Below are 54,706 nucleotides of genomic sequence, written 5' to 3' on the forward strand. Positions count from 1 at the left end.
AACCCGCTGACGCAGTTCGCGCGCCCCGCTCAGCCGGTGCAGAGAAACAGGCTGCCGCCCGTTAGGGGCGAACCCGCCTGCGGCAGTTCGAGTACCCCGCTCAGCCGGTGCAGAGAAAAAGGCTGCCGCCTGCGCAGTTCCGTTCGCTTCTCAAGCGGCAGTTTAACAAATAAAGACCATTCAATAAATCTAAATTATATATACAGTTAAAAATGAGGAGGAATTAACAATGGGAAGAGCATTGATCATCGGCTGCGGCGGCGTTGCCGGCGTAGTTATCCACAAGTGCTGCCAGAACAGCGACGTTTTTGAGGAGATCATGATCGCGTCCCGCACCAAGAGCAAGTGCGATGCCATCAAGGAAAAGCTGGACGGTACGACCGCAACCAAGATCCGCACCGCCAAGGTGGACGCGGACAACGTGGACGAGCTGTGCGCGCTCATCGACGAGTACAAGCCGGACATCGTGATGAACATTGCGCTGCCGTATCAGGACCTGACCATCATGGATGCGTGCCTCAAGTGCGGCGTAAACTACATGGATACTGCCAACTACGAGCCGGAGGACACCGACGATCCGGAGTGGCGCGCCATTTACGAGAAGCGCTGCAAGGACGAGGGCTTTACCGCGTACTTCGACTACTCCTGGCAGTGGGCGTACAAGAAAAAGTTTGAGGAGGCCGGTCTGACCGCTCTGCTCGGTTCCGGCTTTGACCCGGGTGTAACGCAGGCGTACTGCGCTTACGCACAGAAGCACCTGTTCGATGAAATCGACACCATCGACATTCTGGACTGCAACGGCGGCGACCACGGCTATCCGTTTGCGACCAACTTCAACCCGGAGATCAATCTGCGTGAGGTATCCGCGCCCGGTTCGTACTGGGAGAATGGTCACTGGGTGGAGATCCCGGCGATGAGCATCAAGCGCGAGTACGACTTCGATCAGGTCGGCCACAAGGACATGTACCTGCTCCACCACGAGGAGATCGAGTCCCTGGCGAAGAATATTCCGGGCGTGCAGCGTATCCGCTTCTTCATGACCTTCGGTCAGTCCTATCTGACCCACATGAAGTGTCTGGAGAACGTCGGCATGCTGTCCACCACCCCGATCGAGTTTGAAGGCCACCAGATCGTGCCGATCCAGTTCCTCAAGGCGCTGCTGCCCGATCCGGCAACGCTCGGTCCGCGCACCAAGGGCAAGACCAACATCGGCTGCATCTTCACCGGCAAGAAGGACGGCAAGGAAAAGACCGCCTACATTTACAACGTCTGCGACCACGAGGAGTGCTACCGCGAGGTCGGCTCGCAGGCCATCAGCTATACCACCGGCGTTCCGGCGATGATCGGCGCGGCGATGCTGCTGACCGGCAAGTGGAACAAGCCGGGCGTGTACACGGTCGAGGAGTTTGATCCCGATCCGTACATGGAGGCGCTGAACAAGTGGGGTCTGCCGTGGCAGATCAACGACAAGCCGGTACTGGTGGACTGATATGAAATTTACTGAGCTTCCTACGCCCTGCTACCTGCTCGATGAAAACCGTCTGGTGCAGAATCTGGCCGTCCTGCGGGACGTTGCCAGACGCACCGGCGCGAAGATCCTGCTGGCGCAGAAGGCGTTCTCGATGTTTTCCGTGTACCCGCTGATTCGGGAGTATCTGGCGGGCACAACGGCCTCCGGTCTGTACGAGGCACGGCTCGGTCATGAGGAATTCGGCGGCGAGACCCATGTCTACGCACCGGCCTACGCGGAGGGCGAGTTCCGCGAGATCCTGGAGTACGCCGACCACATTGTGTTCAACTCGTTCACGCAGTGGAAGGCCTACGGCAGCCTTGCCCGCGCGGCAGGGAAGAGCTGCGGCCTGCGGCTCAATCCGGAGTGCTCCACGCAGCCGAGCGACCACGCGATGTATGACCCGTGCGGTCCGGATTCGCGCCTTGGCATTACGATAGAGAATTTTCAGCCGGAGCTGCTCGACGGCATTGAAGGCTTCCACTTCCACACGCTCTGCGAGCAGAATTCGGACGATCTGGTGCGGACTGTCGCTGCATTTGAGCAGAATTTCGGCCAGTATATGGATGGCCTGAAATGGCTCAACCTCGGCGGCGGCCACCATATCACCCGCGCGGATTACGATGTGGAAACGCTGGTGCACTGCATTGATTATCTGCAGAAAAAGTACAAGGTGCAGGTTTATCTGGAGCCGGGCGAGGCCGTTGTGCTGAATGCGGGCTATCTGGTCGCCACCGTGCTTGAGGTGATGCACAACCATAAGGACATTGCGATTCTGGATACCTCGGCGGCGTGCCATATGCCGGACGTGCTCGAGGTGCCGTACCGTCCGCCGGTGTACCGCGGCGGCGAGCCGGGGAAGAAGGCGTTCACCTATCTGCTGACCGGCCGCTCCTGCCTCGCAGGCGACGTCATCGGTGAGTATTCGTTCGATGTGGCGCTCGGCGCCGGTGAGCAGGTCGTGTTCGAGGACATGGCGCTCTACACCATGGTCAAGACCAATACGTTTAACGGCATGCCGCTGCCGCTGATCGCCATTCGGCGCGCCGACGGCACGGATGAGGTCGTGCGGATGTTCGGGTATGAGGAGTTTAAGCGGAGACTTTCCTGATGGAGACGAGGAGATCGGCTCGGCTGCCAAAGTATGATTACGGAAAGCAGGGCGTCTATTTTGTGACGCTCTGCACGCAGGATCGTGCGTGTATTTTGTGGAATGACACGGATATATGCTATCCCGTAGAGGCGAACATTGTTCGCCTGCCTGCGGATGTACCGCTGTCTGCGATTGGACATTTGGTGCAAGCGGGAATCAACAATATTCCACTGCATTATCCGAATATTTCCGTGGATATTGCGGCGATTATGCCAAACCATGTACATCTGCTGCTATGCGTTAGCTCGCTGTTCGGGCGCACACTGTGCGCCCCTACGGTGGAGACGGAAGCGCCGGGGATAAACGTAGGGGCGAACAGTGTTCGCCCACATCCGGCAAAAGGCATCGACCGGTCCGGGCGCACACTGTGCGCCCCTACGATTTCGCGTGTGATAAAACAATTAAAGGAATTCGTAACGAAACAGGTTGGGTATTCCATATGGCAGCGGTCGTTTTATGACCATGTCATTCGGGATGATGCGGATTACGCCGTGAAATACAATTATATTTTGGATAATCCACGCAGATGGGCAGAGGACGAATATTACAGCAACAGGTAATAAGTTGTAAATCGCCTGACCGTAGGGTGCGCCGACTTCGGCGCACCGCATTCCAGCGAATATCACCGGATTATAGTCCGTGGCATACGCTGTCGTTAATGTATTCCGTTGCTGTGAAATTTGCCCTGCGGTTTACAAACGGTGCGCCGACCTCGGCGCACCCTACGGGATAGCGTGAGCTTGTATTTATCTGTTAGTATATTCGCTGGCATGTATCGTATAGGCAAGTTGCTGTCAACTGCGTCATATCCCTTGACAAACCCGGATTTAACAGCTATACTATTAAAGTTAATACACAAATGCAGTGAAAAAGAGGAGTATTTTTCCTTTGCGCGTTTAGAGAGGGTGCGGTCGGTGCAAGCACCTCGGCGGGGAAGAAGAAGGTCGCTTTGGAGCAGAACAGCCGAATGTTCGTTAAGCTGTTCCGTCTAACCCGCGTTACGGGGCAACGAGTGCGCGTCTTTACGCGAATTCAGGTGGTACCACGGAGCATACTTCGTCCTGTTGTCGGGATGAGTATGCTCTTTTTTGTTTGCACAGAGGTATCCCGCATGTATATCGTAAATCAAATTGAAGGAGATAGATCAATGAGCGAACTGCCTAAGACCTACGACCCGAAATCGGTCGAGGACAAGCTGTACAAGTTCTGGGTCGATTCCGGCTTCTTCCACGCCGAGGTCAATCCGGACAAGAAACCGTACACCATCGTTATCCCGCCTCCGAATGTTACCGGCCAGCTGCACATGGGCCACGCATTCGACGAGACCTTGCAGGATATCCTCATCCGCACCAAGCGCATGCAGGGCTACGAGGCGCTGTGGATGCCGGGCACCGATCACGCCGGTATTGCAACCCAGATTAAAGTAGAGGAGAACCTCCGCAAGGAGGAGGGCCTGACCCGTTACGACCTCGGCCGCGAGGAGTTCCTCAAGCGCGTCTGGGCGTGGAAGGACAAGTTCGGCAGCCGCATTATCAGCCAGCTCAAAAAGCTCGGCACCTCCTGCGACTGGGATCGCGAGCGCTTCACCATGGACGAGGGCTGCTCCAAGGCGGTCCGCGAGGTATTCGTAAACCTGTACAACAAGGGCCTGATCTACAAGGGCCACCGCATCATCAACTGGTGCCCGCACTGCGCAACTGCGCTGTCCGACGCTGAGGTTGAGTACGAAACCCAGCCGGGCAAGCTGTGGCACATCCGCTATCCGCTGGCGGACGGCTCGGGCGACCTCGTTGTTGCGACCACCCGTCCGGAGACCTTCATGGGCGATACCGGCGTTGCTGTCAACCCGAACGACGAGCGCTACAAGCACCTCATCGGCAAGACCTGCATCCTCCCGATCATGAACCGCGAAATTCCGATCTTCGGTGACGAGTACGTTGACATGGAGTTCGGTACCGGCTGTGTTAAGGTTACGCCGTGCCACGACCCGAACGACTTCGAGATGGGTCAGCGCCATGACCTCGAGCAGATTCTCGTGTTCAACGAGGACGCGACCGTCAACGCAAACGGCGGCAAGTACGAGGGCATGGACCGCTACGAGTGCCGCAAGGCGGTTGTCAAGGACCTCGAGGAAGGCGGCTGGCTGGTCAAGATCGAGGACCACGAGCACAACGTCGGCACCTGCTACCGCTGCGGTACGACCGTTGAGCCGATGACCTCGGCGCAGTGGTTCGTCAAGATGGCGCCGCTCGCCAAGCCCGCTATGGATGTTGTAAACGAGGGCAAGACCAAGTTCGTGCCCGACCGCTTCTCCAAGACCTACCTGCGCTGGATGGAAAACGTACACGATTGGTGTATCTCCCGTCAGCTGTGGTGGGGTCACCGCATTCCGGCGTTCTACTGCGACGACTGCGGTGAGATGACCGTTTCCAAGACCGATGTATGCACTTGCCCGAAGTGCGGCAGCACGCATATCCGTCAGGAGGAAGACGTACTGGATACCTGGTTCTCGTCCGCTCTGTGGCCGTTCTCCACGCTCGGCTGGCCGGATAAGACCAAGGAGCTCGACTATTTCTACCCGACCTCTACGCTCGTTACCGGCTACGACATTATCTTCTTCTGGGTTGCCCGCATGATTTTCTCCGGTGTGGAGCACATGGGCGAAACCCCATTCGAGACGGTTTATATCCACGGTCTGGTGCGCGATGCACAGGGCCGCAAGATGTCCAAGTCGCTCGGCAACGGCATCGACCCGCTCGAGGTCATCGACCAGTACGGCGCGGACGCGCTGCGCTTCACCCTCGCAACCGGCAACAGCCCCGGAAACGACATGCGTTTCTCGGATGAGCGCGTACAGGCGTCCCGCAACTTCTGCAACAAGATCTGGAACGCATCCCGCTTTATCCAGATGAACCTGACCATCGACAAGGACAAGGCAGTCGAGCTGCCGAGCGACCTTGCCATCGAGGACAAGTGGATTATCAGCAAGTTCAACACGCTGGTTGCCGATGTTACCCGCAACATCGACCAGTACGAGCTGGGCCTGGCAGCTGCCAAGCTGAACGACTTCATCTGGGAGAACTTCTGCGACTGGTATATCGAAATTGCAAAGACCCGTCTGCAGACCGGCGACGAGAACGTACAGAAGGTGCTGTGCTATGTGCTGAGCGGCGCGATGCAGCTGCTGCACCCGTTCATGCCGTTCATCACCGAGACCATCTGGCAGGCGCTGCCGCATGAGGGTCCGTCCGTTATGGTATCCGCATGGCCGGAGTACAAGGAGGAGCTGCACTTTGCCGCGGAGGAGGCACAGATGGAGAGCCTGATGGACGCTGTCCGCGCCATCCGCAACCGCCGTGCCGAGATGAACGTACCGCCCTCCAAGAAGGCCAAGGTGCTCATCCTGACCGAGAAGAAGGACACCTTCTCCGCAGGCGCAGGCTTCTTCCCGAAGCTGGCTTACGCTTCCGAGATTGAACTCATCGACGCCGTTCCGGCGGACGCTGCCAAGATGGCATCCGTAGTCACCGGCGACGCACAGATTTATATGCCGATGGGCGACCTCATCGACTTCGAGGCCGAGCGGGCCCGTCTCGGCAAGGAGAAGAGCAAGGTCGAGGCCGACATCGACTTCGTTATGAAGAAGCTGAACAACCCGAAGTTTGTCGATAAGGCACCCGAGAAGGTTGTTGCAGCCGAGCGCGAAAAGGCTGAAAAGCTGCGCGAGCACCTCGCAAAGCTGGAAGAGTCGATTGCAGCGCTGAACTAAAATAAGAAAGAGTGGAGAGTGAAGTGCTTTCCACTCTTTTCCTATCTTGTGCACGTATCCCGAAGGGTACGACTTGGCGCACCGTTTCTATCCGGTCTGTACAATCTAACCCGTAGGGGCGAACATTGTTCGCCCGCAGCACGACCGGAGCCTGTGCAAGGAACGGCCAAGCATCCGTTTAACCATAGTGCGGGCGCACAGTGTGCACCCCTACGGGATAACGTGTACCAATTGTTAGATGCGGTGCGCCGAGGTCGTACCCCAGGGCACCTTCTCTTGCCCCTCGGGCAATTCACCTTGTCGCACCCTACGGTATAGATGTAAATTAGCGTAGCTATCCGTAGCTAAGCGTAGCTATATATAAAATAACTGGTTATCCATGGATGTGTAGCTACACTTAGCTACACTTAGCTACGCTTTTATATAATGTATGTTGTCTTTGCCCGTTGCTGGCAGTTGCGGGTGCTACATAAACGATATTATCATAGTTCAGCAAATCATCTCTAAGATTTCTCAACTGACGCGATAACGATGTAGCGTTTAAGCTAACCCCGGTCGTCTCCTTCACCCATCCGGTAAGCTCGCTCGCGGTGCCCTGCCAGCCTGCGGGATTCTCCCGGACGAGCCGTTCGGCGGTCTGCACGAGCGGGTCGGCGCGGTAGCGTTCCTCGGCGGTACGCGCGGCTTTGTCCGCCACCGGATGCCAGCGGCACGTCTGCTTATCAAACTGCAGCTCCAGATCCTCGGAGATCACATCACGGCCTTCGCTGTAAAAGTGGGTGGTCTCGTCCGAGCGTTCCTCGCGCGCCATAACAAAGTTGGTATCGGACGCACCGTTGATGCCCTGTGTGCCCAGAATACGGGCAAACGGGTCGCCCGGCTCAGGCGCCTTGCGCAGATGGTGTACGAGCAGAATGCAGATATTATGCGCGTCCGCAATGTTTTTGAGAATGCCCATATCGCTGTAATCCTTGTCGTACAGGTTGGAGCCTGCGCGTGCGCTGACACGCACCTTCTGGAAGGTGTCGATAACGATGAGGCCGATGTTTGGCCACCGGTGCAGAAAGGCTTCGATCTGGTGCGGCAGACGGTCAGCGAGCGACCCCGCCAGCGTGCCGATGTAGCAGTTCTCGGGCGGCAGGCGGTCACCGAGAACGGTCTGTCCGCGCGACTGCAGACGCTGCTCGGAATCCTCCAGCGCCAGATAGAGTGTGTCGCACGGCTCGGTCTTTCGTCCGAAAAACGGCTCGCCCAGCGCCACGGAGATACATAGATCCAGTGCAAGCCAGCTTTTGCCGTATTTGGGCGGCGAGGCCAGAATCGCCAGTCCCTGCGGCAGCAGGCCGTCCACGATGTACCGGATAGACGGCAGCTCCTTGCACATCAGCCTGCGCAGCTCGTCCAGCCGAGGTGGTCAGGTCTGTTGTGCCGTCCGGCAGGGTCATGTGCTCCTGCATGAAGGCTTCCCGTTCCTCGATTTCCTTCTGGAACGCAAGCGACTGCTCGTCCGGCTCCTGCTCGGGAACGGGCATGTTTTCGTCATCATAGGCGTAATCCGGGTCGTAATTTACCGGATATCCGGACTTCATCTCGTTTTCATACATGAAAACACCTCCATTTCTTTGATTGATAGAATACGAACAAATGTTCGATTTGTCAAGAGGTATTTTCGGTGGGAGCGGATATCGGAAAATTGCTTTCTTATTTGCCCGAAATGTGCTATACTAATCTCACAAAACCATATAGATAGAGGAATAGCCAATGAAAGGAATCATTCTTGCCGCCGGTAAGGGCTCGCGCCTGTACCCGATGACACGTCCGGTATGCAAACCGCTGCTGCCGGTATACGATAAACCGATGATCTACTATCCGCTGGCTGCGCTCCTGCAGGCCGGTATCCGCGATATTCTTATCATCATCCCGCCCGGAGAGGAAGGCCCGTTCTACCGTCTGCTCGGTTCCGGCGGCCGCTTCGGCGTCAACATCACCTACGAGGTGCAGGAGGTTGCACGCGGCATCGCGGACGCGCTGCTCATCGGCTCCCAGTTCATCGGGGATGACTCGGTTTGCCTTGTTCTGGGCGATAATATCTTCTATTCCCCCAATTTCCAGGACTATCTGGACCGTGCTGTGCAGCAGAAATCCGGCGCCTGCGTGTTCGGCTACTATGTCGATGACCCGCGTGCATTCGGCGTTGTGGAGTTTGATGGTCAGGGCCGTGCTATTTCCATCGAGGAGAAGCCGCGCTATCCGAAGTCTAACTATATCATTCCGGGTCTGTATTTCTACGATAACTCGGTTATGGAGATTGCCCGCGGGCTCAAGCCCTCGGCAAGAGGCGAACTGGAGATTACGGATGTCAATATCGAGTACATGAAACGCGGTCAGCTGCACGTTGAAAAGCTCGACCGGGATTTCGTCTGGCTGGATGCCGGTACCGCCGACAATCTGCTCGAATCCGCACAGGTTGTCCGCCGCGTGCAGGATGAGACCGGCCGCTACATCGCATGTCCGGAGGAGATTGCGTACGCGCGCGGCTATATCAGCCGTCAGACGCTGCTCCGTCACGCCGCTGACCTCAGCAAAACGCTGTACGGCCGCTACTTAGAGTGCCTCTAAAGGAGAATCGCAAATGCCTGTTTATACCGAAACCAAAACCTACAAAACCAAGGCCCACATGGGCATGATCGACGTTACCGATGACTTCCGCGCAGCGGTGCAGAACGCCTGCCGCAAGACCGGCATGCAGTCCGGCACGATCACCGGCTTTACCACCGGCGGTGTTGCCGGCCTGACCACGCTTGAGTTTGAGCCGGGCATGGTCTACCATGACCTCAAGGCGGCGATGGACGTCTTTTCGCCCTACCGCGATGAGCAGGGAAACGTCATTTACTATCACCACCATGACACCTGGCACGATGATAACGGCTCGTCGCATATCAAGGCGGCGCTGCTCAGCCCGTTTATCGTTATCCCGTTCGTGAATGGCGAGATCACCATCGGCCCGTGGCAGAATCTGACCCTTGTGGAGTGCGATACCCGCAACCGCGTGCGGGATATTGTCTTTCAGGTGATGGGAGAATAAATCCTTTCTGATTAGGAATGGTAAAACAAAGCCCCGGTTTCGTCGCTTGACAAAACCGGGGCTTCGCGCTATAATATAGCTGACAAACGGCGGCTCTTGTAGGGAGAGCAGTCGTTCCTCAGTTCGATTTTTAGTCGAGAAGAAGCCGCTCTCTTTTAACTACCGGAGGGCGGTTATTTCTTTAGGGCAATACCGCCTTGATTATAGCATATCGTAATATGTACTGTCAATAAACCGTCCTTTTGGGCGGTTTTTGTGTTTAACTTCTCCTCACGCGCCGCGCAGCCGGAAAGATTAGCGTCCGCTAACTAAATAGCTTTTCTTTTTTCGATAAATGTGGTATAATATAAGCGTTCGAAAAATTTGAGTACGGTTCGGGAATCCCTGTGCCGTGCATAGAAATGGAGCGACAAAGCATGACTAAAATTGATATTATTTCCGGTTTTCTGGGTGCCGGCAAGACGACCCTCATCAAGCGTCTGCTGGCCGATGCGCTCAAGGGTGAGCAGGTTGTTCTGATCGAGAACGAGTTCGGTGAGATCGGCATTGACGGCGGTTTCCTCAAGGATGCCGGCATTGTTGTAAACGAGATGAACGCAGGCTGCATCTGCTGCTCGCTGGTTGGCGACTTCGGCAAGGCGCTGCACGATGTTGTGGACCAGTACCATCCGGACCGCATCCTGATTGAGCCGTCCGGCGTCGGCAAGCTGTCGGATGTTATCGCTGCGGTACAGAACGCGCACCTCGAGGTTCAGCTGAACAGCTTTGTAACCGTTGTTGACGCGCTCAAGGCCAAGATGTACCTCAAGAACTTCGGTGAGTTTTTCGAGAATCAGGTGGCGCATGCCGGTGCCATCCTGCTGTCCCGCACGGCTGAGTGCCCGGAGAAGCGCCTCGACGAGACCGTTGCCATGCTGCGCGGCCTGAATGAGCACGCCCGCATCGTCACCACCCCGTGGAAGGACCTGACCGGTGAGCAGCTGCTCTCCACCATGGAAGGCAGCCGCGACCTCGTTGCGGAGGTTCTCGAGGAAATCGCGCACGAGCCGCACCACGAGCATCATCATCACCACCATGACCACGAGCATGATGAGCACGAACATGAGCATGAGCATGACCACGAGCATGACCATGAGGAGCACGAGCATCATCACGAGCATGACGAGCACTGCACCTGCGGCTGCCACGATCACGACCATGAGCATCACCACGATCATGACCACGAGCACCATCATCACGACCACGACGGTCACTGCTGCTGCGGTCACGACCACGACCACGATGCTGACGAGGTATTCACCTCCTGGGGTAAGGAAACGACCCACAAGTACACCGAGGCAGAGCTTAACGCGGCTCTTACCGCGCTCGGCGATGTTACGCTCGGCACCGTACTGCGTGCAAAGGGCATCGTTCCGTGTGCAGACGGCGGCGAGTGGCTGCACTTTGACTACGTTCCGGGCGCACCCGAAATCCGCCGCGGCGCTGCCGATTACACCGGCCGTCTGTGCGTCATCGGCTCCGAGCTGGATGAGGAGCGCATCGCTGCTCTGTTCGGCGTAAACGAAAAGTGAGGTAACCAGATATGGCTAACGAACCCATTCCGGTATACGTCTTTACCGGCTTTCTGGAGAGCGGCAAGACCAAGTTCATTCAGGACATTCTCGCGGACCCGAACTTTACCGAGAACGAGCGCACGGTGCTGCTGCTGTGCGAAGAAGGCATCGAGGAATACGACGAGAAGTGGCTGCTGCACTACGGCACCGCGCTTGTGCCGATCGAGTCCGAGGACCGTCTGACGCCGAATATCCTCAAGCGCGTGGAGCAGAAATACCAGCCGGACCGCATTCTTGTTGAGTACAACGGCATGTGGAAGCTGGAAAAGCTGATGCAGGCATTTCCTGCCCGTTGGGAGCTGTACCAGATCGTCACCACGGTCGATGCGACCACGTTTGAGCTGTATTCCAACAACATCGGCCCGATGATGTTTGAGCATATCACCACTGCGGATCTGGTTGTGTTCAACCGCTGCACGGATGAGCTGAAGGATATGCTGTACAAGAAGAACATCAAGGCGATGAATCCGCGTGCGGCAATCTATCTGGATGACGTGAACGGCAATTCCGAGGACTACGCCCGCAATATGCCGCTGCCGTTTGATGTGGATGCGGATATCATCGACATCGGGCCGGAGGACTACGGCCTGTGGTACATTGACGCCACCGGCGACCCGATGAAGTATGACGGCAAGACCGTCCGCTTTCTTGCCCAGGCATACGTCGGCAAGGATGTGCCCGCCGGCAGCTTCGTGCCCGGCCGCTTCGGCATGGTCTGCTGCGCGGATGACGTTACCTTCCTCGGCTTCCTCTGCCGCTATCCCGACCGCGATCAGCTGCATAACCGCGACTGGGTCAAGGTAACGGCGTCCATCACCGTCGAGGAGCTGCCGCAGTACCGCGGTCCCGGTCCGGTGCTGCATGCCATCACGGTAGAACCCGCCGAAAAGGCGAAGGAAGATATCGTTTACTTTAACTGAATCTTCTCCATACAACGTAAAAAGAGACGAGCCTGCCTGGCTCGTCTCTTTTCTGTATAAAAGCGCACTGACCGCTCGATTAGGCCTCGAACGGTCAGTGACTTAGTTCACTAACTTGTTATAGGGTCTGACTGCCTGAACAGCATCCCTTGGGGATGGTATACCCGAGCACCCCCGGTTTTGTCAAGTGCGGCAAAGCCGGGGTTTTGCTTTGCATGCAGCGATTACTGCCTGCTGATTGCTGATTTCTAATTAGAAAAGTGTGTCCCCCGTCACACAGCAGTGACGGGGGACAGAGACAAAAGGGGGGATACAGACGATTCATAAACTCCATGAACGTCTTTTGAAAGATCGGTGACGGCTTGAGGGATTAGCCGATGCCACCGTACATAACGCCGAGGATCAGTGCAAGAACTGCACAGATAACGTATACCCACTTGCCGAGCGGGAAGAACCAGCCGCCGATCGGCTTCTTAGCGCCTTCGTTAACAGCAGCAATTGCCTTTTCCTTGCCCAGTACCCAGAAGAACATAACGCCGGCCAGAGCAGCGCCGAGCGGGCAGATGTAAATGGAAACAACGTCCATCCACTGAGAGGTCCACGGCTGGATTGCGATGGAAACGACCAGACCGATTACACCGATGGTGCCAACGGCTGCTGCACGCTTAAACTTGAACTGCTCCTGCAGGAAAGCGATCGGTGCTTCGTACAGGTTTACGATGGAGGATACGCCTGCGAACAGTACGCAGATGTAGAAGATCGCGCCGATGATACGGCCGGCAGGCATTGCGTTGAATACGTTTACGAGGTAAACGAACATCAGGCCGGGGCCGCCGGATACGTCGCGGATGCCTTCGCCCAGAACAACTGCCATTGCCGGAATGATAACGACTGCTGCCAGCAGAGCTGCAAGGGTATCAAATACTGCTACGTTGCGTGCGGAGGACGGGATATCCTCGCTCTTGGACAGGTAGGAACCGTAGATTACAGAACCGTTGCCTGCAACAGACAGGGAGAAGAACGCCTGACCGAATGCAAATACCCACAGGTCGGGCTTGAGCAGACCAGCCGGATTCAGGGTCAGAATGTACTTATAGCCTTCGGATGCGCCGGGCAGCGTGCCGATGTAGATTGCCAGTACGAGGAACAGACCGAACAGAACCGGCATCATGACCTTGTTGGCCTTCTCAATGCCGCCTGCAACGCCCATTACCATGATGGCAAGGGAAACTACCAGTGCAACGATCTGCCATACGCCGTTGCCGATGCCGAAGAAGCCAGCCGACGCCATTGCCTTGAGGGCTTCGGGAAGCGTTTCTGCCTCCGGTGCGGTCATGCCGAAGGTGCCGCCGATTGCGCCCATGTCCGTGCCGAGATTGAACAGGCTGCCGGAGAGGGACATGAAGGTGTACTTGAAGATCCAGCCGAGAACGACCGTGTAGCCGATTGCCAGCATCAATGCACCGATGATCGGGATCGCGCCGATCGCCTTACCGGATTTATCACTGCCGGTGCGCTCCTTGGTACACATACCGAACGCACCAACCGGACCTGCGGCTGCACGACGGCCGAGAGCGAACTCCTCGATAACGCCGGTACTGCCGATCAAAATTACAAAGATGAAATAGGGAAGCAGGAAGGTCATGCCGCCGTACTTCTGCACCATGATCGGGAAACGCCAGATGTTGCCCATACCAACCGCAGAACCGATACATGCCAGAATGAATCCCCACTTACTCTGGAAACCATCTCTCTGTTCTAAGTTTTTAGGCTCTTTACTCATTATCTTACACCCCTTTAATGTGTAAATGGATAGAAAAAAGGCGTTCTCTTTGCCGCAGAAACTGTTTAGTTTTCTGGCAAAAAGAACGCCTTTGTTCTTTGCTTTCCTGTGCACTTTCCACGCGGCACAGGTTACGCCCTGATTATCAAGTTATAAAAAGGTCAGGAGAAATTCCTGTTATGCAATGCCGCGGCGCCTTTGCTGCGGCATTGGCGGAAATACCGCACAATTTATACAATTATGCGGTATCGCCTTTGACGAAAGGATGGAACAGGGGATTATTTCTCTTCGTTAGCGTACGGCTCCAGGAATGCGTGGAAGTGACGCATCGGCAGATTGTGACCCCAAACAATACGCATGTTCGGAATGTTCTCACGATCCTCGTACAGAGCCTTAACAGCTGCGATTACATAGTCCAGATGCTCCTTGGTCAGACGGCTGCGGTCGATTGCGAAGCGAACTACGTTACATACTTCAGCCTGCTGCTCCGGGGTCTTCAGGTCATACTCCATGGAGTAGTCGCCCAGCTCGGATACACGGATGCCGTAGCGGCGGATCAGCTCAAGGCTGAAGCCCTCACCAGCGAAGGTGTCGTGGCCGCGCTTGCCGTCGAAGAACTCATCCATGTTGATGTATACAGCGTGGCCGCCTGCCGGCAGTACAACGCCCTTAACGCCAGCGTCGTAGAAGCCTTCTGCCAGGTAGTTACACTGAGCAACACGCTCGTTCATGTAGTTAAAGTCGCAGGACTCGTACAGGCCAACTGCCAGAGCCATGATATCACGGCCGGACATGCCGCCGTAGGAATCGTTGCCGTAGCAGGAGATCTGCTTAACCTTCAGCAGAACGCCAACGTCGGTCTTAACGGTGCCGTCTTCGTTGAAGTCGGAGAAGTCTTCCAGAACAGGCCCTTATCGCGGAATGCCAGCATACCGCCCATGTTAGCGTGGCCGTCCTTCTTAGCGGACATGGTGAATGCGTCGCAGTAAGAGAACATCTCGGTAGCGATCTCAGCGATGGACTTGTCAGCGTAGCCTTCCTCATTCATCTTGATGAAGTAAGCGTTCTCAGCCCAACGAGCGGTATCGAATACCAGCGGGATGTTGTACTTATGCGCAACGCGGTTGATTTCCTTCAGGTTGCCCATGGAAACGGCCTGGCCGCAAACCGGGTTGTTGGTGATGCAGGTGAAGATCAGCGGAACGTTCTCCGGACCTACGCTCTGAATCAGCTGCTCCAGCTTCTCGATATCCATGTTGCCCTTGAACGGGTTCTTCTCGTAACGGCCGCCTTCCGGTACTTCCCACAGCAGGGTCTTGTTGTACAGGTTACGCGGAATGGAACCCATCTGCTTGATGTTGCCTTCGGTGGTGTCGAAGTGACCATTCGACGGAATGGTGAACTTCTTGCCCGGGTGACGCTTAGCAAGGATGTTGCGAACGATTTCCATCAGAACGGACTCAGCTGCACGGCCCTGCTGGATGATAAATGCGTTCGGGCGCTCCATCTGAGCTGCGCCGCCATTGAACAGGCCGCCTTCGTACTCGCACAGATAAACTTCGTCCATCATCTTCTCAACGTCGCGGCAATCGGTGCGAACGAGGTCGATGATCTTCTTCCAGTTCTTCTCGCCGCCGCGCTCGAAGATGTCGCGGAAGGTGTCGAGCAGAACGTAATAACCGGTGTTGCGGCCGTAAGCCTCGTCGCCGAGGAACAGGCTTGCCCACTGATGATTGGTCATTGCAGTGGTACCGGAGTCGGACAGCATATCAACGGTCAGCATGCCGGACGGGAATGCGAACTCGTTGTAATGAGTAGCCTGAAGAGCGCGCTCACGCTGCTCAACGGTTACTTCCGGAAGATCACGGACTGCGTAAGTGAAATGATGGGGTGCGGGTACGTTCAGCGGATACTGCTTGCTCATAATAAATTACCTCCAGTTGTGTGTTTTGGAGGTACCCCGGTTGTCAAAGCCGGTTTTCCGGTTCCGGCTTTGCTTAGCGGACAGCACCTTTCTTTTTTGCTGTTTTCTTTTCTTTTTGGTTTGCCTTACGGCAGGAGAGCGGTTACCTCAATCTCGACGAGAGCGTCCTTGGGAAGTCTTGCAACCTCCACAGCGGAGCGTGCCGGGTAGCTGCCTTCACCGAAGAAGGTGGCGTAAACCTCGTTCATCGCGCCGAAATTGTTCATGTCGCTCAGGAAGACGGTAGTCTTGATCACCTGATCCATACCGGTTCCTGCCTCAGCAAGGATTGCCTTTACATTGGTGAGCGACTGCTTGGTCTGTGCTGCGATCCCTTCCGGAAAAGCACCGGTTGCGGGATCGATCGGAAGCTGACCCGAAGTAAATACGATACCGTTTGCTGCAATTGCCTGTGCATACGGGCCGATGGCTGCGGGTGCGTGTTCCGAACAGATAACCTTTTTCATTTCCTGCTCAGCCTCCTTTCGTCCTTTCGTGAGATAAATTTATCACTTTTAAAATTCTTTGTCAAGATGTATTTGTGCAATTTGGATGAATGAATAAAAAAATCTCGCGTATTTATCAATATTATCAACAACTATTGTGAAAAATGATAATTTTGAACAGACTTTTTGTACAAAAATACTGCGTAAAATATTTACTTTTTTCACCTCGCACTTAGAAAAGTTTATTATTTTACAGAACATGGCAATTAAAGTGCGAATTTATAAAAAATTTTTGTTATCCTACTAAAACAATGCGATGAAGAATTCATGAAGAATCGCAGGGAGCGCGGCACTGCCGCGGAAAGTGATAAAAATTCCGACACCGGTCAACCGGGGGACTTGAACCGCCTGCGCGGTTCATTCTTTCCGGGCGGCAGCCTTTTTCAGCACCGGCTGAGCGGGGCACACGAACTGCGTTAGCGGGTTCGCCCTTTCTGGGCGGCAGCCTGTTTCTCTGCACCGGCTGACCGGGGCGCACGAACTGCCGCAGGCGTGTTCGCCCCTAACGGGCGGGGAGGTTTTCGCTGAACCTCAGCGGGGAGTGCGCCTACCCGGCGGGGGCACAAGAGGGTAGACACCTACGGTTTCCACCCTCTTATGAATCACCCCTTTCCCTTGGAGGGTCTGGCGCAGATTGCCGACATGTGACCGCTGCGAAATAAGGGGAACGGCAGAGGATTTTTTCTTCCGTGTCTTTCGCAACCTGTTCGCAGTGTCAGATACCGTTCTGCTACACAGGTCGGCTACTTCCAGCAGGCGCGACATAACAGTGTCGCGCGATTCTTTAGCACGTTATTATAGACAGCACCTGCGAGGATAAATTGTACCGAACGCCTAATTCGTAGGTGCTGTCCGCAAACTCCAGACTAACGAATTGCGCGGCACTGCTATGCCGCGCCTGCGTAGAGTAAACCACCTGTGTAGCAGTACGCTGTCTGTGAACTGCGAAAAAGCGGAGAAAGTCACGCAAGAGTAACCCGACTGCCGCGTCCTTTTCCTGCTTACGCAGTCTACCGTCTGCACCCAAGCTATCCCAACAAGGGAAACGGGTGTTCAAAGAGGGTAGAAACCGTAGGTGTCTACCCTTTTTGCCCCCGCGGCGGGTGCCGCACGTTCCCGCCGTCCGCAGACGGCGAATCCCCCCGCTGAGGTTCAGCGAAAAACTCTCCGCCCGGATAGGGCGAACCCGCTGACGCAGTTCGTGTGCCCCAGTCAGCCGGTGCTGAAAAACCTGCCGCCCGTTAGGGGCGAACCGCCTGCGCGGTTCAAGTGCGCCCGGAAAACCGGTGCAGAGAAAAGACATCCCGCGTTTGCACTTCAAATAAAAGCCTGCGTATGCTATAATAAATTGAATTACATTTCACAGGGAGGTGCACCGCATGCCGGACGAAAAACTCACCGCCTACCGCGGCGGCAAGGCGCTTCGCCGCGGCTGGACAACCGGCTCGTGCGCGGCGGCGGCCTCGCAGGCGGCGGCTGTGCTGCTGCTGACCGGAATCGCGCCGCCGGAGATTCACCTGCACACACCGGGCGGCATCACCTTCTGCCTGCCGGTCGAGGACGCACATATGAGCGGAAACGCGGCTGTCTGCACCGTCCGCAAGGATTCGGGCGACGACCCGGACATCACAAACGGGGTCCGCATCACGCTTCCGTGCGCCGAATCGAAAAGGGCGTTACCATAGAGGGCGGCGCCGGCGTCGGACGAATTACCCGTCCGGGACTGGCGATGCCGGTCGGAGAAGCGGCGATCAATCCCGGTCCGCGGCAGCAGATTGCGGACGCGGTGCACCGGGCTGCAGAACAGAACGGATACGGCGGCGGCTTTTCCGTTACCATTTCGGTGGAGGACGGCGAGGCACTTGCCGCCCAGACCTACAATGGCCACCTCGGCATCGTCGGCGGCATCTCGATTCTCGGCACGAGCGGCATCGTTGAGCCGATGAGCGAAAAGGCGCTTGTGGACACCATCCGATTGGAGCTGGACAGCCTGTACGCGCAGGGACAGCGCATTGCGTTCCTGTGCCCGGGCAACTACGGTGCGGATTTCGCGCGGGACACGCTCGGCCTTGACCTCGAACACGCGGTCAAGTGCTCCAACTTCATCGGTGAGGCGTTCGACCATGCGGCTTACCGCGGCTATCCCGAGATCCTGCTGGTCGGGCACGCCGGAAAGCTGGTCAAGATGGCTGCAGGCGTGATGAACACGCATTCATCGGTCGCAGACGCGCGGCAGGAGATTTTCACCGCGCATGCGGCACTGTGCGGCGCACCGCGCGAGACACTCGAAGGACTGATGGCCGCCATCTCGGTGGACGCGTGCGTGGAGCTGCTGGACGAGGTAAATCTGCGCCGGTCCGTCCTGTCGCGCATCGGCAGGGAAATGGAAACCCGTATCGCCCTGCGCATGAAGGGGCAGGCACGCGTGGAATTCATCATGTTTACCGGAAAATACGGCGTGCTGGCCGAGTCGGCGGGCGCGCGCGCACTCTGTGAGAGGTTGAAACTGCAATGAAGGGTATTTTATATGGAGTCGGCGTCGGTCCGGGTGATCCGGAGCTGCTGACCGCCAAGGCGATCCGGCTGCTGCGCGAGTGCGATGCCATCGCCGCACCGAAGTCCGCCGACGGCAGACAGACCGCACTGGATATTGCTTCGCCGTACATCGGGCAGGACAAGACGATCCTGCTGTTCGATATGCCGATGACGCACGACAGGCAGGCGCGAAATGCCAGCCACGACGCGGCGGCAGACGCGCTCTGTGCGCTGCTCGACGAGGGCAAAACCGTGGTGTTTCTCACGCTCGGTGACCCGACGGTGTATTCTACCTACTGGTATGTACACAGGCGCGTGGCCGCTCGCGGTTATGCTGCCGAGCTGGTGCCCGGCGTGCCGTCCTTCTGTGCCGCGGCTGCCGCCATGGGCCGCGCCCTGTGCGAGGACGGGGAAATGCTGCACGTCATTCCGGTCACGCACGGCAGGGCAGAGGAGGGACTTTCTCTCTCCGGCAGCAGGGTGCTGATGAAGACCGGAAAGAGTGTATTGGAGGTCCGCGAACTGCTCCGGCAGCGCGGCGAACTCGGCAGCGCGGCACTGATCGAGCGGGTCGGCATGGACGGTCAGCGGCTGATCGAAAATTTAGATGAGCTGGAACAGCCGAGCGGCTATTTCTCTATTATATTGGTAAAGGAGCAAAGCGAATGATCTACTTTGTGGGTGCAGGCTCGGGGGCGCCCGACCTGATCACGGTACGCGGCGCACGTCTGCTGAGCGAGGCAGATGTGATCGTTTACGCCGGTTCGCTGGTCAATCCGGCGCTTTTGGACTATAAAAAGGACGGATGCGAGGTGTACAACAGCGCGAAGATGACGCTCGAGGAGGTCATCGCCGTGATGGCGCCTGCCGCGAAAGCGGGCAAAACGGTCGTGCGTCTGCACACCGGCGATCCGTGCGTGTACGGTGCGCATAGAGAGCAGATGGACGAGCTGGACAGGCTCGGTCTGGCGTATGAGGTCTGCCCGGGCGTGTCCTCGTTCTGCGGCGCGGCAGCGGCACTCAAAGCCGAATACACACTGCCGAATGTCAGCCAGTCGGTCATCCTGACGCGCATGGAGGGCCGCACGCCCGTGCCCGAAAAGGAGCAGATCGAGGCGTTCGCGGCACACGGAGCCACCATGGTCATCTTCCTGTCGGCGGGTCAGCTGGCGCGCCTGTCCGAGCGGCTGATCGCGGGCGGCTACGCGCCGGACACGCCTGCGGCTATCGTATACAAGGCCACCTGGCCGGACGAAAAGGTCGTGCGGACAACGGTCGCACACCTCGCTGAAGCCGGTGCGCGAGAGGGCATTACCAAGACCGCGCTCATCACGGTGGGCGGGTTCCTTGGCACCGAGTACGAGCGCTCCAAGCTGTACGACCCGACCTTTACGACCGAATTTCGTGAGGCAAGCCGATGAAGCACGCAAAATTTGTATCCTTTACCCTGTGCGGCGCACAGACTGTGCAAAAGGCGGTAAAACTCCTGCCGGATTTCCGGTGTGAGCGGTACGCGCGGACGGCAGATGCGTCGCTCTCGGGCACGAGCCTGAAACGCTTTACGCAGCAGGCAATGGTCGATTGCGACCTGATCGTGTTCGTGGGCGCGACCGGAATCGCGGTACGCGCAGCGGCGCCGTATTTGATGGGGAAAGTCTATGATCCAGCGGTAATCGTCATTGACGAGCAGGGAAAGTTCGTGATTCCGCTCCTGTCCGGACATCTGGGCGGTGCCAACGAGATTGCAGAAATACTTGCACAAGGTCTGCAGGCTGTGCCGGTGCTCACCACCGCGACAGACGGACGGCAGGTGTTCGCCGTGGACACCTGGGCAAAAGCACACAGCTGTGCAGTTTTGGAGCCGGAACATATTAAATATGTATCCGGTGCGCTGCTCAGGGGTGAAACCGTGGGCGTTCGCTCGGATTTTCCGGTAGACGGGCTGCTGCCCGCCCATATTGACCTTAAAAAAGACGCGGAAAGCGGGTTCACGATTGGATTCCGCACAGACGCACAGCCGTTTGCACACACGCTGCATCTCGTGCCGCGGATCGCGTATCTCGGCATTGGCTGCCGCAAGGGCACGAGCGCGGATGCCATCGAGCAGACGGTTCAGGCGGCACTTGCATCGAAAAAACTGCCCTGGCAGGCGATTTGCGGCGCGGCGAGCATTGATATCAAGCAGAATGAGCCGGGTTTGCTGCTGTTTTGCGAAAAGCACGGACTGCCGTTCCGCACCTTTACGGCCGAGCAGCTGCAGGACGCACAAGGCGAATTCAGCCGGTCGGCGTTCGTGCAGCAGACCGTCGGCGTCGATAATGTGTGCGAACGCGCAGCTGTGTGCGCAGCACAGAACGGCACACTTATCTTGCACAAATTCGCGCAGAACGGCGTGACGGCGGCTGTCGCCGTGCCGGACTGGCGCGTGACGTTTGAAGAACGGGAGGTTGAAGCATGAAGCTGTATTGCATCGGCATTGGGCCGGGCGGCGAGGAGCAGATGACGCTGCGCGCGGTGCGTGCTCTGGAAAAATGTGACTGTGTGGCAGGCTACGGTCTGTACCTCGATTTGATCGAGAACCTCATTTCGGACAAGGAGCGCATCGAATCCGGCATGACACGCGAGGTTTTGCGCTGCAAAGCGGCGGTCGAGGCGGCAAAACAGGGCAAAACGGTCGCGGTCGTGTCCTCGGGAGACGCCGGTGTGTACGGCATGGCCGGCCTGCTGCTCGAGCTTTGCGAGCACGAGCCGAACCTCGAGGTCGAGGTTATTCCGGGCATCACGGCGGCCTGCTCGGGCGGCGCCGTGCTCGGCTCGCCGCTGACGTGTGACTTTGCGTGCATCAGCCTGTCCGACCTGCTCACGCCGTGGGACAAGATCGAGCAGCGTCTGCGCGGCGCAGCGGCTGGCGATTTCTGCATCGTGCTGTACAATCCGTCAAGTAAAAAGCGCACCGACCATCTGCGCCGAGCCTGCGATATTCTGCTGGAGACCGTGCCGCCGGAAACCGTCTGCGGTCTGGTGCGCAGCATTGGCAGAGAAGGCGAAAGCTGCACGCTTACAACGCTCGGTGAGCTGCGTGATACACAGGTCGATATGCTGACCACTGTGTTTGTCGGCAACAGCCGCACGCGCGTGATGGACGGCCGCATGGTCACGCCGAGGGGGTATCGCGGCGTATGAAGCTGATGATTTTCTCCGGTACGACAGAAGGACACGATTTGTGCCGGTTTTTGTCGAAAAATAGCGTGCAGGCAGATGTTTTCGTTGCCACAGAGTATGGTGCGGCGGTGATGGAGCCGATGGCGGGAATCACGGTTCACGAGGGCCGCTTGGATGAGCGGGAGATGGAAAAACGATTGACCTCGGATACGCTGCTCATCGACGCAACGCATCCGTATGCAGCGGCTGTGACCGACAATCTGCGGGCGGCCTGTGCGAAATCGGGCGCACGCTACGAGCGGCTGCTGCGGCCTGCCCTGCCTTATCAGAACTGCGAAATCGTGCTGAACACAGCCGCTGCAGTGGACTGGCTGAACGCGCACGAGGGCAAGGTCCTGCTCACCACAGGCAGTAAAGAACTGGAAGCGTACACGGCGGTGCAGGACTTCCAAACGCGCCTGTTCCCGCGCGTGCTGCCGACCGCGTCGGTGCTCGGAAAGTGCGCCGCACTCGGCTTCCCGGGCGCGCATATCATCGCCATGCAGGGCCCGTTTTCGCAGGCGATGAACGCGGCGCTGCTGCGCGAGACCGGCGCAAAAATCCTCGTGACCAAGGACACCGGTGTGTCCGGCGGCTTTGCGGAGAAGGTCGCGGCAGCTGAGGAGGTCGGCGCAGAGGTACTGGTCATTGCGCGTCCGCGTGTGGAAAACGGCAAAAATCAGGCGGAAATGCAGGCATTTCTCACGGATTTGCTCGGCTTACAGCCGGAAAAAGTGCAGCGCATATTCACCATCATCGGGGCGGGCATGGGCACGGCGGACACGCTGACCGGCGAAGCGGTTCGCGCGTTGGAAACGGCGGAGGCGGTGTTCGCGACAAAACGGCTGGCGGCGCTGTCGCCCAAGGCGGAGGTCTGCGCATTCTCCGAGCTGGCTGAGCGGGCAATTTCCGGTAATGCCCGGCACACGGCGCTGTTGGTTTCCGGCGACGTAGGATTCTTCAGCGCGGCCGGAAAGCTGCGCGAGCGGCTCCTGCCATACGGCGGGGTAACACTCGTGCCGGGATTGTCAAGCATGCAGTATATGTGCGCGAAATGCGGCATTTCCTACGAAAATCTGTGTTTTAAGAGCCTGCACGGTCGCGCAGGAAATATTCTCGGTGCCGTAAGTTACCATACGGCAACATTTGCGCTGACCGGCGGTGAAAACAACGCGCAGGCGGTTTGCAGCAGCCTTATGGACGCGGGATTGGGCGCGCTGCCCGTTCATCTCGGGGAAAATCTCGGCGCGGAAAATGAGCGGATTGTGCACGGCACAGCCGCGGAGATCGCGCAGCTTTCGTGCTCGGATTTAGCGGTTCTGCTGATCGAAAACCCGCATGCGGCGAACAAAAACGAACCGATTCGAGATGAAATGCTCACGCGCGGAAAGGTGCCGATGACCAAGGAAGAGGTTCGGTGGGTGTCGGTGAACCGCCTGACTGTCCGACCGACCGACACAGTCTGGGACGTGGGTGCGGGCACCGGCGCGGTCACGCTCGAGCTGGCGCGCAAGGCCAGCGACGGCACGGTTTACGCCGTCGAGCGAAAGCCGGAAGCGGTCGCGCTCTTGCACGAAAACCGCATAAAACTCAGCGGATACAATGTGAAAATCATTGAAGGACCTGCGCCGGAGGCACTGGAGAACCTTCCGGCACCGGACTGCGTGTTCGTCGGCGGGAGCGGCGGCAGAATGCGGGAGATTCTGGCACTCGCTAAGAAGAAAAATCCGGAAGTCCGCGTGGTCGTGAACGCGATTGCGCTCGAGACCTTGTTTGCGGCGCAGACGGCATTGAAAGAATTGGGATTTGCTGACATCGAGGTCACGCAGCTGGCGGCCACGCGCGGCAAGCCGGTCGGCGCGTACACCATGCTGACTGCGAACAATCCGGTGTTTATTCTGTCTGGGAGGGCCGCAAATGACACAAAATAATGCACCAAGATTGCTGCTTGCGGGCACCGGCAGCGGCTGCGGCAAGACGACGGTCACGACCGCGATTCTGCGGGCGCTGCAGCGCCGCGGCGTAAAACTCAGCGCGTTCAAGTGCGGTCCGGACTACATCGACCCGATGTTCCACACGGCGGTTTTGGGCGTTCCGAGCCGCAATTTAGACCTGTTTTTCGAGGACGAGACCGGTATTCGCAGTCAGCTTGCGCGGCATATCCAGCCGGACGGTCTCGGCGTGATCGAGGGCGTCATGGGCTTTTACGACGGCGTTTCCGGTACAACGGATACGGCTTCGGCGGCGCATCTGGCCCGCGCAACCGGTACGCCTGCGGTGCTGATCGTGCGGCCTAAGGGTCAGTCGCTGTCGCTTGCGGCACAGATTCACGGGTTCCGCACATTTGCGGAAAATACGCTTGCAGGAGTGATTTTAAACGGCTTTTCCGCAGGAATGTACTCGTTTTACAAACAAATCGCAGAGAAAGCGGGGCTGCCTGTGCTCGGCTTTTTGCCGCCGGTTCCGGAGGCCGAAATACCTGACCGCCACCTCGGTCTGGTGACGGCGGACGAGCTGTCCGACCTGCGTGAGAAAATTGATCGGCTCGCGGATGCGGCAGAGGAGGGCATTGACCTCCACGCGTTGTGTGCATTAGCACAGACGGCGAAACCGCTGACCGATACGCACATGCCGCTCGCTCGTGTGACCGATTTTCCGGTGCGGATCGCGGTAGCGAAGGACCGCGCATTCTGCTTCTATTATGAGGATAACTTCGATGTGCTGCGCGAGCTGGGGGCAGAGCTTGTGCCGTTTTCGCCGCTCACAGACGAGCGGCTGCCGGAGAATATCGACGGTCTGTACCTTGGCGGCGGCTATCCGGAATTGTACGAAAAACAGCTTTCAGAGAATGAAATCATGCGAAATTCTATCAAAAAAGCGATTCAAAACGGTTTACCGACGGTTGCAGAATGCGGCGGATTTCTTTATCTGCTGCAGTCGCTCGACGGCGCGGAAATGGCAGGTGTGCTGCCGACTTCGGCGCACATGACGCGCAGGCTGCAGCCGTTCGGTTATGTCACGCTCACGGCAAACAGTGATAACCTGCTGTGCGAAGCCGGTGGACAATTTCCTGTGCACGAGTTCCATTATGCACAGGCTGTGGACAATGGCACAGATTTTCGCGCAGTCAAGCCAAACGGGCGCGCGTGGGACTGTGGCTTTGCGTCGGACACGCTCTATGCAGGATTTCCGCATTTGTATTTCCGTGCGAAAACTGAAATTGCAGCGAATTTTGTCCGAAAATGCGCAGAAAGGAGCGGAAAATGACACTTGAACAGACTGTTTCTGCCATTCGGCCGCTGGATGAGAAAAGCATGACGGCGGCGCAAAACCGCTTTGCAAATATTGCCATGCCGCTCGGCGGACTGGGTCTTCTGCAGGATGCGATCGTGCAGCTTGCAGGTATTCTTGGTCAGCCGGTGCCGGATATTTCCAGACGCGCGGCGGTTGTTTTCTGCGCGGACAACGGCGTGGTCGCGGAGGGCGTGACGCAGTGCGGGCAGGAGGTGACAGCTACGGTCGCGGAAAATATGGGCCGCGGCGAGTCCACCGTGTGTCTAATGGCAAAACCGCTCGGAATGGACGTGTTTCCGGTCGATATAGGTGTTGCACAGCCGATAAAGAGCGAAAAAGTGCTGCAATTTTCCGTTCGGCGCGGAACTGCAAACTTTGCGCATGAGCCTGCCATGACGCGGAAAGAGGCGATCGAAGCGGTCGAAATCGGCATTAAAATGGCGGAAATATGTGCCGAAAAGGGATATTCGCTGCTCATTGGCGGCGAAATGGGCATAGGGAACACGACTACGAGTGCGGCAGTCACGGCGGCGCTCACCGGCGCGGAGGCTGCGGCGGTCACAGGACGCGGAGCGGGTCTGTCAACGGCCGGTCTGGAGCGGAAAATAGCGGTGATCGAGGCGGCGCTGGCGCTTCACAAACCCGACCCGAATGACTCGATCGACGTGCTGCATAAGGTTGGCGGTTTGGATATCGCGGGTCTGTGCGGTCTGTATTTGGGTGCGGCGGCACAGCGCATTCCGGTCGTGCTGGACGGCGTGATTTCGTGTGCGGCGGCGCTTCTCGCGGTGCGATTGTGCCCGCAGTCTGTGCATTTTATGGTCGCAGCGCACAGATCGGACGAACCGGCGAGCATTTTGCTGCTCGATGCACTCGGTAAGCGGCCGTTCCTGACGGCGGGCATGCATCTCGGGGAGGGGACAGGCGCAGCGGCAGGCGTGGCACTTTTGGATCTGGCACTGGCGCCATATCGGGAAATGGTGAGCTTCGCGGACATTGGAATGGAGCATATCAGCCGCAAAAGTAGTTGTTTGTCTGACAGATAGCACAAATTTTTATATAAATATTGTGTGTAACGCCGATAAATGCGATCTGCCCGCATTCTTTACAGGAATACTGCGTGCAGCAAAAAGCACCGAGCGTTAACTCGGTGCTTTACGGTTCAAATTCTTAGCATTTCAGAGCTTCATCCGCGATATTTGCGGTGATTTTGTTGTAGAACTCCTGCTTCTGCGCATCGTTTTCAAACGCTGAGAACGGCACGATGACCGCGGAGAATTCATCAACAAAAATATAATAATGCTTGTCATCGGTTGCGGTGCGCTGAACGGCCGAATACTGGTAAACGGTATCTTCGTTCTCGCCGGACAGCTCGAATTCGCTTTCACGCAGCGTGAGCGTTTTCGGTCCGCAAAGCTGCTTGTTCTTTGCGTTCTTGAGGATTTTCTCGATATTTTTGATCATTTTATGACGCATATAGCGCGGTGTGCCCCAGAAGCAGACGGCAGCGAGCGCAACGTAAACCGCGATGGAAACCGGCGTGAGCGTATGCAGCCAGTACATGAGCGCACTGCCGCCGAGAATGACAATAGCCGCGGTGGCGATTCTCATGGTGCGAATGCTGCGTTGAACAATCGCATTATTGTTGTAATAATTCAAATTAAAATCAATAAAATCCTGTTTGGTGATATCGTAATGCAGCTCCATTTTTCCTTACCTCAACTTACTCGGATAAAGTTATTGTATCGAAAATCAGAGCGGATTGCAAGTCTAATTAAGAAAGGGGAGCGAAAATGCTGATTTTAGTGACCGGCGGAGCGGCTTCGGGCAAGTCGGCGCACGCGGAACGGCTGGTGTGTGAAAAAGCACAGAGCCGATTATATCTGGCGACCATGCAGCCGTTCGGCAAGTCCGCAGAGGCGCGGATTGCGCGGCATCGGGCGCTTCGTGCGGGAAAAGGGTTCGCTACGGTGGAGAGAACACTTGATTTAGCGAATCTCAAGCTCTCTCAGCAATACGACGGAATTTTGCTCGAGGATTTGGGCAATCTGCTGGCAAACGAGCTGTTTGCGCCGGAAGGCGCAGGCGCAGGATCGGCGTTCGACAGCATTGTTGCAGGCGTGGATAATCTGCAAAAATACTGTGAAACGCTGGTTATCGTTTCCAACGAAATCTTCGCGGACGGCGTGCCGTACCCGCCGGAGACCATGCAGTATATCCGGATTTTAGGAGAACTGCACCAGAAATTAACTGGGAAAGCAGACGCGGTATATGAATCGGTATGCGGGATTTTGCTGCCGGTAAAGGAGGGAAAACAGCCGTGAAAAGTGTAATCAGCGGACTTTTAGTCGCGTTCTCAATGTACTCTGCGATACCTGTTCCACAGGTGAACTGGGAAAAACAGACCATGCGCTGGGCGCTGGGCTTCCTGCCGCTCATCGGTGTGCTGATCGGCGGTTTGGAGTGGATTTGGTTCGCGTTTTGTATGCATTTCGGCGCGGCGGGCTTGTTTTATGCTGTGATCGCGGCGATTATCCCGCTGGCAGTATCGGGCGGCATCCACCTCGACGGTCTGTGCGACACTTCCGATGCGCTGTGCTCGTTCGGCGATCGCGAAAAGCGTCTCGCCATCCTCAAAGACCCGCACGTCGGCGCGTTCGGGCCGCTGTGGCTGATGGCGTTCCTGTTGGCGGAGGTCGGCTGCTTCGCGCAGATCTACGACCGGCCTGTGCTTTTGCCGCTGGCGTGCACAGGATTCGCTTTTGCACGGACGATGGGTGGCCGCAAGGTAGTTGCATCACCGTGTGCAAAAGACAGCGGACTTGCACATATCTTTGCGGAAAACAGCGATAAACGCGCGGTATCGCGCATGTTAGTTGCTGAATTTGTTCTGTTTGCGGTACTTCTCGGATTGTGGATATACCGCGTGCCGCACGCGCTTGCTGCGGCGAAAGTGCTCGTTATTGTGCTCGTTGTGTGGTATGCTGTGCATGAGCACATAAGCCGTCGTGTGTTCGGCGGTGTCACCGGAGACCTGGCGGGATTCTGCATCTCGCTGTCGGAACTGATCACGCTTGCGGCAGCAGCGATTGGAGGGCTGATTTTATGACCGTGCTCATCATTGGCGGCGCATATCAGGGGAAACGAAAAGTTGCCGAAAACCTGTATGCAGACCTGCCGAGGATTGAAAATCTGCACGAAATCGTGCGGAAAATGCTGAAGGAAGACAAAGACCCGCTGTCGCTCGCAGATACGCTGTGCGGACACGTTATCACCTGCGATGAGATCGGCTGCGGCATCGTTCCCATCGACCGTGCGGACGAAAACTGGCGTGAAGCGGTTGGTCGTCTGTGCTGTGCTTTGGCACAGAAAGCGGACGCAGTCGTGCGCGTGATCGCAGGCGTGCCGCAATTTATCAAAGGAGAACAACCATGACGATAACCTTTGCCGTACTGCTCGGCTTCGCGCTCGACTGGCTGCTCGGAGACCCGAAAAAATTGCCGCATCCGGTATGTGCGGTGGGAAAACTCATCTCAGGAACCGAAAAAGTTCTGCGCCGCATCTTTCCCGCAACACCTGCGTCACTGACATTCGCCGGAATTTTACTCTGGATCATCACCTGCGGCGTGAGCTTTGCCGTGCCGTTTTTCCTTTTGCGCTGGCTGTATCATGTGAACTTCTGGCTCGGTTTTGCCGCTGAAACGCTGCTCTGCTGGATGATTTTCGCACGAAAAAGCCTTGCGGACGCCGGTTATCATGTCTACGGCGCGGTCAAGCAGTCGCTCGAGGAGGGGCGCAAGGCCATCGCGTGGTACGTCGGCCGCGACACCGCAGAGCTGTCCGAGGAGGGCGTTATCAAGGCCGCTGTCGAGACCGTGGCTGAAAACCTGACGGACGGTGTGGTCTCGCCGCTCGTGTTCATGCTCATCGGTGGAGCGCCGCTCGGCATGCTGTACAAGGCGGTCAACACGCTGGATTCCATGGTCGGCTATCATAACGATAAATACGAGTATTTCGGCAAGTTTTCGGCAAAAATGGACGATTTATTCAACTTTATTCCTGCCAGACTGTCCGCACTGTGCATGATCGCCGGTGCCGGAATGCTGCATCTCGATAACCGAAATGCGCTGCGGATTTACCGCCGAGACCGCAATAAGCACAAAAGTCCGAACGCCGGTCAGACCGAGTCCGCGTGCGCGGGCGCACTGCACATCCAGCTCGGCGGCGATGCCAGCTACTTCGGCAAAGTCGTTAAAAAGGCCGCCTTCGGTGATCCGATCCGCCGCGTAGACCGCACGGATATTCTCGCAACGGTCGATCTGATGACGGCGGCAAGCGTGTTTGCACTGGTGCTGTGCTGTGCAATCCGCCTGATCGTAAAAAGTTAGGACGCTGTGCGAGAGAGAAAATTCGTATTTGAAAGGGTGACAACATTGCCAACCTATGTCCACGGCGGCGATATCCAAACCTACATCGACCGCCACGGCTTCGCGCCGCTCGACCTGTCCGCGAACATCAATCCGTTCGGCATACCGGACGCAGTACGCGCGGCCATGCACAGGGCTGTGGATAACTGCACGCAGTATCCCGACCCGTTTTGCCGCGCCGCGCGGCAGGCGATTGGTGCGAGAGAAGGCGTCAATCCGGATTTTCTGTACTGCGGCAACGGTGCGGCGGATGTGCTTGACCGTCTTGCGGCGGTGCTGAAACCGCGCAAGGTGCTGCTCACCGCACCGACCTTCGCGGAGTACGAGCGCACGCTCTCAGGTGCGGAGATTCGGGTGCATAATCTGCGGGAAACGGACGGTTTTGCGCTCACAGAACGTATTTTAGACGAGATTTCACCGGATTTGGATGCGGTTTATCTCTGCAATCCGAACAATCCGACCGGGCGAACCGCCCAACCGGAGCTCCTGCGGGAAATCGTCCGAAAATGTACAGAAAACGGCGTAAAACCGGTTATGGATGAGTGTTTCAATGACTTTCTGGAGAACGCCGCGCAGCACACACTGAAAGACCTGCTGGAATCCGATCCCGGCCTGATCATCCTGCGCGCGTACACGAAAATGTACGCCGTGCCCGGTGTGCGCTTCGGCTGGTGCATGACGGCGGATGCGGCGCTGATTGAGAAATTATACCATGCCGGACAGCCGTGGAACGTGTCGGTCATCGCGCAGGCGTGCGCCGTCGCGGCGGCAAACGAGCCGGACTGGGCCGCTGAAACCGCCAAACGCATTGCCGAGGAACGCAGGTTTTTATCCAACGGACTTGCCGCCTGCGGACTGACCGTCTTTCCGGGCGAGGCCAACTTCCTGCTGTTCCGCTCCAACGATACCGGATTGCACAAGAAACTCGCTGAACACGGCATAATGATACGAAACTGCGATAATTATCGCGGACTTTCGGCGGGATACTATCGCGTTGCCGTAAAAACGAGAGAAGCAAGCAAGTGCTTGCTAAACGCAATCAAATTGATAATTGAAAATGGATAATGGAGAACGAAGGTACGCACTTTGCGCGGATTTGACAGCGCCGCGGGCGCAAGGGCAGTGACATTTTCCATTCTCCATTTTCGATTTTCCATTATGCGGGAGGTTTGCAAATGGCAAAAATTATCATGATACAGGGAACGTGCTCGAATGCAGGCAAAAGCCTTCTCTGCGCGGCTCTGTGCCGGATTTTCCGGCAGGATGGCTACCGCGTTGCGCCGTTCAAGTCACAGAACATGGCGCTCAATTCGTTCATCACGGCGGACGGCAGGGAGATGGGCCGCGCGCAGGTCGTGCAGGCCGAGGCGGCAGGCATCGCGCCCGATGTGCGTATGAACCCGATTTTGCTCAAGCCGACAAGCGATGTTGGCTCGCAGGTCATCATCATGGGCGAGGCGCAGGGAAACCGCACCGCGCGCGAATATTGGGGGCACAAAAAGGCGCTTTTGCCCATTATCAAGGACGCATTTGACAGCCTTGCCGCCGAGAATGACATTATCGTGATCGAGGGGGCGGGCAGTCCGGCGGAGATCAATCTCAAGCAGGATGATATTGTCAATATGGGTCTGGCGAAGCTGGTGAATGCGCCCGTTCTGCTGGTCGGCGACATCGACCGCGGCGGCGTGTTCGCGTCGCTGTACGGTACGGTCAAGCTGCTCGAGGAGGACGAGCAGGCGCGCATTCACGGTCTCATCATTAACAAATTCCGCGGTGACGTGGAGATTCTGCGGCCGGGTCTGACGCAGCTCGAGGATTTGACCGGCAAGCCGGTCATCGGCGTGGTGCCGTACGGTCATTTTGACATCGACGATGAGGACAGCCTGTCCGAGCGTCTGGACGCAAAGGCTGCTCCCGCACTGGTGAACATTGCGGTGGTAAAGCTGCCGAGACTGTCCAATTTCACGGATTTTTCCGCACTTTCGCGTGTATCCGGCGTGAGCGTCGCGTACGCGGACAAACCGGCACAGCTTGCCGGAGCCGACCTGATTATCCTGCCGGGCACCAAGTCCACGCTGGCAGACCTGCGCTGGCTGCGCGAGAGCGGCATGGAGGCGCAGATTCTCAAGGCGCACGCGGCAGGCACACCGGTTTTCGGTATCTGCGGCGGCTACCAGATGATGGGACGCACGGTCTCCGACCCGGACAACACCGAGGGCGGCGGCAGTCTGCGCGGCATGAAGCTGCTGCCGATCGACACGGTGTTCCGCCCGAGCAAGACCACGACGCAGACGCGCGGCACGCTGCTAGAGATTGACGGCGTGCTGTCCGATCTGAGCGGTCTGGCGGTCGAGGGCTACGAGATTCACATGGGCGAAACCGTGCGCGACGCGAGTGCAAAGCCGCTCGTTCGATTGCTTCGCAGGGAAGGCGAAATCGAGGACGGCTGTCAGACAGAAAACGCCTTCGGCACTTATCTGCACGGCGTGTTCGATGCGCCGGAGGCGGCGCTGCGGACGGCGCAGGCACTGGCGCAAAAGAAGGGCGTGACGCTCACCGGTGAAGCGCTCGACACACACGCCTACAAGGAGCAGCAGTACGACAAACTGGCGGATTCGGTGCGAAAATCGCTCGATATGGAACGAATTTATCGTATAATGGAGGGAAAAGCATGACGGGACTCATTCATATTTACTGCGGCGACGGCAAGGGCAAGACTACGGCGTCGGTTGGTCTGGCGGTGCGCTGCGCGGGACGCGGAAACAAGGTCGTGTTCGCGCAGTTTCTCAAGGATGGGACTTCGGGGGAGTGCCGTGTGCTGGCGAAATTGCCCGAAGTGACCGTTATGGCGGCAAATCCGGTCGGCAAGTTCTCCTTCCGCATGACGGATGCGGAGAAGCGGGAGACAGCGGACGCGCTCACCCGCACCTTCGATGCGGCAACCGGCTTTGCCGTGCGGGAGCACGCGCGGCTGCTCGTGCTGGATGAGGTCTGCGCGGCAATCTCGTGCGGCTTTCTGGATGAGAAAACGGTCGTAAAATTCCTTGAGACCAAGCCGGAAACGCTCGAGGTCGTACTGACTGGACGGGGTCCGTCCGAAGTGCTGCAGGCACACGCGGACTACATTACAGAAATGAAAATGCAGCGGCACCCGTTTGAGAAGGGCATCGCTGCGCGGGAGGGAATCGAATTTTGAACGGATACATGAAGCCGCAGGACATTGAAAAGCGGTCGTTTGAAATCATCACCGCCGAGCTGGGTGAGCGCACGTTTCCGGCAGGCATCGCCGAGGTGGTCAAGCGCGTCATTCACACCACGGCGGATTTTGACTACGCGGACAGCCTCGCGTTTTCGCCGGACGTGATAGGCAGGGCAAAAGCTGCGCTTGCGGCAGGGGCGACGGTGGTTACCGATACCAATATGGCGCTCTCCGGGGTGAGCAAGGCGACGCTGGCAAAGCTCGGCGGAAAGGCGGTCTGCCTGATGGCGGACGAGCAGGTGGCGAGCGAGGCCAAGGCTCGCGGTGTCACGCGGGCGGTCGTTTCGATGGAGCACGCCGCCAAATTGGAAGGCCCGCTCATCTTCGCCATCGGCAATGCGCCGACTGCGCTTATCCGTCTGCATGAGTTGATTGAGGAAGGCATTGTCGCGCCTGCGCTCGTCATCGGCGTGCCGGTCGGATTTGTCAACGTGGTCGAGGCGAAGGAGCTGTTCATCGGCGGGAACACGCCGTATATCATCGCGCGGGGCCGCAAGGGCGGCTCGAATGTAGCCGCGTCCATTGTCAATGCGCTGCTCTATCAGATGGTACATCGAGAAGGATTTTAAGCAGGAATTAGGAATTGCGTAATGGGTTGGCTGACCGGCGGCGGTTTTTCTCTGCACTCGCTTTCCGGTGCACATGAACCGCGCAGCGGTACGCTCTTTCCGGGCGGAGAGTATTGCCGCAGGCGCACAAAAAGGAGGAACCAACGGTTTCCTCCTTTTTGTGAATCTTCCTCTTTGTCCCCGCGGCGGACGCCGCAATGTCCTCGCCCGGAAATTGCAAACCGCTCACGCGGTTCGGGCACCCCGCAAAGCCGGTGCAGGAAATCTCCGTCACCGCGTCAATTACGAATTACTCATTCCAAATTCCTAATTACTTGCTCAATCGCTGCTCCATATAATTGTGCGCGTTCAGCTCGAGAGTATCGTTGAGCGGCACGAGCGGCTCGGTCTTGCCGTAGCGGCGGTCGAGCGCGGTCTGCAGGATAAAGTCGCACAGCACGGGATTCTTCGGCAGCAGCGAGCCGTGCGAGTAGGTGGCGAACACGTTGTTGTAGCGTGCGCCCTCGGTCTGGTCCTCGCCGTTGTTGCCGTAGCCCTTTATCATCATGCCGAGCGGCGCGACATCCTCACCGAGATAGGTTTTGCCCGAGTGATTCTCAAAGCCGACCACGATGGAGCCGCTGCTCTCGGGCGTTGTGCGGTACATGTAGTTGCCGATCATGCGCTCTTTCGCGCCGATGGTGTGCACGTTGATCGCGCCGATGAAGTCGAGCTGCACGCCGTCCCACGTTTTGTAATACTGGCCGAGCATCTGGTAGCCGCCGCAGATGGCGAGGAACACCTTCTCCTCCTCAACAGCGGTGCGGATGTCCTTGCCCTTGCCGGAGGCGAGGTCGCGCAGCAGCACCTCCTGCTCGAAGTCCTGTCCGCCGCCGATGAAGAAAATGTCGTACTTATTCACATCGAGCGGCTGACCGATTGAGCACTCGTCCACATTGACGCTGATGCCGCGGCTCTCCAGACGGCGCTTCATCGTGATAATGTTGCCCCGGTCACCGTACAGATTGAGAATGTCGGGGTAAAGATGGCAGATATTCAGTTCCATTGCAGTTGCCCCCCCTTATTCGTAGAACGCCTTGACGTCTGTGTGTTTGCTGATCTCACCGCGCAGGTCGAACATGGCGGTGTATGTCGGCATAAGGAATGCCGGTGTCTCATCCGAGCCGATCTCGGTCAGCAGCTTGTCGTACTCGCGGATAACCTCGATACGCTCGGGTGCAAAGCCTGCGTACTTGAGACGCAGCGCCATATCATCCGCACGCACGCCGGAAACCAGTACGCGCGTAAAGCGCACCTGCTGGTCAGCGAGCGCCTCAAAATCAACATCCCAGATCCAGCTGATGTCCGTGCCGTCCGCGAAGCGGTCGTTGAGCAGGAATGCCAGCTTGTAATTGCCCTCATCGTGCGCGATCAGGTTGATGACCTGATTGAAGCCGGCAGGATTCTTGACCAGCATCATGCGCGCCTGTGCCTGACCGAGTTTGAACTGCTCGGCACGGCCGAAGCCGCACTCAAACTGAGAAAGCGCGCTGACCGCGGTCTGCTCCTCAATGCCGACAACATGCGCGACAGCGGCCTCTGCGGCGGCGTTGTAGATGTTGTAGCCGCCCGGCAGGTTGACGTGTACCTCGTGCTCGTGACCGAAGATGTCCAGTACGATGTCGGACGAGTCCGCGCCGGTGGCGAGTACCTTGGTGACAGCGACCTGCGGTGTCTGGCGGTGGTAGCCGCACTTCGGGCAGCGGAAGCCGCCGAGATGACCGTAGGTGATGTAATCGTACTCATATTCGGTCTTGCAGTGGATGCAGTACGGCGCGTCGGACAGCTCGTGCGCGGTCTCCTTGTAGATCGGGACATTCACGCCGAACCAGACGATCTTGTTCGGCACGCTGCCCGCAAGGGAAGCGGTGAGCGAACAGTCCGCGTTCAGGCAGAGTGTTGCATCCGGAACGTGCGTGATACCCTCGCGGATGGCGTTGAGCGTGTGCGTAATTTCGCCGTAGCGGTCAAGCTGGTCGCGGAAAATGTTGTTGACGACCAGACATTCGACTGGCAGGTATTCACTCGTTTTGCGGAAGGCCGCCTCGTCGCATTCGATGAGCGCGTGCGTGTACGGGCATTTGCCGGACAGGGTGGCGTGCTGCGCGAATACCGCGATGATGCCGGTCAGCAGGTTCGCGCCCGACTTGTTGGAGAAATATTTGAGTCCCGCATCGGCAAACGCCTGCTCGATCATGCGGGAGGTGGTGGTCTTGCCGTTCGTGCCGGTCACGACCGTGACCTTTACGCCGCGCGACAGCTCACCCAGAATATTTTTATCAATTTTCAGTGCCAGCTTGCCCGGCAGGTTGGTGCCGCCGCGTCCCAGCTTGCGCAGAACAGCGCCCGATGCCTTGCACACCAGCACCGCCAGTCTGGTTTGGAGTTTCATTGCTGTAACCTCTTTTTTCAAGTCATATAAAATAAGTATAGCGCATTTTGCGGCATTGCACAAGGGAAAACGTCGGAAAATGCGCCTACCCGGCGGGGGCACAAGAGGGTAGACACCTGCGGTTTCCACCCTCTTGTGAATCCCCCCTTTCCCTTGGAGGGTCTGGCGCAGATTGCCTACATGTGACCGCTGCGAAATAGGGGAACGGCAGAGGATTTTTTCTTCCGCGCGGTATCCGCATATTCGCATTTCGGCTATGTTACTGCTACACAGGCGGTTTACTCCACGCAGGCGCGGCATATCCGTGCCGCGCAATTCGTTAGCGCGTTATGATGGACAGGGCCTGCGAGGATAAATTGCACCGAACGCCTAATCCGTAGGTGCTGTCCGCAAACTCCAGACTTACGAGTTGCGCGGCACGGGTATGCCGCGCCTGCGGAAAGTAGCCGGTATGTGTAGCAGTAATCTGTCTGTGAACTGCGAAAAGGCGGAGAAAGACACGCTGAGGTAACCCGACTGCCGCGTCCTTTTCCTGCTTACGCAGTCTACCATCTGCACCCAAGGTAGTAGGGAAAAGGGGAGATTCACAAGAGGGTGGAAAACCGCAGGTTGTCTACCCTCTTGTGCGCCTGCCGCGCGTAGCGGCAATCCCCGCTGTGGTTCACGGCAAAGCTCCCCGCCCGGACAGGGCGAACCGCCTGCGCGGTTCGGGCACACCGGACAGCCTGTGCCGCCGTTTCCGTATCGGCTTTTCGGTTTGCATAGGGCAACAATTTTGCCCGCATATTGACTTTCGGCTGCGCATATGCTAAGATAAATCGCAATAAGGGAGTAGTCGGCGCGGAGCGTTCCGCCGCGCGGCAGAGCCAACATACTGGGGAGGACGCTCCTCTGGTTTTGCATGAAATGACGAGACTTATCTGTTCTACGCGGCAGATGGGTCTTTTTTTGTGCCTGTTTTCCGCCGGATAAACGACTGAGGAGGACAAGAAAATGGGTTTATTGGAGTTATTTTTAATCGCAGTCGGTCTGTCGATGGATGCGTTCGCGGTGTCTGTCTGCAAGGGACTGAGCGTGCGCACGCTCAAGGCTAAGCACGCGGTCATCTGCGGACTGTATTTCGGCGGCTTTCAGCTTTTGATGCCGCTCATCGGCTTTGCACTCGGCGTGCGCTTTCAGTCGCTCATCACGAGCATTGATCACTGGATCGCCTTTGTGCTGCTGGGGCTTATTGGCGCAAACATGGTGCGCGAGTCGCGCGAGCACGATGACGAAAGCGTCAGCGATTCGTTCCGCTTTATGACCATGCTGCCGCTTGCGGTTGCCACGAGCATTGATGCGCTTGCGGTCGGTGTGACGTTTGCGTTCCTGCAGGTCGATATCGTTCCGGCGGTGTCGTTCATCGGTGCAACCACGTTTGTGCTGTCGTGCATCGGCGTGAAGATCGGCCATGTGTTCGGCACAAAGTACAAGTCCCGCGCAGAGCTGTTCGGCGGTATCGTACTGATCCTGATGGGTCTCAAAATCCTGCTGGAGCATTTGGGTTTTCTGGGATAACAAAAGGCACCTCAATGAGGTGCCTTTTTACTGTCTCTATGCGTTTTCGGTCGAAAATCATTCGGCTGCAGCCTGCACGCCCGCAATATCCTGCACGGTCTTGCAGGTCAGCTCCTTGCTGATCTTGCCCGCAAAGCCGGTCAGCGTCTTGCCCGGACCGATCTCGCACGCCGAGGTCAGACCGGCAGCCATGCCGTTCTTCACCAGCTGCGTCCAGCGAACCGGAGAGATCATGTGCTGCTCGAGGTGTGCCGGCAGGTCGGAGCAGTCGTAAACCTTGCCGTCGAGGTTGGAGTAAATATCCATCTTCGGTGCGGAGAAGGTAAAGTCCGCAACGTAAGCGCGCAGCTCTGCGGCAGCCTTTGCCATCAGCGGGGTGTGGAATGCACCGGATACCGCAAGCGGGAGCGCACGGCGTGCGCCTGCAGCCTTGCAGTTTTCGATCGCCTCTGCGAGAGCCGCCTTTTCACCTGCGATAACCAGCTGACCCGGGCAGTTATAGTTTACCGGACGGACCACGCCGGAGGTCACCTTCGCGCAGGCTTCTTCAATTACGCTGTCCTCCAGACCGAGGATAGCCGCCATGCCGCCGTCGATCGAGTCCGCTGCCTGCTGCATCAGCTTGCCGCGCATGGAAACGATCTTTACGCCGTCTGCGAGGGAAACAACGCCTGCAGCCGCCAGTGCGGTGTATTCACCGAGCGAGAAGCCTGCCGCTGCCTTGAATTCCACGCCTGCTTCCTTCAGTGCAGCCCAGGCTGCCATGGAATGGGTGAAAATTGCGATCTGGCTGTTCTCCGTGCGGGAGAGCGTTGCCTTGTCGCTCTCAAAGCACAGCTTGGCTACATCCAGACCGGCGCCTTCGCTTGCTTCCTCAAAAACCAGCTTGGCAGCCTGCGAGTTCTCATAAAGATCCTTGCCCATGCCGGGGGCCTGTGCGCCCTGACCCGGGAAAAATGCAAAACCGTAGTTCACGTTTCGTTCCTCCAAAATAATAATCAAACGCTGACAGCACCGTATTTTAATAGATATTTTTCGCACAAAGTGTTGCTAAATAATAACGGTCTGTCTTGACAATTTACTGTGCTTTTATTATAATAGTCGGAGAATACTTTGTCAATCTAACTATTGTCGCTTTTCCACGCTTTTTGGGAGAGCGATTTGGACTTTTTAGGAGCGTGGAAATCATCAACAGTAAACTGATCGGCACGGGCGCGTGCATACCGGATTTTGTCCTGACCAACGCCATGCTGGAAAAAATGGTCGATACCAACGATGAGTGGATCGTGCAGCGCACCGGTGTGCGCGAGCGCCGCATCGCAAAGAATACACATACATGGGAGCTGGCGCTCGGTGCCGCACAGGACGCACTCGCGGACGCAGGCATCACCGCAGAGGAGCTGGACCTCATTCTCGTCAGCACCTGCTCGCCGGATACCAACACGCCGAATACGGCGTCTATCCTGCAGGACAAGCTGGGTGCGCGTCAGGTCGGCGCGTTCGATATCAACAATGCCTGCACCGGCTTTGTCTCCGCGACCGACATTGCGGACAGCTACATTAAATCCGGCAAGGCAAAGACCGTGCTGGTTGTATCGGCGGAAACGCTTTCGCGCATCGTGGACTACACCGACCGCTCGACCTGCATTCTGTTCGGCGACGGTGCCGCTGCGGCCGTTTATCAGGCGACTGAGGACGAAACGGTCGGCATTCTGTCCACTTTCACCGCGGCAGACGGTTCGGGCGCAGAGTACCTGCACATGGAAGCCCTGCCGGTCGAGGATCCGCTTTCCGGTGACCGCACGGTGGACCCGAAGGCGCGTTTCCTGAAAATGCAGGGTGCACCGGTCGTGCGCTTCACCGCAAGAGCCGTACCGCTTGCGATCGACACCGCACTCAAGCGGGCGGGCGTCACCGCAGAGGAAATCGACTGGGTGGTACCGCATCAAGCGAATCTGCGTATTCTGGATGTTATTGCACGCAGATACCATCTGCCGAAGGAGAAGATCTACGTCAATATGGACCGTTTCGGCAATACCTCGTCGGCAAGCGTGCCGATCTGCCTGAACGAAATGCGTAAGAACGGCCTGCTGCACGAGGGTCAGACCATTGTCTGCACCGGCTTCGGCGGAGGACTTACTTATGGCGCTTTTGTGCTGAAATTGTAATTACAGTACAATATTCAACAGAAATGTACGATACCAGATATTCAGCGCAATAACATTTGGTTACATTTCGTGAAAAATATGCTATAATAACTTGATAGATTTAGAATTACAAGAAATTACCTGTATAAAAGGGGAGAATGACCTATGAAAACCAAGATCACAGAACTTCTCGGTATCGAATACCCGATCGTGCAGGGCGCTATGGCGTGGATCGCGGAGCACCATCTGGCTGCTGCGGTTTCCAAGGCAGGCGGTCTGGGCATTATCGCGGGCGGCGCGGCTCCGGTGGATTACATCCGTGAGGAGATCCATAAGGCGCGTGCCATCACGGACAAGCCGCTCGGTATGAACATCATGCTGCTCTCCCCGAATGCGGATGATCTGGCGCAGCTGGCTATCGACGAGAAGATCGAAGTGCTGACCACCGGCGCAGGCAATCCGGGCAAGTATATCGCGGACTGGAAGAACGCAGGCATTAAGGTTATGCCGGTCGTTGCTTCGGTTGCACTGGCAAAGCGCATGGAGCGCGCAGGTGCAGATGCGGTTATCGCAGAGGGTATGGAAGGCGGCGGCCACATCGGTGAGCTGACCACCATGCCGCTCGTTCCGCAGGTCGTAGACGCACTGAGCATTCCGGTCATCGCCGCAGGCGGCATTGCGGACGGCCGCGGCATGGCAGCTGCCATGATGCTCGGCGCCGAAGGCGTACAGTGCGGCACGATCTTCCTTGCAACACCGGAGTGTCAGATCTCGGAAAAGTATAAGGAACTCGTCCTCAAGGCTACCGACATTTCGACCGTTGTTACCGGTCGTCCGTCCGGTCATCCGGTGCGTTCGCTCAAGACCCCGATGGCGCGCAAGTGCCTCGAGCTCGAGAAGCAGAACACCGATGCCTCTCTTGAGGAGCTTGAGAAGGCAACCGCCGGTTCGCTGCGCAAGGCCGTGCAGGACGGCAACTATGAGGAGGGCACCTTTATGTCCGGTCAGATTGCGGGTATGCTCAAGGAGCTGCATCCGTGCGAGGAGATCCTCAAGGGCATGACCGCACAGGCGGAGGACCTTCTGAAGAACGCTTACAAGAGATTTGAATAAGAGCGGAGAGTGAAGAGATAGGAAAACTCCTCACTCCTGCCTGTCTATAGAATGGAGTAAACAATGAGCTTAGCAATCGTAACCGGCGGTTCCCGCGGCATTGGCGCGGCAATCGCGGAAAAGCTGGCGCAGGACGGCTTCGACGTCCTCATCAATTGTGCGTCCTCGGTCGAAAAGGCTGAGGCTGTGGCGGAGAAGTGCCGCGCGCACGGCGTCAACGCTTATGTGAAGAAGTGGGATGTTGCGGACTATGACGCCTGCAGCACCGCTCTCAAGGAAATTAAGGAAGAGATCGGCGTACCGTTCGTTCTCGTCAACAATGCGGGCATCACCCGCGACGGTCTGATGGTCCGCATGAAGGAGGACCAGTTCGATGATGTTATCCGCACCAACCTCAAGGGCGCATTCAACATGCTCAGCCTGTGCGGTGCGATGATGATGCGCGCCAAGCAGGGCCGCATTATCAACATCACCTCGGTTTCGGCGTTCACCGGAAACTACGGCCAGATCAACTACACCGCTGCCAAGGCGGGTATGGTCGGCATGACCAAGACCGCCGCCAAGGAGCTGGGTGCGCGCGGCATTACGGTAAACGCAGTCGCTCCGGGCTGGATCGCCACCGAGATGAGCGACAAGGTGCCCGAGGACATCCGCGAGAACGCCAAGAAGCAGATCGCGCTCGGCCGTTTCGGCAAGCCGGAGGAAATCGCAGGCGTGGTTGCCTTTCTGGCCTCCGACGCTGCAAGCTATATTTCCGGCCAGACGATCATCGCTGACGGCGGACTTTATTAAGGCATCACCGGACAATTCGCCTGCGGCACTTTGCGGTAATTTTCCGCTCTGATGTCGTTCCGGATTTTGCAATACACAAAGTATTGCTGCAAACCCGCGCCTAATCAGAACGCAAAATTCCTGCGCAAATTGCTCTTGCCGAATTATCCGGTGATACCTTTTTGCTGCGTGGAATAAAAATTGCGATTAGATAAATGCGTGATATTGGAATGAAGGAGCAAATATATGGAACGTGTAGTAATCACCGGCATGGGTGCCATCACTCCGGTCGGCAACGATGTGCCGTCGTTTTGGGAGTCGCTCAAGACCGGCAAGTGCGGCATCGGTCCCATCACCAAGTTTGATGTATCCGATTTTAAGGTAAAGCTGGGTGCAGAGGTCAAGGACTTCGACCCGACCCAGTATATGGAGAAGCGTGAGGCGCGCCGCGCAGATGCAAATGTGCATTACGCAATGGCGGCAGCGATCCAGGCTGTCGAGCAGGCAGGCCTCAAGGAAGGCAATTTCGATCCCTATCGCACGGGCGTTATCTTCGGCTCGGGCGTAGGCGGTCTGCATGTTGCCGAGCAGGAGGTCCCGAAGCTGCTCGAAAAGGGTCCCGGCCGCGTTTCGCCGTTCGCTATTCCGGAGATGATCGCCAACATCGCGGCGGCGTATATCTCCATGCACTTCGGCTTCAAGGGTGAGAATTTCTGCCCGGTTTCCGCGTGCGCGACCGGCAACCACTCGATCGGTGAGGCAATGCGCGCCATCCGCCACGGCTATCAGGATGTCGTTGTCTGCGGTGGCACCGAGAACGGCATTATCCCGATCTCGATGGCAGGCTTCCAGAATATGAGGCGGTTCACATGGGTGAGGATCCGACGGCGGCTTCCATCCCGTTTGACGCACGCCGTTCCGGCTTTGTCATGGGCGAAGGCGCAGGCTGTCTCGTACTCGAGAGCCTGACGCACGCACAGCAGCGCGGCGCGACCATTCTGGCAGAGGTGGCAGGCTACGGTGCCTCCGGCGACGCTTACCACATCACCAGCCCGTCTCCGGACGGCGATGCGGCTGCACACGCCATCCGCGGTGCCATTGAGGATGCCGGTCTGACCCCGGCTGACGTTGACTATATCAACGCGCACGGCACCTCCACGCCGCTGAATGAAAAGTATGAGACCATTGCCATCAAGAAGGCGTTTGGCGAGGAGGCTTACAACGTGAAGGTATCCTCCACCAAGTCCATGACCGGCCATCTGCTGGGCGGCGCGGCTGCGGTTGAGGCCATTGCCTGCGTTATGGCAATCCGCGAGGGCATTGTACCGCCGACCATCGGCTACAAGGAGCCGGATCCGGAGTGTGATCTGGATATCACCCCGAACAAGGCGGTTGAGATGCCGATCAATGTTGCCATCTCCAACTCGCTCGGCTTTGGCGGCCACAACGCCTGCATCCTGATCAAGAAGGTATAAAAATGGACATCAAAGAATTGAAAGACATCGCGCTTGAGCTGATGGACGCGCTGGCTGCAAAAAAGCTGGGCGAGGTCGAGCTCGAACTGGATGACGTAAAAATCAAGATCAAGGCAGCTGAACCGGCTCCCGTGATCGCTGCAGCATCGGTAGCAGCGGCGGCACCCGCAGCGGCGCCGGCGGCAGCACCCGCAGCGGAGAGCGCAGACGCGGCACCAGCGGCTGAGGAGCAGCTTCCGGCAGGCACGCAGGTGAAGAGCCCGCTGGTCGGCACGTTTTATTCTTCTCCGTCTCCGGACGAACCGCCGTTCGTGCTGGTCGGTCAGCAGGTGAAGGAGGGCGATACCCTCTGCATCATCGAGGCGATGAAGATCATGAACGAGATCAAGGCACCGTGCGACGGCAAGATCATCCGCATTATGGCACAGCCGGGCGATATGGTTGAATACAATCAGGTGCTCTGCGTAATCGAATGACGCTTATAGGGGGCTTCACAAGCCCTATATACGAAAACAGGTTCCGTAGAAACCTGTTTTCGATACCCGAATGTCGCCGCGCGCAGTGCGACCAAGAAGTCGCACAAGGATAGCGCCCAAGACGGCTGAGTCGGGGTGTAAAAACCCAGCGCTAACCTTGCGCGACGCCGTTCGCGCTGCGCCGCACATGTCGCGGGTTTTTACGAAGCGCAAGGCGCTTCTATTTCATGCGCAATGCAAAGCATTGCGGTTTTACCGCATAATTAGTGCTGTATTGCGTGTTTCACTTGCATTTTGTAAGGAGAGGGATTATAATATGCTGAACAAAGAACAGATCATGGAGATCCTTCCGCACCGTCCGCCGATGCTTCTGGTGGACGAGATCCTCGAAATGGACGAGAACCATGTAGTCGGTGCGTTGCACCTGACCGGCGACGAGTTCTTCTTCCAGGGCCACTTTCCGGGCAACCCGATCATGCCCGCGGTGTTCCGTCTGGAGGCGCTCGCGCAGGCAGGCGGCGTAGCGCTGCTGTCTCTGCCCGAATTCAAGGGCAAGACTGCGGTCTACACCGGCATTGACAAGGCGAAATTCCGCGCAATGGCAAAGCCGGGCGATACCCTTCGTCTGGAAGTTACCTTCACCAAGCGCCGCGGCCCGATGGCAGTAGCCGAAGGCATTGCCTGGGTTGGGGACGAGAAGGCCGCCGAAGCGGAGATCAAATGCATGGTCATCAATGACTGAGGCGGGAGAGAGCTAATCGAATGTTTCAGAAGGTACTCATTGCGAACCGCGGCGAGATTGCGGTCCGCATTATTCAGGCCTGCCGTGATTTAGGCGTTATCTCGGTGGCCGTTTACTCCGAGGCTGACCGCGAAGCGCTGCACGCGCAGATCGCGGACGAAGCGGTCTGCATCGGTCCGGCCCGTGCGGCGGACAGCTACCTGAATATGGATAATATCATTTCGGCGGCGCTGGCTTCCGGCTGTCAGGCCATTCATCCGGGCTTCGGCTTCCTGTCCGAGAATCCGGATTTTGCCGAGCGCATCACGCAGGCCGGTCTGGCGTTTATCGGCCCGACTGCAGCAACTATCCGCCTGATGGGCGACAAATCCGAGGCAAAGCGCAACGCGATCGCCGCAGGCGTTCCGGTCGCGCTCGGCACGGACGGCCCGCTGCGCGATTTTGACGAAGCCATCTCCGAGGCCGAGCGCATCGGCTATCCGGTCATGCTCAAGGCGGCATCCGGCGGCGGCGGCAAGGGCATCCGCGTGGCGGAGAGCGTCAAGGACCTCAAGGACGCGTACGACAGCGCCTCTGCAGAGGCTATCGCCAACTTCGGTGACGGCCGCCTGTACATGGAAAAATATATTCACAATCCGCGCCATATCGAGGTGCAGATTCTGGGCGATAACTACGGTAACGTGGTGCACCTGTTCGAGCGTGAGTGCTCGGTGCAGCGCCGTCACCAGAAGCTGATCGAGGAAAGTCCGTCGGCTTTCGTTACGCCCGAGCTGCGCGAGAAGATGACCTCGGCGGCTGTTGCGTTGGCAAAGCGCGTCGGCTACCGAAACGCGGGTACGATCGAATTTTTAGTCGATAACGACCGCAATTTCTACTTCTGCGAGATGAACACCCGCATTCAGGTCGAGCACCCGGTCACCGAGGAGGTCACCGGCGTAGATCTGGTCTGCGAGCAGCTTCGCGTGGCGGCAGGCGAGCCGCTGTCCTTTAAGCAGGAGGATCTGACCATCCGCGGTCACGCCATCGAGTGCCGCATCAACGCGGAGGACCCGTCGAGAAACTTTGCGCCCTGTCCGGGCACACTGGTGTCCTTGCATCTGCCGGGCGGTCCCGGCGTGCGCGTGGATTCCGCGGCTTATCAGGGATATAAGATTCCGCCGTTTTACGATTCCATGATCGGCAAGCTGATCGTCTACGGCGCCGACCGTGAGCAGGCCATCGTTCGCATGCGCCGTGCCCTCGCGGAGATGCTGTTTGAGGGCGTTGTGACCGCAACCGACTATCAGATGCACATCCTGTGCTCGAAGGCGTTTGTGGAAGCAAACTTTAATGTTAATTCCATCGCAAACGGCGATTTTGACTAAATCATTTATTATGGTATAATAGATTTAGCACAAGCATAGTTGAATCCGAAGGTCTTACAAAATCAGCGTATTTTAAAAAGCGAAGTTTTTGTAATCCGAAGGATTTCAGAGGCAGTACCGCACGGTTGGACAAGAGCGATTTGCGAGATGTTTTGTTCACTGGTGCGGCGCGGACTTGCAGCAGTACGCTGTATTGCAAAAGTACGCAACAAAACCAGGGGGCAAAACAGCCGCAAAGCGCCGAAGGCCAATCGTGCGGTACTGCCTCCAAACGAAAGGGGAGTTACGCATGGGTCTGATCGACCTGTTTCAAAAAACACGCGAGACCTCTATGGAAATGAAACCGCAGGAGGACGAAGCGGCCAAGGTCGTAACCTGCAAGGGCTGCGGCGCAGAACTGAAGGCGTATCTACGGCAAGAATCTGTATGTGTGCCCGCACTGCGGACGATACGGACGACTGCTCGCGCGCACGCGCATCCGTCAGATCGCGGATAAGGACAGCTTTGAGGAGCTGTACGCCAATCTGGCACCGGCGGACCCGATCCACTTCCCGGGATACGCAGAGAAAACGGCAGAGCTGGCTGAAAAGGTCGGCATGCCGGACGCGGTCAAGACCGGCGTGTGTAAGATCGGCGGTGTGGAAACTGCGATCGGCGTCATGGACAGCCATTTCATGATGGCGTCCATGGGTTCGGTCGTTGGCGAAAAGCTGACCCGCCTGTTTGAGTACGCGACCGAAAAGGGTCTGCCTGTTGTGCTGTTTACCTGCTCCGGCGGTGCGCGCATGCAGGAGGGCATGTTTTCGCTGCTGCAGATGGCCAAGGTGTCCGCGGCGGCGCGCCGTCACTCGGACGCCGGACTGCTGTATATCACCGTGCTGACCGACCCGACCACGGGCGGCGTTACCGCGTCGTTCGCCATGCTGGGCGATATTATCCTCGCGGAGCCGCGTACGACCATCGGCTTTGCCGGCCGCCGTGTTATCGAGGGAACCATCGGTCAGACCCTCCCGGACGATTTTCAGTCCTCGGAGTTCTTGCTATCGCACGGTTTCTGTGATAAAATAGTTCCGCGTAATCAACTCAGAGAAACGCTGGAAAAACTCTTGAAGCTGCACTGCGGCTCCAAGTCCAAGAAATGGCAGGTGTGGCGTCGTGATTAACAAACCCGCAAGTGAAAAAATGCGTATCATTCACGATACCAAGCGTCCGATGATCACGGACTATATCAATGAGCTGTTCACCGACTTCACCGAGCTGCACGGCGACCGCTATTTTTCGGACGACCATGCCATCCTCGGCGGCGTTGGCTACTTCAACGGCACACCGGTGACGGTAATCGGCCACCGCAAGGGCCGCACCATTGAGCAGAATATGGACGCCAACTTCGGCATGGCGCACCCGGAGGGCTATCGAAAGGCCCTGCGTCTCGCGCATCAGGCGGAGAAATTCCACCGCCCGGTCATCAACTTTGTTGACACCGGCGGCGCGTTCTGCGGCGTAGGCGCGGAGGAACGCGGTCAGGGCGAGGCCATTGCCCGCTGTTTGTATGAGTTTATCGAGCTGAAAACCCCGGTCATCTCTATCGTGACGGGTGAGGGCGGCTCCGGCGGCGCACTGGCGCTGGCGGTGGCAGACCGTGTGCTCATGCTTGAGAACGCCCTGTATTCGGTTATTTCGCCGCGCGGCTGCGCGTCCATTCTCTGGAAGGACCCCAAGCGCGAGGCGGAGGCAGCGGACACGCTGCATATCACCGCGCAGGACCTGTACAGCTTCGGTATGATCGAAGGCATCATTCAGGAGGGCACATCCTCCGCACAGCTTATCCGCAATGTGGCGCGCACGCTGCGCGACCAGCTTGCAGAGCTGGATGCTGAGCCGGACATCGACACGATGCTGCAGAAACGGTATGAAAAATTCCGCAGAGTCGGAGTTTTCAGAACAATAAATCAAGAAAGTAATGAAGGAGTGTAAATCCCATGTTTGAAAAGGTATGTGAAATCCTGGCAGACAAGTTTGACGCTGATGCTTCCACCATGACCATGGACACCAAGGTTAAGGAAGACCTGAACGCAGACTCTCTGGACGTTGTAGAGCTGATGATGGACCTCGAGGAGAACTTCGGCGTAACGATTTCCGACGAGGAAGCTGCTAAGATGAGCACCATCGGTGACATCGTAAACTACATCGAAGCAAATCAGTAAGATTTCGTTTTGAGCATGAAAAAGCCACCGTTTCTTTGAAACGGTGGCTTTCTGCTGTGTGCAGCGTGTTTTTTATTTCACGGTCAGGATCATAGTCATGGTGTCCGCGTTCCAATCCACGCCGAAGCCGAGGGCGTCGCCAAGGTCGCGCAGCTTGAAGTAGTTGTTGCCGCCGATGGAATAGGCGGTAAGGGAAAGCGGCTTGCCGTCCAGATAAACGGAGGCGTTCGTGAGAGATGCGGCCTTATTGCCGGCGGGCAGGGCGGCCTGCTCACCGCCGACCGCGGTGTAGGCGGTCTTGCTGGTCAGGTCAATGCGCTGCTGCGCCGCGTTCCACTTGACCTCAAAATTGGTGTTCAGACCGTCGAGTGCTTTCGCAAGATCGCGCAGCTTGAAGTAGTTGCTGCCGTTGATGGTGTACGCGCCAAGCTTTGCCGACTCGCCGTTGAGCGTTACCTTGTGGGTCGAGACCTTTGCGGTCGGGTTGGTCAGCTTGCGCAGAAAGGCGATGGTATCCTGCAGAGCCGCACGCGGAGACAGCGCACGGTCGCTGTTGTAAGGGCTTTCCCAGAAGGAGTAATATTGCTCGTCCATATCGCCGGTGAAGTCGAGGATAGCGGAAGAAAATTCCTCTGCGGTAACGGACTGACCGTTGATAGTTTTGACTGGTGTCGGTGTCTCGGCATCCCAGTCGAAGCCGTCCGTGTAGGTGAGGACCACAACGGCTTTATCGCCCTGTTTGGTCCAGAAGGTGACCGGATTGTTATTCATCACTTCCTGACCGGAGACCAGATACGCCTTGTCCCTGCCAACGTAAAACTGGGTGCACGGCGAAACATCCGTGCCGAAGTTGCTCACGCCCTCCGGAATCTCCAGCGCGTAGATTTTCCCATCCGCATACGAATACATATGCTGGCCGTTCAGACCTGCGCCGCAGTACAGCTCGGGCGTGCCGTCGCCGTCCATATCCACCAGCTTTGCCATGGAGAGGCCGGTCAGCAGTCCCTTGAAGCCATCGTCCGTGCGAGCGGCAGCCTTGCCATACTTATTCTGCAGGGTGGTGATCTGATTCAGATACGCCTTAGCACCCTGCGGAGACAGGGAACCGAGGTCAGCCGCGCCTGCGGCTCCGACAGCCATTGCGCCGGTCAGTACGGTGCAGAGCATTGCCTTTCCGATTTTGTTCATAGAGATTCTCCTTCCTTTTATCAGACGCTTGCGTCTTTTTTTTATTGTACGGCAGCGGTCTGTCTGCGTCAACTGTATCCTGAGCGGAATTTTTATCAGTTAGCAAAATATTTTACAATTTAGAGCGGATATATCGCCGTAATTTTGACGATAAAATAGGTGGAAAATGAACGAAAAAACGGGTATAATAAATTCTGTACGAAAATAATCCCGCTGATGGAGGAATAGAATATATGATCCGTAACGATTTACGCAACATCGCCATCATTGCGCACGTTGACCATGGCAAGACCACTCTGGTCGATCAGATGCTCAAGCAGGCTGGCGCTTTCCGCGAAAATCAGGTGGTAGAAGAGCGTGTCATGGACTCGGGCGATATCGAGCGTGAGCGCGGCATTACCATTCTGGCAAAGAACACCTCTGTACATTACAAGGGCGTAAAGATCAACATCGTAGATACCCCGGGCCACGCCGACTTCTCCGGCGAGGTAGAGCGTATCCTCAAGATGGTAGACGGCGTTGTTCTGCTGGTTGACGCAGCAGAAGGCCCGATGCCGCAGACCCGTTTCGTGCTGCAGAAGGCATTGGAGTTCGGTCACAAGATCATCATCGCAATCAACAAGATCGACCGTCCGGACGCTCGTCTCAACGAGATCGGCGACGAGGTCCTCGAGCTGCTGCTCAACCTTGATGCGACCGACGAGCAGCTGGACAGCCCGATCGTTTACTGCTCCGGCCGTGCAGGCACCGCTTCCATGTCCCCGAACGTGGAGGGCAAGGACCTGACCCCGCTGTTCGAGCAGATTCTCGAGCACATTCCGGCACCGCAGGTTGATACCGAAGGCCCGACCCAGATGCTCGTTTCTTCTATCGACTACAACGAGTACGTTGGCCGTATCGGCATCGGCCGTATCGAGCGCGGCTCGATGAAGGTAGGTCAGCAGGTTACCGTCTGCGACTACCACGGCAACACCAAGCCGTATAACGCAAAGCTGGTTACCCTGTACTCCATCGAGGAGCTGGGCCGTCAGCCGATCGAGGAGGCACAGGCAGGCGAGATCGTTTGCTTCTCCGGCATCGAGGGCGTAACCATCGGTGAGACCCTGTGCGACCCCGAGCACGTTGAGGCTCTGCCGTTCGTTAAGATCTCCGAGCCGACCGTTGAGATGACCTTTATGGTCAACGACTCTCCGTTCGCCGGCAAGGAAGGCAAGTTTGTTACCTCCCGTCACCTGCGTGAGCGTCTGTTCCGTGAGCTGCTCAAGGACGTATCCCTGCGCGTAAACGAAACCGATACCACCGATGCATTCCGCGTTTGCGGCCGTGGTGAGATGCACCTGTCCATTCTGATCGAGAACCTGCGCCGTGAGGGCTACGAGTTCCAGGTTGGCGCACCGAAGGCGCTGCTCAAGGAGATCGACGGCAAGACCTGCGAGCCGATGGAGCGCATGATCGCAGACGTTCCGGCGGATGCTGTCGGCGCGATCATGGAGAAGATGGGCTCCCGCAAGGGTGAGCTGGTTTCCATGAACCCGAAGGGCACCGACCGTATGCGCCTCGAGTTCATCATTCCGGCGCGCGGCCTGTTCGGCTACCGCACCGAGTTCCTGACCGATACCAAGGGCGAGGGCGTTATGTCCTCCGTATTCAACAGCTATCAGCCGTATAAGGGCGATATCCAGAAGCGCACCACCGGTTCTCTGATCGCGTTTGAGGCCGGCGAGGCTGTTGGCTATGGCCTGTTCAACGCACAGGATCGCGGCCCGCTGTTCATCGGCCCCGGCACGATGGTATACGAAGGCATGATCGTCGGCGAGAACCCGCGCGGCGAGGACATGGCTGTAAACGTCTGCAAGAAAAAGCAGCTGACCAACATGCGTGCATCCGGCTCGGATGATGCGCTGCGCCTGATTCCGCCGCGCCAGATGTCCATCGAGGCGGCACTCGAGTTCATCTCCGACGATGAGCTGCTTGAGATTACCCCGGAGAGCATCCGTATGCGCAAGCGCGTTCTGTCCAACACCGAGCGTCTGAAAAAGACCAAGGGCGGCAAGAAATAATGATGGCTGTGCCGCAATTACGCTTTTACACCGTTTAGGTGAAGAAAAGCGCTCATTTCACCCTGTTATCAAAAAATAAAGATATATAAAGGAGAATTCCCACCATGGCTATCAAGGAAGTTCTGCACACTGATCTCGCACCGGCAGCCGTAGGCCCGTACTCTCAGGCAATCGCTGCAAACGGTTTCGTATTTACCTCCGGTCAGGTTCCGATCGACCCGAAGGAGGGCAAGATCGTAGCAACCACCATCGAGGAGCAGACCGAGCAGGTCATGAAGAACCTGCAGTGCGTTCTGGCACAGGGCGGCGTAGGCTTTGACCGTGTTGTCAAGACCACCTGCTTCCTGTCCGACATCAACGACTTTGCTGCATTCAACGGTGTGTACGCGAAGTACTTCCCGGAAGGCGCTCCGGCTCGTTCCTGCGTTGAAGTAGCTGCTCTGCCGCTCGGCGCTAAGGTAGAAGTAGAAGTAGTTGCAGTACAGGGCTAAAAGCCTGCGGCTTTTTCGATTCAAAGGACTTGTCCTTTGAATCGAGGGACGGTGTCGCCGCGCGTGTCCGTTTCACGGACAGGGCGGGAACACCTGCTGCAGCAAAACACCCCGAAAACTTTCCGGTTTTCGGGGTGTTTTACTGTTTGTTAAAAATGGCAGGCGCATGTCCTGCCATTTTTGTCGCGCGCACGCTCCATTTTATGCGCTCCGCGGCGTGATGGGTTCTCTGGGTGCAGAAATCCCTGCGGGATTTTATGGGGTGGCGGAAACGCGGTCGCCCGCGGAAGGCTCGGCGGCACGCGCCGCCTGCCCTGTGGGTGCGGTTATGCAAGCAAACCGCGTATTTTATGCCGCGAACGTGGTTCGAGGTTGGCGTGATCTGCACGCTCCGCACGAATTCGCCATCCTCCATTCCGACTCGCTGAGAGCCGCCTGCGGCGGTGGGTATCTCAATTCTCCATCACTTCAATTCCCACCAAAATGCTTGCTTTGTGGCCTTTGTATGCAAACGGCGAAAAATATTATGCGGTGAGAAGAAATTTATCGAAAAATGATAATGCAATTTGCGGCATACTGTTGTATAATAAAGCTATATCGGAAAATCTGGTCGTATGACCCTTGAGAAACGAAAGGATTTCTGCGATGAATAAAGTAAATGCCGTCATGGTTGGCGGCCTGTTTGACGAAAGCGGCATTTCTGCCTTTGCGCGTCCGGTGCTGTTCGGCACTGCGGGCGATGCAATGCGGGATGCGCTGCCTGATGCGGTGGAGGCGTGCTTCTTTGCGCACGACGACAGGGAGCCTGCCGTTGCCGGCGCACAGGACATCGCGCTCGATGCCGCAAATCGTTTTGCCTCGCTGGCTGCGCTGCCGGAGAGCGAGCACGTTCTGGTGCTGGCGGCTCCGTTTGCACTGGCAGAGGAGGACGCGCTGTTCCATCTGGCTGAGACGCACCTGAACACCGGTTACGGCGTCAGCGTACTGTCTGCCGAGCAGCAGGGCTTTGACGCGGAAGGTCAGCCGCTGCCGAGAGACAGCCGCTGCTATGCCGCCATGTTCACCTGGGATATGCTGAAAAAGGCACTTGCGAGCGGCGCTGATACGCTCGACGGCCTGGTTGCGGCGGCTGTTGCAGCCGGTGCGCAGAAGGGCATTGCCATCACCAACAAGATTTACGTCATCTGCGACGGTACGGCGGCCTTTATGGCGCAGGTCGAGATGATGCAGCGTGTCAACTTCGGCCTCATCAAGAAGGGCGTGCAGATCTTCGATCTGACCAGCACCTACATTGCGCCGGACGCTGATATTGCTCCGGGCGCGACCATTCTGCCCGGCTGTCACATCCGTCCCGGCTGCAAGGTCGGCGCGGGCGCGGTCATCGGCCCGAACACCATCCTCGAAAAAGCCGAGATCGGCGCAGGCACTACGGTAAACAATTCGCAGGTTTATGAATCCACCGTCGGCAGCAATACCACGGTCGGTCCGTTTGCCTATATCCGCCCGCAGAGCGTGGTCGGTGACGGCTGCCGCATCGGCGACTTTGTAGAGCTGAAGAAGTCCACCATCGGCAACGGCACCAAGGTTTCGCACCTGACCTATATCGGCGACGCGACCGTCGGTGAGCGCGTCAACTTCGGCTGCGGCACGGTCGTTGTCAACTACGACGGCTATCACAAGTACCGCACCGAGATCGGTGACGATTGCTTCATCGGCTGTAACACCAACCTCGTTTCGCCTGTCAAGCTGGGCGACCGTGCGTTTACGGCTGCCGGTACGACTGTCACCAAGGACGTTCCTGCCGGTGCGCTGAGCGTTGCGCGTTCCCGCCAGACCAATCTTGAGGGCTGGAACGACCGCCGCCGCGCCGCACACGAGAAGGACGAAAAGTAAATCCATAAAACGTATATAAATCCACACGGAACAAAAAATATATTTATATGACGGAGGCAAATCAATGATTTCTCACGGAAAAAACATCAAAATTTTCTCCGGCAACTCCCATCCCGCACTGGCGATGCAGATCGCTTCTGCGCTCGGACTGCCGATCGGCAAGGCTGCCATCTCCACCTTCGCTGACGGCGAAATCTCGGTTTCCATGTCGGAATCCGTTCGCGGCTCGGACGTGTTCCTCGTACAGTCCACCTGCGGTCCGGTAAACAACAACCTGATGGAGCTGCTCATCATGATCGACTCCTGCAAGCGTGCATCGGCAGGCCGTATCACGGCTGTAATCCCGTATTTCGGCTACGCTCGTCAGGACCGCAAGAGCAAGGCGCGTGACCCGATCTCCGCAAAGCTGGTCGCAAACCTTATTACCGCTGCAGGCGCTGACCGCGTGCTGACTATGGACCTGCACGCTGCACAGATCCAGGGCTTCTTTGACATTCCGGTGGATAACATGCTCGGTTCTTCCGTTCTGATCCCGTACATTGCGGGCAAGTTCGGCGTCGGCACCGATGATACCGTTATCGTTTCTCCCGATCTGGGCTCGGTTACCCGTGCCCGCAAGTTCACCCAGAAGCTGGATATGCCGCTTGCCATCATTGACAAGCGCCGTCCGAAGGCCAACGTATCCGAGGTTATGAACATCATCGGCAACGTAGAGGGCAAGAAGTGCATTCTGGTTGACGACCTGATCGACACCGCAGGCACGCTCGTACACGCAGCGGACGCTCTGGTAGAGCGCGGCGGCGCAACCGAGGTTTACGCCTGTGCAAGCCACGGCGTACTGTCCGGTCCGGCGATCGAGCGCATCCAGAACAGCCCGATCAAGGAGCTGACCATCCTCGATACCATCCCGCTGACCAACGACAAGAAGCTGGATAAGATCAACGTCCTGCCGGTTGCACCGGTGTTCACCGAGGCGATCGCGCGTATCTACGAGGAGACGTCCGTATCTACTCTGTTCGATTAAGTTTTTGCATGGAAAAGAGCTGCTGCATGGGTGCAGCGGCTCTTTTTTGTATATATTTTCTGCACCGACCAGATGGGGGACACGAACTGCCGCAGGCGTGTTCGCCCCTGACGGGGCGGGGAGTTTTTCGCTGAACCTCAGCGGGGGGATTCGCCGTCTGCGGACGGCGGGAGCGTCGCGGCG

At 57.3% G+C, this 54,706-nt stretch carries 45 protein-coding genes, 4 pseudogenes and 1 other annotated feature; of the genes and pseudogenes, 40 read left to right on the plus strand and 9 right to left on the minus strand.

Annotation, left to right across the window (positions count from 1 at the left end; translation table 11 throughout):
- Nucleotides 1-229: 229 nt before the first annotated feature.
- From DXB00_RS11440 to DXB00_RS11455, 4 genes are all read left to right on the plus strand, one after another.
- Nucleotides 230-1,489 (plus strand): saccharopine dehydrogenase family protein, encoded by a 1,260-nt coding sequence (locus DXB00_RS11440; RefSeq protein WP_118564051.1) that lies wholly within the window; start codon nt 230-232, stop codon nt 1,487-1,489.
- Between the two features lies 1 nt (nt 1,490).
- Entirely contained in the window at nt 1,491-2,621 is a 1,131-nt protein-coding gene (gene nspC, locus DXB00_RS11445; protein WP_118728921.1) for a carboxynorspermidine decarboxylase, read from the plus strand.
- On the plus strand, nt 2,621-3,223 hold the full coding sequence (locus DXB00_RS11450) for a transposase (RefSeq protein WP_118728922.1): 603 nt from the start codon (nt 2,621-2,623) through the stop codon (nt 3,221-3,223). Before nspC ends, DXB00_RS11450 begins: the two co-directional genes overlap by 1 nt.
- Nucleotides 3,224-3,518: 295 nt before the next feature.
- Nucleotides 3,519-3,730 (plus strand) — a binding site (T-box leader).
- A gap of 80 nt (nt 3,731-3,810) precedes the next feature.
- Nucleotides 3,811-6,432, plus strand: a complete 2,622-nt coding sequence (locus DXB00_RS11455; RefSeq protein WP_119214956.1) for a valine--tRNA ligase — start codon at nt 3,811-3,813, stop codon at nt 6,430-6,432.
- 397 nt (nt 6,433-6,829) lie between these two features.
- On the opposite strand, the gene DXB00_RS11460 is transcribed toward DXB00_RS11455, so the two are convergent.
- A complete protein-coding gene (locus DXB00_RS11460; protein WP_119214957.1) occupies nt 6,830-7,816 on the minus strand; it encodes an AAA family ATPase in 987 nt (328 codons plus the stop codon).
- 377 nt (nt 7,817-8,193) lie between these two features.
- Between DXB00_RS11460 and rfbA the strand changes: the two genes are divergently transcribed.
- The 4 genes from rfbA to DXB00_RS11480 all read left to right on the plus strand — a co-directional run bounded on the left by rfbA (nt 8,194) and on the right by DXB00_RS11480 (nt 12,050).
- A complete protein-coding gene (gene rfbA, locus DXB00_RS11465; RefSeq protein WP_118478316.1) occupies nt 8,194-9,051 on the plus strand; it encodes a glucose-1-phosphate thymidylyltransferase RfbA in 858 nt (285 codons plus the stop codon).
- 13 nt (nt 9,052-9,064) lie between these two features.
- Nucleotides 9,065-9,517 (plus strand): YjbQ family protein, encoded by a 453-nt coding sequence (locus tag DXB00_RS11470; RefSeq protein ID WP_119214958.1) that lies wholly within the window; start codon nt 9,065-9,067, stop codon nt 9,515-9,517.
- 416 nt (nt 9,518-9,933) lie between these two features.
- A complete protein-coding gene (locus tag DXB00_RS11475; RefSeq protein ID WP_118728925.1) occupies nt 9,934-11,088 on the plus strand; it encodes a CobW family GTP-binding protein in 1,155 nt (384 codons plus the stop codon).
- 11 nt (nt 11,089-11,099) lie between these two features.
- The gene (locus tag DXB00_RS11480) at nt 11,100-12,050 is read left to right on the plus strand and encodes a TIGR03943 family putative permease subunit (RefSeq protein WP_117488917.1); all 951 of its coding nucleotides are present in this window, start codon (nt 11,100-11,102) and stop codon (nt 12,048-12,050) included.
- A 370-nt stretch (nt 12,051-12,420) separates the two neighbouring features.
- Here DXB00_RS11480 and DXB00_RS11485 read toward each other — a convergent pair whose 3' ends face one another.
- The 3 genes and pseudogenes from DXB00_RS11485 to DXB00_RS11495 all read right to left on the minus strand — a co-directional run bounded on the left by DXB00_RS11485 (nt 12,421) and on the right by DXB00_RS11495 (nt 16,263).
- Nucleotides 12,421-13,833 carry a sodium-dependent transporter gene (locus DXB00_RS11485; protein ID WP_117488915.1) on the minus strand — a complete coding sequence of 471 codons (1,413 nt, stop codon included), beginning with the start codon at nt 13,831-13,833 and terminating at the stop codon, nt 12,421-12,423.
- 278 nt (nt 13,834-14,111) lie between these two features.
- Nucleotides 14,112-15,757, minus strand: a pseudogene (locus DXB00_RS11490) (tryptophanase).
- 125 nt (nt 15,758-15,882) lie between these two features.
- Complete coding sequence (locus DXB00_RS11495; protein WP_110435180.1) at nt 15,883-16,263, minus strand: RidA family protein; 381 nt, start codon at nt 16,261-16,263, stop codon at nt 15,883-15,885.
- Nucleotides 16,264-17,681: 1,418 nt separating this feature from the next.
- On the opposite strand from DXB00_RS11495, the pseudogene cbiD reads away from it, so the two are divergent.
- From cbiD to cobT, 8 genes and pseudogenes are all read left to right on the plus strand, one after another.
- Nucleotides 17,682-18,817, plus strand: a pseudogene (gene cbiD, locus DXB00_RS11500) (cobalt-precorrin-5B (C(1))-methyltransferase CbiD).
- Nucleotides 18,814-19,506 carry a precorrin-2 C(20)-methyltransferase gene (cobI, locus tag DXB00_RS11505; RefSeq protein ID WP_119214959.1) on the plus strand — a complete coding sequence of 231 codons (693 nt, stop codon included), beginning with the start codon at nt 18,814-18,816 and terminating at the stop codon, nt 19,504-19,506. The pseudogene cbiD and the gene cobI overlap by 4 nt, the downstream one beginning before the upstream one ends.
- Nucleotides 19,503-20,258 carry a precorrin-4 C(11)-methyltransferase gene (gene cobM, locus DXB00_RS11510; RefSeq protein ID WP_118647906.1) on the plus strand — a complete coding sequence of 252 codons (756 nt, stop codon included), beginning with the start codon at nt 19,503-19,505 and terminating at the stop codon, nt 20,256-20,258. The genes cobI and cobM overlap by 4 nt, the downstream gene beginning before the upstream one ends.
- Nucleotides 20,255-21,295, plus strand: coding sequence for a cobalt-precorrin 5A hydrolase (locus DXB00_RS11515; RefSeq protein ID WP_119214960.1), 1,041 nt, complete (start codon nt 20,255-20,257; stop codon nt 21,293-21,295). Before cobM ends, DXB00_RS11515 begins: the two co-directional genes overlap by 4 nt.
- A complete protein-coding gene (gene cobJ, locus DXB00_RS11520) occupies nt 21,292-22,020 on the plus strand; it encodes a precorrin-3B C(17)-methyltransferase (protein WP_118728931.1) in 729 nt (242 codons plus the stop codon). Before DXB00_RS11515 ends, cobJ begins: the two co-directional genes overlap by 4 nt.
- Nucleotides 22,017-23,969, plus strand: coding sequence for a precorrin-6A reductase (cobK, locus tag DXB00_RS11525; RefSeq protein ID WP_119214961.1), 1,953 nt, complete (start codon nt 22,017-22,019; stop codon nt 23,967-23,969). The genes cobJ and cobK overlap by 4 nt, the downstream gene beginning before the upstream one ends.
- Complete coding sequence (locus DXB00_RS11530; protein ID WP_119214962.1) at nt 23,956-25,305, plus strand: cobyrinate a,c-diamide synthase; 1,350 nt, start codon at nt 23,956-23,958, stop codon at nt 25,303-25,305. The genes cobK and DXB00_RS11530 overlap by 14 nt, the downstream gene beginning before the upstream one ends.
- A complete protein-coding gene (cobT, locus tag DXB00_RS11535) occupies nt 25,302-26,378 on the plus strand; it encodes a nicotinate-nucleotide--dimethylbenzimidazole phosphoribosyltransferase (RefSeq protein WP_119214963.1) in 1,077 nt (358 codons plus the stop codon). Before DXB00_RS11530 ends, cobT begins: the two co-directional genes overlap by 4 nt.
- A gap of 124 nt (nt 26,379-26,502) precedes the next feature.
- Here cobT and DXB00_RS11540 read toward each other — a convergent pair whose 3' ends face one another.
- A complete protein-coding gene (locus tag DXB00_RS11540) occupies nt 26,503-27,039 on the minus strand; it encodes a YcxB family protein (protein WP_118728935.1) in 537 nt (178 codons plus the stop codon).
- A gap of 86 nt (nt 27,040-27,125) precedes the next feature.
- Between DXB00_RS11540 and DXB00_RS11545 the strand changes: the two genes are divergently transcribed.
- The 8 genes from DXB00_RS11545 (at nt 27,126) to DXB00_RS11580 (ending at nt 33,587) form a co-directional block, all read left to right on the plus strand.
- Nucleotides 27,126-27,656, plus strand: coding sequence for a bifunctional adenosylcobinamide kinase/adenosylcobinamide-phosphate guanylyltransferase (locus tag DXB00_RS11545; RefSeq protein WP_118728936.1), 531 nt, complete (start codon nt 27,126-27,128; stop codon nt 27,654-27,656).
- A complete protein-coding gene (locus tag DXB00_RS11550; protein WP_158578262.1) occupies nt 27,653-28,441 on the plus strand; it encodes an adenosylcobinamide-GDP ribazoletransferase in 789 nt (262 codons plus the stop codon). The genes DXB00_RS11545 and DXB00_RS11550 overlap by 4 nt, the downstream gene beginning before the upstream one ends.
- Complete coding sequence (locus DXB00_RS11555; protein WP_118728938.1) at nt 28,438-28,767, plus strand: bifunctional adenosylcobinamide kinase/adenosylcobinamide-phosphate guanylyltransferase; 330 nt, start codon at nt 28,438-28,440, stop codon at nt 28,765-28,767. Before DXB00_RS11550 ends, DXB00_RS11555 begins: the two co-directional genes overlap by 4 nt.
- Nucleotides 28,764-29,720: an adenosylcobinamide-phosphate synthase CbiB gene (gene cbiB, locus DXB00_RS11560; RefSeq protein WP_118728939.1), complete on the plus strand. Its 957-nt coding sequence runs from the start codon at nt 28,764-28,766 to the stop codon at nt 29,718-29,720. Before DXB00_RS11555 ends, cbiB begins: the two co-directional genes overlap by 4 nt.
- A gap of 45 nt (nt 29,721-29,765) precedes the next feature.
- Nucleotides 29,766-30,824, plus strand: a complete 1,059-nt coding sequence (locus tag DXB00_RS11565; protein ID WP_158578263.1) for a pyridoxal phosphate-dependent aminotransferase — start codon at nt 29,766-29,768, stop codon at nt 30,822-30,824.
- Between the two features lie 110 nt (nt 30,825-30,934).
- On the plus strand, nt 30,935-32,434 hold the full coding sequence (locus DXB00_RS11570; RefSeq protein ID WP_118728941.1) for a cobyric acid synthase: 1,500 nt from the start codon (nt 30,935-30,937) through the stop codon (nt 32,432-32,434).
- Nucleotides 32,431-32,955, plus strand: a complete 525-nt coding sequence (locus DXB00_RS11575) for a cob(I)yrinic acid a,c-diamide adenosyltransferase (protein WP_118728942.1) — start codon at nt 32,431-32,433, stop codon at nt 32,953-32,955. The genes DXB00_RS11570 and DXB00_RS11575 overlap by 4 nt, the downstream gene beginning before the upstream one ends.
- A gap of 8 nt (nt 32,956-32,963) precedes the next feature.
- Nucleotides 32,964-33,587 carry a precorrin-8X methylmutase gene (locus tag DXB00_RS11580; protein WP_119214965.1) on the plus strand — a complete coding sequence of 208 codons (624 nt, stop codon included), beginning with the start codon at nt 32,964-32,966 and terminating at the stop codon, nt 33,585-33,587.
- A gap of 310 nt (nt 33,588-33,897) precedes the next feature.
- Here DXB00_RS11580 and DXB00_RS11590 read toward each other — a convergent pair whose 3' ends face one another.
- The gene (locus DXB00_RS11590; RefSeq protein WP_118728943.1) at nt 33,898-34,632 is read right to left on the minus strand and encodes a type 1 glutamine amidotransferase; all 735 of its coding nucleotides are present in this window, start codon (nt 34,630-34,632) and stop codon (nt 33,898-33,900) included.
- A 15-nt stretch (nt 34,633-34,647) separates the two neighbouring features.
- Nucleotides 34,648-36,018, minus strand: coding sequence for a Mur ligase family protein (locus DXB00_RS11595; RefSeq protein WP_118728944.1), 1,371 nt, complete (start codon nt 36,016-36,018; stop codon nt 34,648-34,650).
- Nucleotides 36,019-37,011: 993 nt separating this feature from the next.
- Here DXB00_RS11595 and DXB00_RS11600 point away from each other — a divergent pair.
- Complete coding sequence (locus tag DXB00_RS11600; RefSeq protein WP_110435160.1) at nt 37,012-37,575, plus strand: manganese efflux pump MntP; 564 nt, start codon at nt 37,012-37,014, stop codon at nt 37,573-37,575.
- Between the two features lie 57 nt (nt 37,576-37,632).
- Here DXB00_RS11600 and fabD read toward each other — a convergent pair whose 3' ends face one another.
- Nucleotides 37,633-38,550 carry an ACP S-malonyltransferase gene (gene fabD / locus DXB00_RS11605; RefSeq protein WP_118728945.1) on the minus strand — a complete coding sequence of 306 codons (918 nt, stop codon included), beginning with the start codon at nt 38,548-38,550 and terminating at the stop codon, nt 37,633-37,635.
- Nucleotides 38,551-38,753: 203 nt separating this feature from the next.
- On the opposite strand from fabD, the gene DXB00_RS11610 reads away from it, so the two are divergent.
- The 11 genes and pseudogenes from DXB00_RS11610 (at nt 38,754) to acpP (ending at nt 47,867) form a co-directional block, all read left to right on the plus strand.
- Nucleotides 38,754-39,743 carry a beta-ketoacyl-ACP synthase III gene (locus DXB00_RS11610; RefSeq protein ID WP_227108866.1) on the plus strand — a complete coding sequence of 330 codons (990 nt, stop codon included), beginning with the start codon at nt 38,754-38,756 and terminating at the stop codon, nt 39,741-39,743.
- 144 nt (nt 39,744-39,887) lie between these two features.
- Nucleotides 39,888-40,835, plus strand: a complete 948-nt coding sequence (gene fabK / locus DXB00_RS11615; RefSeq protein WP_118478368.1) for an enoyl-[acyl-carrier-protein] reductase FabK — start codon at nt 39,888-39,890, stop codon at nt 40,833-40,835.
- A 63-nt stretch (nt 40,836-40,898) separates the two neighbouring features.
- Nucleotides 40,899-41,627, plus strand: a complete 729-nt coding sequence (gene fabG / locus DXB00_RS11620) for a 3-oxoacyl-[acyl-carrier-protein] reductase (protein ID WP_110435157.1) — start codon at nt 40,899-40,901, stop codon at nt 41,625-41,627.
- A 225-nt stretch (nt 41,628-41,852) separates the two neighbouring features.
- Nucleotides 41,853-43,081 (plus strand): annotated as a pseudogene (gene fabF, locus DXB00_RS11625) (beta-ketoacyl-ACP synthase II).
- Between the two features lie 2 nt (nt 43,082-43,083).
- Nucleotides 43,084-43,557: an acetyl-CoA carboxylase biotin carboxyl carrier protein gene (accB, locus tag DXB00_RS11630; RefSeq protein WP_118728946.1), complete on the plus strand. Its 474-nt coding sequence runs from the start codon at nt 43,084-43,086 to the stop codon at nt 43,555-43,557.
- A gap of 316 nt (nt 43,558-43,873) precedes the next feature.
- Entirely contained in the window at nt 43,874-44,299 is a 426-nt protein-coding gene (gene fabZ, locus DXB00_RS11635) for a 3-hydroxyacyl-ACP dehydratase FabZ (RefSeq protein WP_181967688.1), read from the plus strand.
- Between the two features lie 20 nt (nt 44,300-44,319).
- On the plus strand, nt 44,320-45,663 hold the full coding sequence (gene accC / locus DXB00_RS11640; RefSeq protein WP_118728947.1) for an acetyl-CoA carboxylase biotin carboxylase subunit: 1,344 nt from the start codon (nt 44,320-44,322) through the stop codon (nt 45,661-45,663).
- Between the two features lie 289 nt (nt 45,664-45,952).
- The gene (locus DXB00_RS16185) at nt 45,953-46,159 is read left to right on the plus strand and encodes a hypothetical protein (protein WP_147359213.1); all 207 of its coding nucleotides are present in this window, start codon (nt 45,953-45,955) and stop codon (nt 46,157-46,159) included.
- A pseudogene (locus tag DXB00_RS11645) lies at nt 46,083-46,826 on the plus strand (acetyl-CoA carboxylase carboxyltransferase subunit beta); the annotation flags it as partial. The gene DXB00_RS16185 and the pseudogene DXB00_RS11645, both read left to right, overlap by 77 nt.
- A 19-nt stretch (nt 46,827-46,845) precedes the next feature.
- A complete protein-coding gene (locus DXB00_RS11650; RefSeq protein WP_117751498.1) occupies nt 46,846-47,637 on the plus strand; it encodes an acetyl-CoA carboxylase carboxyltransferase subunit alpha in 792 nt (263 codons plus the stop codon).
- Between the two features lie 5 nt (nt 47,638-47,642).
- Nucleotides 47,643-47,867 carry an acyl carrier protein gene (gene acpP, locus DXB00_RS11655; protein WP_110435152.1) on the plus strand — a complete coding sequence of 75 codons (225 nt, stop codon included), beginning with the start codon at nt 47,643-47,645 and terminating at the stop codon, nt 47,865-47,867.
- 72 nt (nt 47,868-47,939) lie between these two features.
- Here acpP and DXB00_RS11660 read toward each other — a convergent pair whose 3' ends face one another.
- Nucleotides 47,940-49,055 carry a stalk domain-containing protein gene (locus DXB00_RS11660; RefSeq protein WP_118728948.1) on the minus strand — a complete coding sequence of 372 codons (1,116 nt, stop codon included), beginning with the start codon at nt 49,053-49,055 and terminating at the stop codon, nt 47,940-47,942.
- A gap of 233 nt (nt 49,056-49,288) precedes the next feature.
- Between DXB00_RS11660 and typA the strand changes: the two genes are divergently transcribed.
- The 4 genes from typA to DXB00_RS11680 all read left to right on the plus strand — a co-directional run bounded on the left by typA (nt 49,289) and on the right by DXB00_RS11680 (nt 54,523).
- On the plus strand, nt 49,289-51,115 hold the full coding sequence (gene typA / locus DXB00_RS11665; RefSeq protein WP_118478378.1) for a translational GTPase TypA: 1,827 nt from the start codon (nt 49,289-49,291) through the stop codon (nt 51,113-51,115).
- Nucleotides 51,116-51,219: 104 nt separating this feature from the next.
- A complete protein-coding gene (locus DXB00_RS11670) occupies nt 51,220-51,606 on the plus strand; it encodes a RidA family protein (RefSeq protein ID WP_118478380.1) in 387 nt (128 codons plus the stop codon).
- Nucleotides 51,607-52,251: 645 nt separating this feature from the next.
- Nucleotides 52,252-53,499 carry a DapH/DapD/GlmU-related protein gene (locus DXB00_RS11675; protein WP_118728949.1) on the plus strand — a complete coding sequence of 416 codons (1,248 nt, stop codon included), beginning with the start codon at nt 52,252-52,254 and terminating at the stop codon, nt 53,497-53,499.
- Nucleotides 53,500-53,563: 64 nt separating this feature from the next.
- Nucleotides 53,564-54,523: a ribose-phosphate pyrophosphokinase gene (locus tag DXB00_RS11680; protein ID WP_117488850.1), complete on the plus strand. Its 960-nt coding sequence runs from the start codon at nt 53,564-53,566 to the stop codon at nt 54,521-54,523.
- Nucleotides 54,524-54,706: the final 183 nt, after the last annotated feature.

The sequence above is a fragment of the Butyricicoccus sp. OF10-2 genome, assembly GCF_003481925.1.
In the GTDB taxonomy this organism is placed as follows: domain Bacteria; phylum Bacillota; class Clostridia; order Oscillospirales; family Butyricicoccaceae; genus Agathobaculum; species Agathobaculum butyriciproducens.

Coding starts and splice junctions, on each gene's coding strand:
- DXB00_RS11460 (WP_119214957.1), bottom strand. CDS start 7,816: ATGTGCAAGGAGCTGCCGTCTATCCGGTACATCGTGGACGGCCTGCTG.
- DXB00_RS11575 (WP_118728942.1), top strand. CDS start 32,431: ATGACGGGACTCATTCATATTTACTGCGGCGACGGCAAGGGCAAGACT.
- DXB00_RS11675 (WP_118728949.1), top strand. CDS start 52,252: ATGAATAAAGTAAATGCCGTCATGGTTGGCGGCCTGTTTGACGAAAGC.
- DXB00_RS11455 (WP_119214956.1), top strand. CDS start 3,811: ATGAGCGAACTGCCTAAGACCTACGACCCGAAATCGGTCGAGGACAAG.
- DXB00_RS11515 (WP_119214960.1), top strand. CDS start 20,255: ATGAAGCACGCAAAATTTGTATCCTTTACCCTGTGCGGCGCACAGACT.
- DXB00_RS11485 (WP_117488915.1), bottom strand. CDS start 13,833: ATGAGTAAAGAGCCTAAAAACTTAGAACAGAGAGATGGTTTCCAGAGT.
- cobI (WP_119214959.1), top strand. CDS start 18,814: ATGAAGGGTATTTTATATGGAGTCGGCGTCGGTCCGGGTGATCCGGAG.
- DXB00_RS11470 (WP_119214958.1), top strand. CDS start 9,065: ATGCCTGTTTATACCGAAACCAAAACCTACAAAACCAAGGCCCACATG.
- DXB00_RS11475 (WP_118728925.1), top strand. CDS start 9,934: ATGACTAAAATTGATATTATTTCCGGTTTTCTGGGTGCCGGCAAGACG.
- DXB00_RS11480 (WP_117488917.1), top strand. CDS start 11,100: ATGGCTAACGAACCCATTCCGGTATACGTCTTTACCGGCTTTCTGGAG.
- DXB00_RS11530 (WP_119214962.1), top strand. CDS start 23,956: ATGACACAAAATAATGCACCAAGATTGCTGCTTGCGGGCACCGGCAGC.
- DXB00_RS11680 (WP_117488850.1), top strand. CDS start 53,564: ATGATTTCTCACGGAAAAAACATCAAAATTTTCTCCGGCAACTCCCAT.
- fabG (WP_110435157.1), top strand. CDS start 40,899: ATGAGCTTAGCAATCGTAACCGGCGGTTCCCGCGGCATTGGCGCGGCA.
- DXB00_RS11580 (WP_119214965.1), top strand. CDS start 32,964: ATGAAGCCGCAGGACATTGAAAAGCGGTCGTTTGAAATCATCACCGCC.
- DXB00_RS11555 (WP_118728938.1), top strand. CDS start 28,438: ATGACCGTGCTCATCATTGGCGGCGCATATCAGGGGAAACGAAAAGTT.
- DXB00_RS11600 (WP_110435160.1), top strand. CDS start 37,012: ATGGGTTTATTGGAGTTATTTTTAATCGCAGTCGGTCTGTCGATGGAT.
- cbiB (WP_118728939.1), top strand. CDS start 28,764: ATGACGATAACCTTTGCCGTACTGCTCGGCTTCGCGCTCGACTGGCTG.
- DXB00_RS11540 (WP_118728935.1), bottom strand. CDS start 27,039: ATGGAGCTGCATTACGATATCACCAAACAGGATTTTATTGATTTTAAT.
- accB (WP_118728946.1), top strand. CDS start 43,084: ATGGACATCAAAGAATTGAAAGACATCGCGCTTGAGCTGATGGACGCG.
- cobT (WP_119214963.1), top strand. CDS start 25,302: ATGACACTTGAACAGACTGTTTCTGCCATTCGGCCGCTGGATGAGAAA.
- cobK (WP_119214961.1), top strand. CDS start 22,017: ATGAAGCTGATGATTTTCTCCGGTACGACAGAAGGACACGATTTGTGC.
- acpP (WP_110435152.1), top strand. CDS start 47,643: ATGTTTGAAAAGGTATGTGAAATCCTGGCAGACAAGTTTGACGCTGAT.
- nspC (WP_118728921.1), top strand. CDS start 1,491: ATGAAATTTACTGAGCTTCCTACGCCCTGCTACCTGCTCGATGAAAAC.
- DXB00_RS11650 (WP_117751498.1), top strand. CDS start 46,846: ATGCGTATCATTCACGATACCAAGCGTCCGATGATCACGGACTATATC.
- DXB00_RS11440 (WP_118564051.1), top strand. CDS start 230: ATGGGAAGAGCATTGATCATCGGCTGCGGCGGCGTTGCCGGCGTAGTT.
- accC (WP_118728947.1), top strand. CDS start 44,320: ATGTTTCAGAAGGTACTCATTGCGAACCGCGGCGAGATTGCGGTCCGC.
- DXB00_RS11570 (WP_118728941.1), top strand. CDS start 30,935: ATGGCAAAAATTATCATGATACAGGGAACGTGCTCGAATGCAGGCAAA.
- DXB00_RS16185 (WP_147359213.1), top strand. CDS start 45,953: ATGGGTCTGATCGACCTGTTTCAAAAAACACGCGAGACCTCTATGGAA.
- DXB00_RS11495 (WP_110435180.1), bottom strand. CDS start 16,263: ATGAAAAAGGTTATCTGTTCGGAACACGCACCCGCAGCCATCGGCCCG.
- DXB00_RS11595 (WP_118728944.1), bottom strand. CDS start 36,018: ATGAAACTCCAAACCAGACTGGCGGTGCTGGTGTGCAAGGCATCGGGC.
- rfbA (WP_118478316.1), top strand. CDS start 8,194: ATGAAAGGAATCATTCTTGCCGCCGGTAAGGGCTCGCGCCTGTACCCG.
- fabZ (WP_181967688.1), top strand. CDS start 43,874: ATGCTGAACAAAGAACAGATCATGGAGATCCTTCCGCACCGTCCGCCG.
- DXB00_RS11590 (WP_118728943.1), bottom strand. CDS start 34,632: ATGGAACTGAATATCTGCCATCTTTACCCCGACATTCTCAATCTGTAC.
- fabK (WP_118478368.1), top strand. CDS start 39,888: ATGAAAACCAAGATCACAGAACTTCTCGGTATCGAATACCCGATCGTG.
- cobM (WP_118647906.1), top strand. CDS start 19,503: ATGATCTACTTTGTGGGTGCAGGCTCGGGGGCGCCCGACCTGATCACG.
- typA (WP_118478378.1), top strand. CDS start 49,289: ATGATCCGTAACGATTTACGCAACATCGCCATCATTGCGCACGTTGAC.
- DXB00_RS11450 (WP_118728922.1), top strand. CDS start 2,621: ATGGAGACGAGGAGATCGGCTCGGCTGCCAAAGTATGATTACGGAAAG.
- DXB00_RS11660 (WP_118728948.1), bottom strand. CDS start 49,055: ATGAACAAAATCGGAAAGGCAATGCTCTGCACCGTACTGACCGGCGCA.
- DXB00_RS11670 (WP_118478380.1), top strand. CDS start 51,220: ATGGCTATCAAGGAAGTTCTGCACACTGATCTCGCACCGGCAGCCGTA.
- cobJ (WP_118728931.1), top strand. CDS start 21,292: ATGAAGCTGTATTGCATCGGCATTGGGCCGGGCGGCGAGGAGCAGATG.
- DXB00_RS11545 (WP_118728936.1), top strand. CDS start 27,126: ATGCTGATTTTAGTGACCGGCGGAGCGGCTTCGGGCAAGTCGGCGCAC.